This is a genomic window from Bartonella sp. MU37NMGALS (assembly GCF_042194015.1).
In the GTDB taxonomy this organism is placed as follows: domain Bacteria; phylum Pseudomonadota; class Alphaproteobacteria; order Rhizobiales; family Rhizobiaceae; genus Bartonella; species Bartonella grahamii.
This window is the reverse complement of the sequence record NZ_JBHIML010000001.1, coordinates 1-57671: the sequence shown is the minus strand read 5'-3', so window position 1 is coordinate 57671 and position 57671 is coordinate 1. Positions and strand designations below refer to the sequence as shown.

46 protein-coding genes, 3 tRNA genes and 2 pseudogenes (1 of these 51 running past the window's edge) are annotated in these 57671 nt (G+C 37.2%); 42 read left to right on the top strand and 9 right to left on the bottom strand.

Features of this window, described 5'->3' with window-relative positions:
- Together bafA and ndk are read left to right on the top strand one after the other, a co-directional pair.
- Positions 1–1243, top strand: partial view of a BafA family autotransporter gene (bafA, locus tag ACFIJP_RS00255; protein ID WP_375625005.1) — the end only. Its footprint begins 1325 nt before the window's first position; the window shows 1243 of its 2568 coding nt (coding positions 1326–2568); its start codon lies beyond the left edge, outside the window; it ends in the stop codon at positions 1241–1243.
- A gap of 392 nt (positions 1244–1635) precedes the next feature.
- Entirely contained in the window at positions 1636–2058 is a 423-nt protein-coding gene (gene ndk / locus ACFIJP_RS00250; protein WP_375625004.1) for a nucleoside-diphosphate kinase, read from the top strand.
- 316 nt (positions 2059–2374) lie between these two features.
- Here the strand turns inward: ndk and pgsA are convergent, their stop codons facing one another.
- The 3 genes from pgsA to ACFIJP_RS00235 all read right to left on the bottom strand — a co-directional run bounded on the left by pgsA (position 2375) and on the right by ACFIJP_RS00235 (position 6103).
- On the bottom strand, positions 2375–2956 hold the full coding sequence (gene pgsA, locus ACFIJP_RS00245) for a CDP-diacylglycerol--glycerol-3-phosphate 3-phosphatidyltransferase (RefSeq protein ID WP_375625003.1): 582 nt from the start codon (positions 2954–2956) through the stop codon (positions 2375–2377).
- A gap of 72 nt (positions 2957–3028) precedes the next feature.
- Complete coding sequence (gene uvrC, locus ACFIJP_RS00240; RefSeq protein ID WP_375625002.1) at positions 3029–5008, bottom strand: excinuclease ABC subunit UvrC; 1980 nt, start codon at positions 5006–5008, stop codon at positions 3029–3031.
- 231 nt (positions 5009–5239) lie between these two features.
- Entirely contained in the window at positions 5240–6103 is an 864-nt protein-coding gene (locus ACFIJP_RS00235) for a 23S rRNA (adenine(2030)-N(6))-methyltransferase RlmJ (protein ID WP_375625001.1), read from the bottom strand.
- Positions 6104–7724: 1621 nt separating this feature from the next.
- Between ACFIJP_RS00235 and tatA the strand changes: the two genes are divergently transcribed.
- The 9 genes from tatA to ACFIJP_RS00190 all read left to right on the top strand — a co-directional run bounded on the left by tatA (position 7725) and on the right by ACFIJP_RS00190 (position 16454).
- Positions 7725–8036, top strand: coding sequence for a twin-arginine translocase TatA/TatE family subunit (gene tatA, locus ACFIJP_RS00230; RefSeq protein ID WP_375625000.1), 312 nt, complete (start codon positions 7725–7727; stop codon positions 8034–8036).
- A gap of 55 nt (positions 8037–8091) precedes the next feature.
- Entirely contained in the window at positions 8092–8496 is a 405-nt protein-coding gene (locus tag ACFIJP_RS00225) for a twin-arginine translocase subunit TatB (RefSeq protein ID WP_375624999.1), read from the top strand.
- Positions 8493–9275, top strand: a complete 783-nt coding sequence (tatC, locus tag ACFIJP_RS00220) for a twin-arginine translocase subunit TatC (RefSeq protein ID WP_375624998.1) — start codon at positions 8493–8495, stop codon at positions 9273–9275. The genes ACFIJP_RS00225 and tatC overlap by 4 nt, the downstream gene beginning before the upstream one ends.
- Before the next feature lie 60 nt (positions 9276–9335).
- Positions 9336–10613 (top strand): serine--tRNA ligase, encoded by a 1278-nt coding sequence (gene serS, locus ACFIJP_RS00215; RefSeq protein ID WP_375624997.1) that lies wholly within the window; start codon positions 9336–9338, stop codon positions 10611–10613.
- Positions 10614–10746: 133 nt separating this feature from the next.
- Positions 10747–11406, top strand: coding sequence for a protein-L-isoaspartate(D-aspartate) O-methyltransferase (locus ACFIJP_RS00210; protein WP_375624996.1), 660 nt, complete (start codon positions 10747–10749; stop codon positions 11404–11406).
- Positions 11407–11561: 155 nt separating this feature from the next.
- Entirely contained in the window at positions 11562–12743 is a 1182-nt protein-coding gene (locus ACFIJP_RS00205; protein ID WP_375624995.1) for a peptidoglycan DD-metalloendopeptidase family protein, read from the top strand.
- 685 nt (positions 12744–13428) lie between these two features.
- Positions 13429–13881: a preprotein translocase subunit YajC gene (yajC, locus tag ACFIJP_RS00200; RefSeq protein ID WP_375624994.1), complete on the top strand. Its 453-nt coding sequence runs from the start codon at positions 13429–13431 to the stop codon at positions 13879–13881.
- Between the two features lie 451 nt (positions 13882–14332).
- Complete coding sequence (locus ACFIJP_RS00195) at positions 14333–14719, top strand: Mth938-like domain-containing protein (RefSeq protein ID WP_273723333.1); 387 nt, start codon at positions 14333–14335, stop codon at positions 14717–14719.
- A gap of 874 nt (positions 14720–15593) precedes the next feature.
- On the top strand, positions 15594–16454 hold the full coding sequence (locus tag ACFIJP_RS00190) for a phytoene/squalene synthase family protein (RefSeq protein WP_375624993.1): 861 nt from the start codon (positions 15594–15596) through the stop codon (positions 16452–16454).
- A gap of 868 nt (positions 16455–17322) precedes the next feature.
- Here the strand turns inward: ACFIJP_RS00190 and ACFIJP_RS00185 are convergent.
- A complete protein-coding gene (locus ACFIJP_RS00185; RefSeq protein WP_375624991.1) occupies positions 17323–19212 on the bottom strand; it encodes a peptidyl-prolyl cis-trans isomerase in 1890 nt (629 codons plus the stop codon).
- Positions 19213–19366: 154 nt separating this feature from the next.
- Here ACFIJP_RS00185 and tpiA point away from each other — a divergent pair, with 154 nt between their 5' ends.
- From tpiA to ACFIJP_RS00115, 14 genes are all read left to right on the top strand, one after another.
- Positions 19367–20131, top strand: coding sequence for a triose-phosphate isomerase (tpiA, locus tag ACFIJP_RS00180; RefSeq protein ID WP_375624990.1), 765 nt, complete (start codon positions 19367–19369; stop codon positions 20129–20131).
- An 82-nt stretch (positions 20132–20213) separates the two neighbouring features.
- Complete coding sequence (secG, locus tag ACFIJP_RS00175) at positions 20214–20669, top strand: preprotein translocase subunit SecG (RefSeq protein WP_375624989.1); 456 nt, start codon at positions 20214–20216, stop codon at positions 20667–20669.
- Between the two features lie 127 nt (positions 20670–20796).
- On the top strand, positions 20797–22425 hold the full coding sequence (locus tag ACFIJP_RS00170) for a CTP synthase (protein WP_375624988.1): 1629 nt from the start codon (positions 20797–20799) through the stop codon (positions 22423–22425).
- Positions 22426–22461: 36 nt separating this feature from the next.
- Positions 22462–23298 (top strand): 3-deoxy-8-phosphooctulonate synthase, encoded by an 837-nt coding sequence (kdsA, locus tag ACFIJP_RS00165; protein ID WP_375624986.1) that lies wholly within the window; start codon positions 22462–22464, stop codon positions 23296–23298.
- A 71-nt stretch (positions 23299–23369) separates the two neighbouring features.
- Positions 23370–24641, top strand: coding sequence for a phosphopyruvate hydratase (gene eno / locus ACFIJP_RS00160; protein WP_375624985.1), 1272 nt, complete (start codon positions 23370–23372; stop codon positions 24639–24641).
- A 111-nt stretch (positions 24642–24752) separates the two neighbouring features.
- Positions 24753–25160 carry a TM2 domain-containing protein gene (locus tag ACFIJP_RS00155; protein WP_375624984.1) on the top strand — a complete coding sequence of 136 codons (408 nt, stop codon included), beginning with the start codon at positions 24753–24755 and terminating at the stop codon, positions 25158–25160.
- 471 nt (positions 25161–25631) lie between these two features.
- Positions 25632–25979, top strand: a complete 348-nt coding sequence (locus tag ACFIJP_RS00150) for a hypothetical protein (protein WP_375624983.1) — start codon at positions 25632–25634, stop codon at positions 25977–25979.
- A gap of 183 nt (positions 25980–26162) precedes the next feature.
- Positions 26163–26474 (top strand): septum formation initiator family protein, encoded by a 312-nt coding sequence (locus tag ACFIJP_RS00145; protein WP_375624982.1) that lies wholly within the window; start codon positions 26163–26165, stop codon positions 26472–26474.
- Between the two features lie 135 nt (positions 26475–26609).
- Positions 26610–27650 (top strand): pyruvate dehydrogenase (acetyl-transferring) E1 component subunit alpha, encoded by a 1041-nt coding sequence (gene pdhA, locus ACFIJP_RS00140; protein ID WP_375624980.1) that lies wholly within the window; start codon positions 26610–26612, stop codon positions 27648–27650.
- A 16-nt stretch (positions 27651–27666) separates the two neighbouring features.
- Positions 27667–29031 carry a pyruvate dehydrogenase complex E1 component subunit beta gene (locus tag ACFIJP_RS00135; RefSeq protein ID WP_375624979.1) on the top strand — a complete coding sequence of 455 codons (1365 nt, stop codon included), beginning with the start codon at positions 27667–27669 and terminating at the stop codon, positions 29029–29031.
- A gap of 14 nt (positions 29032–29045) precedes the next feature.
- Positions 29046–30389 carry a pyruvate dehydrogenase complex dihydrolipoamide acetyltransferase gene (locus ACFIJP_RS00130; RefSeq protein ID WP_375624978.1) on the top strand — a complete coding sequence of 448 codons (1344 nt, stop codon included), beginning with the start codon at positions 29046–29048 and terminating at the stop codon, positions 30387–30389.
- A gap of 220 nt (positions 30390–30609) precedes the next feature.
- A complete protein-coding gene (lpdA, locus tag ACFIJP_RS00125) occupies positions 30610–32070 on the top strand; it encodes a dihydrolipoyl dehydrogenase (RefSeq protein ID WP_375624977.1) in 1461 nt (486 codons plus the stop codon).
- Between the two features lie 67 nt (positions 32071–32137).
- Positions 32138–33100: a lipoyl synthase gene (lipA, locus tag ACFIJP_RS00120; protein ID WP_375624976.1), complete on the top strand. Its 963-nt coding sequence runs from the start codon at positions 32138–32140 to the stop codon at positions 33098–33100.
- A 2-nt stretch (positions 33101–33102) separates the two neighbouring features.
- Positions 33103–33564: a type II toxin-antitoxin system RatA family toxin gene (locus ACFIJP_RS00115; protein ID WP_273788342.1), complete on the top strand. Its 462-nt coding sequence runs from the start codon at positions 33103–33105 to the stop codon at positions 33562–33564.
- 540 nt (positions 33565–34104) lie between these two features.
- On the opposite strand, the gene ACFIJP_RS00110 is transcribed toward ACFIJP_RS00115, so the two are convergent.
- From ACFIJP_RS00110 to rirA, 3 genes are read right to left on the bottom strand one after another with little or no spacing between them, the layout of a single operon-like run.
- Positions 34105–34593, bottom strand: coding sequence for a CinA family protein (locus tag ACFIJP_RS00110; protein ID WP_375624974.1), 489 nt, complete (start codon positions 34591–34593; stop codon positions 34105–34107).
- Entirely contained in the window at positions 34590–35780 is a 1191-nt protein-coding gene (locus ACFIJP_RS00105) for a bifunctional 2-C-methyl-D-erythritol 4-phosphate cytidylyltransferase/2-C-methyl-D-erythritol 2,4-cyclodiphosphate synthase (RefSeq protein WP_375625184.1), read from the bottom strand. Before ACFIJP_RS00105 ends, ACFIJP_RS00110 begins: the two co-directional genes overlap by 4 nt.
- Positions 35781–35804: 24 nt before the next feature.
- Positions 35805–36248: an iron-responsive transcriptional regulator RirA gene (rirA, locus tag ACFIJP_RS00100; RefSeq protein ID WP_273788340.1), complete on the bottom strand. Its 444-nt coding sequence runs from the start codon at positions 36246–36248 to the stop codon at positions 35805–35807.
- A 173-nt stretch (positions 36249–36421) separates the two neighbouring features.
- Between rirA and ACFIJP_RS00095 the strand changes: the two genes are divergently transcribed.
- The 8 genes and pseudogenes from ACFIJP_RS00095 (at position 36422) to ACFIJP_RS00060 (ending at position 47598) form a co-directional block, all read left to right on the top strand.
- Positions 36422–38689, top strand: a complete 2268-nt coding sequence (locus ACFIJP_RS00095; protein ID WP_375624973.1) for an ATP-binding protein — start codon at positions 36422–36424, stop codon at positions 38687–38689.
- 1 nt (position 38690) lies between these two features.
- A complete protein-coding gene (locus ACFIJP_RS00090; RefSeq protein WP_375624972.1) occupies positions 38691–40049 on the top strand; it encodes a sigma-54-dependent transcriptional regulator in 1359 nt (452 codons plus the stop codon).
- A gap of 4 nt (positions 40050–40053) precedes the next feature.
- Entirely contained in the window at positions 40054–41430 is a 1377-nt protein-coding gene (trkA, locus tag ACFIJP_RS00085; RefSeq protein ID WP_012755010.1) for a Trk system potassium transporter TrkA, read from the top strand.
- Between the two features lie 10 nt (positions 41431–41440).
- Positions 41441–42249: pseudogene (locus ACFIJP_RS00080) on the top strand (hypothetical protein).
- A gap of 146 nt (positions 42250–42395) precedes the next feature.
- Positions 42396–43028: an ATP-dependent Clp endopeptidase proteolytic subunit ClpP gene (gene clpP / locus ACFIJP_RS00075; RefSeq protein ID WP_375624970.1), complete on the top strand. Its 633-nt coding sequence runs from the start codon at positions 42396–42398 to the stop codon at positions 43026–43028.
- Positions 43029–43211: 183 nt separating this feature from the next.
- On the top strand, positions 43212–44486 hold the full coding sequence (gene clpX / locus ACFIJP_RS00070; protein ID WP_375624969.1) for an ATP-dependent Clp protease ATP-binding subunit ClpX: 1275 nt from the start codon (positions 43212–43214) through the stop codon (positions 44484–44486).
- Positions 44487–44661: 175 nt separating this feature from the next.
- Positions 44662–47088: an endopeptidase La gene (gene lon / locus ACFIJP_RS00065; protein WP_375624968.1), complete on the top strand. Its 2427-nt coding sequence runs from the start codon at positions 44662–44664 to the stop codon at positions 47086–47088.
- A gap of 231 nt (positions 47089–47319) precedes the next feature.
- Positions 47320–47598, top strand: coding sequence for an HU family DNA-binding protein (locus tag ACFIJP_RS00060; protein ID WP_120122030.1), 279 nt, complete (start codon positions 47320–47322; stop codon positions 47596–47598).
- A gap of 1066 nt (positions 47599–48664) precedes the next feature.
- Here the strand turns inward: ACFIJP_RS00060 and trmFO are convergent.
- A complete protein-coding gene (gene trmFO / locus ACFIJP_RS00055) occupies positions 48665–50077 on the bottom strand; it encodes a methylenetetrahydrofolate--tRNA-(uracil(54)-C(5))-methyltransferase (FADH(2)-oxidizing) TrmFO (RefSeq protein ID WP_375624966.1) in 1413 nt (470 codons plus the stop codon).
- A gap of 134 nt (positions 50078–50211) precedes the next feature.
- On the opposite strand from trmFO, the gene ACFIJP_RS00050 reads away from it, so the two are divergent.
- The 6 genes from ACFIJP_RS00050 (at position 50212) to ACFIJP_RS00025 (ending at position 56194) form a co-directional block, all read left to right on the top strand.
- Positions 50212–50294: transfer RNA gene (locus tag ACFIJP_RS00050), tRNA-Leu, on the top strand.
- 135 nt (positions 50295–50429) lie between these two features.
- Positions 50430–51857 carry a trigger factor gene (gene tig, locus ACFIJP_RS00045; RefSeq protein ID WP_375624965.1) on the top strand — a complete coding sequence of 476 codons (1428 nt, stop codon included), beginning with the start codon at positions 50430–50432 and terminating at the stop codon, positions 51855–51857.
- Positions 51858–51985: 128 nt separating this feature from the next.
- On the top strand, positions 51986–53485 hold the full coding sequence (gatB, locus tag ACFIJP_RS00040) for an Asp-tRNA(Asn)/Glu-tRNA(Gln) amidotransferase subunit GatB (RefSeq protein ID WP_375624963.1): 1500 nt from the start codon (positions 51986–51988) through the stop codon (positions 53483–53485).
- 181 nt (positions 53486–53666) lie between these two features.
- Positions 53667–54065 (top strand): NADH:ubiquinone oxidoreductase subunit NDUFA12, encoded by a 399-nt coding sequence (locus tag ACFIJP_RS00035; protein WP_375624962.1) that lies wholly within the window; start codon positions 53667–53669, stop codon positions 54063–54065.
- A gap of 89 nt (positions 54066–54154) precedes the next feature.
- The gene (locus tag ACFIJP_RS00030; protein WP_375625183.1) at positions 54155–54580 is read left to right on the top strand and encodes a DUF2155 domain-containing protein; all 426 of its coding nucleotides are present in this window, start codon (positions 54155–54157) and stop codon (positions 54578–54580) included.
- An 879-nt stretch (positions 54581–55459) separates the two neighbouring features.
- On the top strand, positions 55460–56194 hold the full coding sequence (locus ACFIJP_RS00025; protein ID WP_375624961.1) for a rhomboid family intramembrane serine protease: 735 nt from the start codon (positions 55460–55462) through the stop codon (positions 56192–56194).
- Here the strand turns inward: ACFIJP_RS00025 and ACFIJP_RS00020 are convergent.
- Positions 56191–57021: a TrmH family RNA methyltransferase gene (locus ACFIJP_RS00020; protein ID WP_375624959.1), complete on the bottom strand. Its 831-nt coding sequence runs from the start codon at positions 57019–57021 to the stop codon at positions 56191–56193. The genes ACFIJP_RS00025 and ACFIJP_RS00020 overlap by 4 nt on opposite strands.
- Positions 57022–57226: 205 nt before the next feature.
- Here ACFIJP_RS00020 and ACFIJP_RS00015 point away from each other — a divergent pair.
- From ACFIJP_RS00015 to ACFIJP_RS00005, 3 genes and pseudogenes are all read left to right on the top strand, one after another.
- Positions 57227–57310 (top strand) — tRNA-Tyr (locus ACFIJP_RS00015).
- 32 nt (positions 57311–57342) lie between these two features.
- Positions 57343–57416 (top strand) — tRNA-Gly (locus ACFIJP_RS00010).
- 179 nt (positions 57417–57595) lie between these two features.
- Positions 57596–57671: pseudogene (locus ACFIJP_RS00005) on the top strand (elongation factor Tu); the annotation flags it as partial.

Sequence of the window (57671 nt, the reverse complement as noted above, 5' to 3'; positions counted from 1 at the left end):
TCCTCTTGCATTGTCTGATCAAGGCGCTTTTTCTAGAGGAAAAAATACCGGTTCTCGTAAACCTACTACAAAACAACCAGCGAAACCACGACCTCCACGTCATTTAAGAGGGGTACAGAATGTCTCAAGTGTTTCTGTATCTTCCTCTCAAGAAAATCAGACTCTTGTAGCGTTACCTCCATCAGGTTTTCATCCTCTTTCTGAAGTAAAACAACAAACTGCTGTTTCAGAATCTTCACAATCTTTAGCTGATCAAATGATTTTGCGTCCAGTTCATAAAGAACAACCTTCTCCACAATTGAGAGAGGCACTTTCAGTTTCTCAGTTTTTAACCACTCCCTCTACAGATGCGGTATTGTCTATGTCTGTGGCTCCAGCGATGGTTTTTCACAATGAAATGCAAACCGTGCGTGCGGGAAGAGGAATTCTAGATAAAAGTAAAAAGAATGCAGCTTTATGGACCTATGCGATCAAGTCTAAAGAGAGTATTGCTACAGAGCATATAGATTTTAAGTTGGATCAGACAGGTATTGTTTTAGGGGGCAATAGTTTAAGCGAGTGGGAAAATGGGGAATTTTATATAGGTGGTTTTGGCAGTTATGACCGCGTACGCATTACGCATGCACGGGGTGGTATGAGCGGTATCAATACTTATGGCATTGGTGCTTATGTCACTTATTTGGATCATAGTGGATGGTATCTCGATGGTATTTTAAAATATAATCATTATCAAAATACTCTAAAGGCAGTTTCAACGAACGGTTTAGGGATTGAAGGAAGTTATAGGCAATGGGCGGTGGGCACCTCCTTTGAAGCAGGTTATCGACTTAAGACGTCAAAGAACAGTTGGTTGCAGCCTTATGGACAATTTACATGGTTACAAGTTGAGGGTAAAGAAATTAAGTTATCGAATGACATGATAGGTGACATGCGTCCATTCACTTCATTACGCAGTGAGGTTGGCATATCTTTAGGATATGAATTTGGTTCTCGTATAGATTCCTCATCACTTGCGTATATTACAGCAGCATGGTTGCGTGAGCATAAAGATGACAACCATACATTGATTAATCAACGGCATTCATTTACCACTGACTTATCGGGTAATGCAGGTAAGTTAGGAATCGGTTTGAGCAGTTTAGTGAGTGAGAAGTTAAAGTTATATGGTGAGGCACATTATGTTAAAGGACGTAAAACAAAACAGTCCCTTCAGGGTATTTTAGGTGTACGCTACAGTTTCTAATTATATGATTATTTTGTAATTGATCTCAATGTGTGTAGAAGGATTTCCAAACCTAGATCGAGGTGTCTAGGTTCGTCCTCTTGAAAGAAGAAGGCTTTCAAAAGGTATATATTTTGCATGTTAGGCTTTTCTTATGACTTTTTATTGCTTCAATGATAAATTTGATGAGAGGCATTTAGGATTATGTAAAAAGGTTTAATATTTACTGGGATTCGGTAGCGCATTTTTATGATGGGATGAGCAATTACAGGTATTTCTATCAAAGTTTTCTTTATAATTCATTCTATATTTTTGAGAATTTGTGTAGATTTTTGCAGAGTCACTTGGCAAATCGCTTCTTGCTCGCTATAGAAATGGCGAGAGAATATTATAAATGAAATAAAGGTGGTTAAATGGCTTTAGAGCGTACTTTTTCGATGATTAAACCAGATGCAACCCGTCGTAATTTGACTGGCGCAATTACTAAAATGCTTGAGGATGCGGGCTTGTGTGTTATTGCGTCTAAACGTGTCTGGATGAGCAAACGTGAGGCTGAAAATTTTTATGCTGTTCATAAAGAACGCCCTTTTTTTAGTGAATTGGTTGAATTCATGTCTTCTGGTCCAACTGTTGTACAAGTTTTGGAAGGCGAAAATGCAATAGCTAAAAACCGTGAAGTAATGGGGGCTACGAATCCTAGTGATGCAGAAGAAGGGACAATTCGTAAGGTTCATGCTTTATCGATTGGCGAAAATTCTGTCCATGGATCCGATAGCGCTGAAACGGCAAAAACAGAAATCGCCTTTTGGTTTTCTGAGGTAGAAATTGTTGGTTAATCAAGAGTTTATAAGAAGCAAAAATCCGAAACACTATATTTCGGTTTTTTGCTTATGAGATTATAGACTTTTTTGAAAGCATAGGGAGCATTCATCGTTGTTAGCATTTAATATTGCAGCTGCTTTTGCAAGAATATAAAATCTATTTACTCTTTTTTTGAGGAGCTTTTATCTACATGCCACCCTTACTTGTAATGTGCAAAAGAGCGTTTTATTGATTTATCATTAATAGATTTAAAATGAATCAATTTTATGCTATTTTCGTCTTTTATTTAAGTGCAAAAAGATAAATTATCATTATAAATCTCCATACTATTCATAGGATAACGTGTTTTAAACCTGCACGAAAATAATCCCATCCTGTCCACAATGTAAGGAGGGCAGAAATCCACAGCATAGTAATGCCGAACTCTATTGTGTAAGGGAAAATTTTATTACCGGCTGGTCCAGCTAAAAGAAATACAATAGCGATCATCTGTACAAAAGTTTTCCATTTTGCAAGACGAGAGACAGGAACACTAACTTTTAACTCAGCCAAATATTCACGTAATCCTGATACAAGAATTTCTCTGCAAAGAATGATAATAGCTGCCCATAGTGTCCACCCAGCGATGGTACTGTCTGCGGCAAGCAAGAGCAAACAAGCAGAGACGAGAAGTTTATCAGCAATTGGATCTAACATGCGACCAATATTGGATGTTTGTTCCCAAATACGAGCAAGGTAACCGTCAAGAAAGTCAGTAATGGATGCAACGATAAAAATGGACACAGCAATCCAGCGAGTGATATCACTTGATTGTAATCGCCCTTCTAAAAAAAAGCATGCAACAACCATTGGGACTGCGACAATTCGTGCATAAGTTAAAATATTTGGAAAAGAAAAAGTATGATTTTTCATGGAGCCATTTTTAATTCTTGTGAAAGAGAATATATTTCCTAAACGTAACAAGGCAAAGGTTATGAAACAAGCCTATTTTTCATGAAAATGGTTATGAATTTTTTGTGCAATTGTCATAGAAATTCCCGTAACTTTTTTTAAATCTTCAAGTGAGGCACTAGCAATAGCCTTGGCACTTCCAAAATGATGAAGCAACGCACGCTTTCTTGTCGGACCGATATTTTCGATTTCATCAAGTGGGTTTTTGAATGTTTCTTTTTTTCGTTTTATCCTATGAGCTCCAATCGCAAAACGGTGTGCTTCATCACGCAGACGTTGCAAAAAATAGAGGATAGGATCACGTGGAGGAAGTGTAAAGGGGGGGATACCTTTTATAAAAAATCGTTCACGTCCCGCATGGCGGTCAACACCTTTGGCGATTCCAACAACTGTGAAGAGGTCATTTAATTGTAATTCAGCAAGTATTGCATGTACGCTGTTGATTTGTCCTTCACCACCATCGATTAAGATAAGATCAGGCCAAATGGGAAAAAGATCATTATCTTTTATGTCATGACTTCTATTTGACTGATCATGCTCTTTTATAAGGCGTGAAAATCTTCGTTTAATCACTTCTTTCATCATGCCAAAATCATCGCCAGGCGTGATATCTATTGAGCGAATGTTGAATTTGCGATATTGATTTTTAACAAATCCCATTTGACCAGCAACAATCATAGCACCTACAGCATTTGTTCCCATGATATGAGAATTATCATAGACTTCTATCCGGCGTGGAGGAAAAGGTAGTTGGAATGTTTTGGCAAGACCTTGAAGCAATTTTGTATGAGTGGCTGTTTCAGAAAGCTTATGTTCAAGTGCTTCATGAGCATTGAGATAGGCATGATTAACAAGAGTTTTCCGTTCACCTTGTTTGGGTAAAGAGAGAGACACTTTGTGATTTGCTTTGAGACTCAATGCTTCTGTAAGAAGTGTCTTTTCTTCAATTTCTTCAGATAAAAGGATGCTTTTGGGAAGTGGTTTATCATCGTAAAATTGAGCAAGAAAACTCGCTAAAATTTCAGTACAGGAAAAAGAGGGATCTGCTTTAGGAAAATAGGCACGGTTTCCCCAATTTTGCCCCATGCGAAAAAAGAACACTTGAATACAGGTCATTCCTTCTTTTTGTGCAATTGCAAATACATCCGCTTCTTTTATCGTTTGAGGATTAATACCTTGATGGCTTTGTATATGAGAAAGGGCTGATAAGCGGTCACGATAGGAAGCTGCTTGTTCAAAATCAAGATTTTCTGCGGCTTTATGCATAGCTTGAACCATATTATTTTTAATAGATTGATCTTTTCCCGAAAGGAACGCTTTTGCTCCCCTCAGCAGTTCTTTATAATCATTGTCACTAATTTCATGGGTACAAGGTGCAGAACATCGCTTAATTTGATAAAGCAAACAGGGGCGTGTACGGTTTTCAAAAACTGAATCAGTACAGGTTCGTAATAAGAAGGCGCGTTGTAAAACATGAACTGTTTGTGTCACTGCACCAGCAGAAGCAAAAGGACCAAAATAGTGAGCTTTTCGTGTTCGGGCACCACGATGTTTGTAAAGTCCAGGCACTCGATGATCATCTGTAATCATAATATAAGGGAAACTTTTATCATCACGTAGTAATACATTAAAATGTGGATGCAATCTTTTTATAAGATTGGCTTCTAAAAGGAGTGCTTCTGTTTCTGTATGGGTGACGATAAATTCCATATGATATGTTGCGCGAATCATGCGGGTAATACGATTATTGTGTCCTTGTTCACGCGTATAGTTTGAAACACGTTTTTTGAGATTACGAGCTTTGCCAATATAGAGAATATCACCATTTTTACCAATCATCCGGTAAACCCCTGGCTTATGCGGAAGGTGTCTAACAAACTCTTGTATGAATTTGACACCTTGGAATTGATTTTTCTCATTACTTTGATTGGCATTATTCCATGTAATGTTAGAGAGAAAAGAAAGCTTTTCCCGCTCATTTTTCGGACAATTTGTATTATTTTTCAGGACCATTCCGTTTATTAAGAATATGTTTTTTGTTTAATATATGAAATATTCTTTTTTATTAAATAATGATTATTTATATCCTTATAATTTTTTCTATAAATAATATCTTATAGCATAAGAGTATGATTTTAGAGAGCCGATTTTTCATAAAAAATATGAGAGTTGTTATTCTAAAACAGCTTTATGAATTTGCCCAATTTATCCACTAAAATGATTGGAATAGGAAATTCATGATGATCAAAAAGATAGACGTTCTTTTTGAAGCCACTTATGCGTTATTTGGGCATTTTCATCTTGTCCCAGACGGTTGATAAGAAAGGGGCTGAGTTTTTTCATTTCTTCTTCCAAAAGGTAGGGAGGGTTAATAATAATCATACCACTTCCATTCATTGTCGGTGGACTTGAACTTTTTCGGATACGCATTTCAAGCTGTAGAATCTTAGGAATTTCTGTTTGATAAAGCGCGTGAAGAAAACTTTCAATTTCTTTATCATATTTAACAGGATACCATAAAGCGTAGATCCCTCCAGAAAAGCGACGATAGGCTTTCTTTAATCCCTCAATAAGGCGGGAAAATTCTCCAGTTTTTTCAAAGGGAGGGTCAACAAGGATAAACCCACGTTTTTCTTTTGGTGGTACATGAGCATTTAAGGAAAGCCAACCATCTAAATGCAGAACTTTTGTCTGATAATCTCCGGCAAAGTTTTTTGCTAAAACATGATAATCTTCGTTGTGCAATTCTATTGCGGTGAGGCGATCTTGTTTCCGTAATAATTGACGAATAAGAACAGGAGATCCAGGATAAAATACAATTTCTTTTTCCCCTTTATTGAGGGCATCAATGATATCACACCATGGACAAAGGAGTGCTCTTAAATCTTCTGGGATAGGAGTTGAAAAAAGCCGTTGGACACCTTCGCGCCACTCTCCTGTTTTATGTGCTTCTAAAGAAGAAAGGTCATAAATACCGATTCCAGCATGCGTATCTATAACGCGAAAAGCTTTTTCTTTGCGTTTGAGATATTCTACAATGCGAGTGACAATAATGTGTTTAAAAACATCAGCAAAATTGCCAGCATGATAAATATGCCGATAATTCATGGAATAAACTCTATCATATGTATAGCTGTACCGGATTATTAGCATAGAATATTAGAATTGATATCCATAAAAATACTCTTGTAGAAATCAAATAATACCCTACAGAAAAATATTAATGTCATGGGAGCATTTATTCACTGGGCTATTTTATATTATGAGATTCATCGTTAAGATCTTAAATTTTTTATATGAAAAATAGATAGGAAGAGGGCAAACATTTCAATAGAGATAGTTATGTTATAAGAGAAGTTTCTTATGATCGCGGACTCTTTCAGGAAAACTATAAAAGACAAGCAATTAACGAGAATATTAGTGAAGTTTGTTAAAAAATTTAAGGTTATCTTTCAAATTCATTCATAAATTTACTTGTTTAAAGATTAAAGAATTTAAAATGCTTGATAAAAATATTGTTACATTGATCAGTTTTTTAGCAAGCGTAAAATTATGGATAGAGCAATAAAGTGCTGGTGTTATAGTGATAGATTTTTGTAAAAGTATGAATGAATTTCATTGCTTTAAGCGGAGCCAAAGCTTTACATTATACACGCTAAATAGCTAGGTTATTGTGTATGATGCTAAAATAAAACTTTTGAAAATTGATATGTGCTCTGCAAGCGATCTCAATCAAAATGAGGAATTTTAAACTAAAGTAAATAGGTTTATCTATCTCTAACACTATATTATCGAGCGACTTTATGAGGTAATCTTATAAAAAGGCTAGGATAAGAAATTCTTTTACATGGATTGTGCTTCGATACTATGCTTTTGATTGAATGTAATTTTCTATTCATGCCCATTCTGTTTTCAATACTGAGATAGGTTAAACACATGATATTATGAGAACGCATGCCCAGAATCCGGAGACTTGTAATAGTTAGAGCATACAGTGGCTTAGAGAGCTAGTTATATGGAGGTATTTTCTGAATAAAGGCGCAAGCTGGTACCTTTTTTATTTTTTAGCAGTATTTCCATACCTCTTGGCACTTGAGTTGGTTCATAAAGTGCATTTTTACTCTTTCCGCTAATAGTTTTTATTTACACGCCAGATATTTAACTGAACGCGATGATGGCTCATATTTCGTATTGTACATAGAATAATGAATGATAAAATTCCTACCCCAACGCACAGAATAAATGTTGTGCGTAAGATGATAGTTTTTGAAGAGACTGACGATGTGTTAAGAAAGTTTTTTAGAGATTTTTCTTTCTGAATTTTTTTTAATTGAATACGTAAAGTGTTTTACAGCATGTTATGATCTTTATCAGTAAAGGATAATTTGACGGAAATATTTGTAATGATACGTAAAACATTGTGTAAAAGGAGAGACATTAGCTATAGTATTTACAGGAAGATGAGTAACCTAGGAGATCAGATGAAGTTATTTTAGAAAAGTTTTTAAGTGTTTTGAATTTTGTATGAGGCGGTTTATCATTGTTGAATGGTTTGTGTTATAGTACGCTAAAAAAGGATGAGAGGATAAAAAGTTCTTTTGCAATAAAAGCGTGTAATTGTTTTTAAGTTAAGAAGAAAATATACAAGTAAGATATTATATTTGATACATTCTTCAGAGGAAGCATGAATAAATGAAATCAAATTTAAAAGCATAAGTTAGAGAGAGTAATGGGTAATATTTTTTCACCAACGCATTTAATTGTAATTTTATTGATTATCTTTGTGCTTTTCGGTCGCGGTAAAATTTCTGAATTAATGGGCGATGTTGCTAAGGGAATTAAAGCCTTCAAAAAAAATATGAAGGAAGAAGATGACAGCATTGAGGATAAAGTTGAAATGGCTCCTACTTCCCAAATAATTGATGTAGAATCTCAACAATCTCAGCCATTATCGGTAAAACATGTAACAGCGCGCAGAAAGGCTTCTTCTGCTTCTAAAAGAAGCAAAACATCTGTTGCTAAAAAACAGCGTGTCAAATAACAAAAACGTAATCATCATTGTGCGTTATTTTTTGATGAGGAAGTCGAATTAAGAGATGTTTGGGATTGATGGACCAGAGTTTGTCGTAATCTTACTTGTTCTCATCATTGTTGTTGGACCGAAAGATTTACCTAAAATATTAAAGACAATAGCAAAGGTAAGAGCTCATATGTGTTTAATGGCAAAAGAGCTGCGTCATCAGTTTGATGATGCAATAAGACAAATCGAGCTCGATGATTTGCAAAAAACATATTCGGATATTAGCGATTCAAGCAAGAAGTTGACAGAGACTTTTGATCCCATTCAAAATACATTAGAAGATATCCACGATAATTTGGATGTTAAGGCAACACACCATAAATCAGAAAAAGGTAAAGAATTTTTGGAATGCGATCACAACGTAACCAATAAAGATATGACAGGATCTATAGCTTCTAAAGATAAAGAAGATGTGTCATGAATGTTAAGAAAGATGAAGTTGATGCCCATATGGCACCACTTTTAGAACATTTAATCGAACTTCGTCAGCGAATTATTGCTGCCCTAGTTGCATTTATGATCGCTTTTATGATGTGTTTTCTTGTTAAAGATTATATCTTAAATTTTTTACTATGGCCGTATCAGTGGGCAATGAAAATAGCAGGGGGTAATCCTGAGGATATTCGTTTGCAATCAACGCAAGTATGGGAAACTTTTTTAACGAAGATGAAGCTTTCTGCTTTTGGGGGAATTATTTTATCTTTTCCCTATACGGCTTTTCAGTTTTATAGTTTTATTGCACCAGGGCTTTATAAAAATGAGCGTATGGCTTTTTTACCATTTCTCATTGGGGGGCCTATTTTATTTTGTATTGGGGGGGCGTTTGTTTATGGTCTATTAGCGCCAATAATACTATGGTTTAGCCTTTCTCAACAATTTCTTCCAGATGTTCATTTAAAAATAGAGTTTATAGTACGTATTTCTGATTATTTGGGCTTTATGACATCATTTATCCTAATTTTTGGTTTGATTTTTCAATTACCTCTTGTCATCAGTCTTTTAACAAAAGTTGGATTTTTAACGTCTCATGATTTGGCGTCTAAACGAAAATGGGCTATTTTACTTTCTTTTATCATTGCGGCAATCATAACGCCGTCGGATTTTTTTACGATGTTTGCAGTGGCTTTACCAACGATAGCACTTTACGAGATTTCAATTTTAATTGCTTACAGTATAGAAAAGAGAAGAAAATCCGCTTAAGAAAAGTGTATAATCTTATGCGATAAGAAATTAATAAAAAAATATAAATGAGGAATTTTTATGCTTGATATTAAGTGGATTCGTGACAATCCTGAGAAATTAGATAAAGCACTCGTAAGTAGAGGTCTTGAGCCGCAAGCTGAGAGGTTAATACAACTTGATCTTGCACGTCGGTCGCATATTGCTAAGGTGCAATTGGCGCAGGAACGTCGCAATACTGTTTCAAAGGAAATAGGACAGGCTTTAGCGGTATCTGATCAGCAAAAGGCTGAAAGCTTTAGAGCTGAAGGTGAAGAGATTAAAATCTTTCTTTCCTCTGCAACAGCGGAAGAAAAACAGCTGACGGAGAGTCTTGAAAAAATTCTTTCAGCACTTCCAAATATTCCATTAGATGATGTTCCAGAAGGTAAAGATGAAAGTGATAATGTCGTCATTCGACATTATGGTACACCTCCAACATTTAATTTTATACCAAAGGAACATTTTGATCTTGGTCAAGATCTCAAGCAGATGAATTTTGAACGAGCTAGTCGTTTGTCTGGAACACGTTTTACAATACTTTCAGGAGCGTTAGCACGGCTAGAACGAGCATTAGGCCAATTTATGCTTGATGTGCATGTCAATGAGCATGGTTATACAGAAGTCTCAATACCTTTTCTTGTTCGTGATGAGATTGTTTACGGAGCAGCACAATTACCGAAATTTGCTGAAGACCTTTTTCGTACAACAGATGGTCGATGGCTTATTTCCACAGCAGAAGTGCCATTAACCAATTTGGTCAACGATGAAATTCTTGAAATATCAGATTTACCACTGCGATTTTCTTCTTTATCTCCCTGTTTTCGTTCAGAGGCGGGAGCAGCCGGTCGTGATACGCGCGGTATGTTGCGTCAGCATCAATTTTGGAAAGTTGAAATGGTCTCGATTACCAGTGAAGAGCAGTCTTTAATTGAATTAGAACGTATGACGGAATGTGCAGAAGATATATTAAAGCGGCTTGGTTTGCCTTTTCGCACAGTGGTTCTTTCTACGGGTGATATGGGGTTTGCAGCGCGTAAAACCTATGACATCGAGGTTTGGCTTCCTGGTCAAGAATGTTATCGTGAAATTTCTAGCTGTTCAGTTTGTGGAGATTTTCAAGGTCGTCGTATGAATGCACGTTATCGTACAGAAGGCGATAAAAAATTGCATTTTGTTCATAGCCTTAATGGTTCTGGTACAGCTGTTGGACGTTGTCTTATTGCCGTGCTTGAAAATTATCAACAGGCTGATGGATCAATTATTATTCCAGATGTTTTACAACCTTATATGGGAGGCATGCGTTGTATTACTGCTTAATTTTACGAAAGGAGAGACAATATGCGTTTATTGCCAAGAGGTGATAATATGCAAACGCAAGTTTTTGCCATTTTAAAAGAAGCAGTTTGTCAGTATAATAAAAGTGCACCTCCATTGGAGATTGAATGATACTATGGGGCAAAAGGGTATTTTACAATTTCGTGAGGAGTTAGCCGCTCTTGTACTGAAAATGCGTAGCAAAGGCATTGATGACGTGCGATTTTTTTCGGCATTAGAGAAAATTCCGCGTCAACAGTTTGTTTCTGCTCCTTGGTTTAATAGTGCTTATGATAATAAGGTTATTCCCCTTGAGTGTGGTGAATATATGGAACGTTTGGAAGAACAACTCTTAATTCTTTCGGCATTATTGTTGAAAAAAAGGCATCGCGTTTTAGAAATCGGTACAGGATCTGGTTTTTGTACTGCGCTTATGGCATGTCTGAGTGACCGTGTGACAACGATTGATCGTTATAAAACGCTTGTTGATTTGGCGCGCCAAAAATTTCAAACTTTAGGAATTGAAAATATTATTATACGGCAGATTGATGGAAGTCATAGTGTGACAGGCTTGGGATCATTTGATCGCATTCTTATTTGGCCATCACGTTTTGATGAACCCAAGGAATTTTTAGAACTTTTAGCTGAAAACGGAATTCTCATTCAGGCGATAGGACCTGACGAAGGGGTACAAACGGTGACGCGCTATACAAAAATTGGTAGTCGATTTGAGTGTTTAGAACTGTTCCAAGTGCGTTACCAACCTTTTATTAAAGGCATTGCGGAGATACTTTAATTTTTAAAAGCTAAGAAGTTTCTGCAGATTGTCTACGTTAAATTCATTTTGATCTTATATAAAGATATTTATGAATAAAACATCTCATTTTAACTCTTCGGTAATTTAAAAAAGCTTTAATGGAGTGAGTTGATTATTGATGAGTGAGCAAAACGATGCGTTTAAAAGCTTTGGATAATATTTTCCAGCATAATTTTCAGAGAATAACTTTTTTAGCGGTGGTAACTATTGTTGCTGGTTGTAGTTCTGGTACACAGCGTTTTTCCAATATTGTCTCTCATCGTACGGTATCATCTCAATCAAATATATCGAGCACTATGTCTACAGATCCGCGAATGCTATCGTACGGTGGTGGTATGATACAAAGCACTGAATTGCCACCTGTGGAATCAAGCGATGATTTGTGGGAAGATGACAATTCTCCCTATAATACTCTACATCAAGGTAGGATAACTTCTTCTGATGGTCGCGTTATGGGAGTTCCTCCACGTAATCTTGGAACACTTTCTCGTTCACAAATGGATAAATCTCCTATTTTTCGGCGGAACTCTTATATTGTCCAGAGTGGAGATACACTGCTCAGTATTTCGCGACAAATAGGGGTTAGTGTTGAGGCATTAAAACTAGCAAATGGTATAAACAGCAATTCCATTTATATCGGTCAGGTACTTGTTGTCCCAAGCAGGCGTACATTAGCAGCTTCAAATGCACACAATAATAACGATTGGGCAGTATCAACAACAGAATCTGCATTCCAATCTCAAATGATGTCCTCTATAAAAACCAAGAAGTCCTCTCCTATACATAAAACTCCTGTAATAACGCCACCTTCTGCAAAGATGAACAAATCAAGTTCTGAGAAAAATTTTTCTAAACAGATAACACAATTGAATCATGAGACTGGTTTATCAAGTACTGTTACGAATACCTATAATATGACGACTCCGCAAGCCACAGGAATTTCTAAGATGCGTTGGCCAGTACGAGGGCGTTTATTAAGTCAGTTCGGTCAAAAAAAGGGAACAGTAATGAATCGAGGGATAGATATTGCAGTGCCTGAAGGGTCTTCGGTAAAGGCGGCAGAAAATGGTGTTGTTATTTACGCGGGAGATGGATTAAAAGAGCTTGGTAATGTTGTGATGATTCGACATGAAAATAATATTATCACTATTTATGGATGTAACAGCAAGCTTGTTGTTAACAAAGGACAAAGGATAAGACGCGGTGATGAGATTGCTAAATCTGGTGTTTCAGGAAATGTTAAAACGCCACGTGTCTATTTTGAAATGCGTAAGAATTCATTACCTGTTGATCCCCTTAAATATTTAGAAAACTAATTTATTGATGATTTTTAAGTTTGAATAGTCTCATAGTTTATAGAAACTTCATGAAAAACAATTGATTTTCTCAAATCCATAACACTGCAGCAAAAAATCATTAGTTTAAGGAGAGCGGTTCGTTAGGGGCGTTAGATATTACCGTCTTTGTTTTTATGAAAGTGTAAAACAATAGCATCATACTATTTGTCAGCTTTCAGTGTTGCAAGTGCTCTTGAATTTGCGAGAAGCATGAAAAAAGATATTTCACGCCTTTCTTAAAAAGTTTTTATCTACAGATTCATTTCATATGTGTGCCTGCAAGAAAATCATTTTGATTAATTCGGAGAGTTTGAAAATGAGAGCGTTTTATTGTATTTAGCTCTGTCATTCGATATCAAAAACGATAAATTATCTATATAAATTAAAGTTTTTTCATTAGAAAAATTATCTTGTATAATTTATTGAGTTAGTGAAAAGATTTATATTGTAGGATATACAATAGGGGAAAATGAATCTATTTTTAAGATTTTTCTCATTGTATTTTGGTATTCTGTCTCTTAAGGATTTATTGTATTTTTGTAAAGCTGTGATTAGATTATGTAGTTATTGCTTTTTATGATAAATTCTTTAGGAATTTTTTCTGTATCGGAATTTCATTTTAATAGAGTGGGAAATACCTGAGGTTTAACTATAGGAGATAAAAATGTTTATTACGAACGCTTATGCTCAAGTTGCTGGCGATGTTTCCGGTGGAATTTCATTTGCTAGCGCTGTCCCATTCATTTTAATTTTTGCAATTATGTATTTTTTTATGATTCGTCCACAGCGTGCCCAAATGAAAAAACGCCAAGAAATGCTTAATGCAGTACGTCGTGGTGATACAGTTATAACGGGTGGTGGTATTATCGGCAAGGTTACGAAGGTTCACGACGAGAGTGGTGAATTAGAGGTTGAAATTGGTGAGAGTATGAATATTCGTGTTATTCGCTCAACATTAGCTGATGTGCGCGTTAAAGGTGAGCCGATTGCAGAAAAAAAATCAAAATTTAATGCTAAAGCAAAAACACCACAAAAGTCTAAATCTAAAACGACAACGAAAGAAAAGATGAGTATCTCTGAAGAGAAAAAAGCTATATCAAAGGAAAATGCATCTTAAGGTGTAGTGGCAGTTTTAAGCATTTTTATAAAAAGCTTGGCAAGATCAGGACAATTTCATTGGAAAAATAGCTTTTATAGTGGCTACAGAAAATGGAGTTTTTGTTTCCTTGAGATTATTAAAATAGTTGCCTTATTTATAGAATATTACGCAATTTTTTTCTGTTTTTTTTAAACAAGATCATTGTTTCTATAAAAAGAAACTTGCGAGTAAATAAGCTGAGAAAACTTTTTAAAAGATAGATTTATTTAAGCAGGTATAGCTTTTGATTGCGGTTTATTATCAAATTTTCATATACTCGTTGTATGAGAAGATTAGGGTTTTATATAAAATTTCCACTTCAATACTAGGCTATGGTTAAGATATCAATGTTTGTATCAGCCTTCCTTTAATTTTATGGTGAGAAGTAGCAAAGACAATTGGATTATTCAAAAATAAAGGGTGCTTGTTCATGTTCGATGCAATTCAAATTCGTGAAGCGCATTTTCCAAGTCGCGCACCTATTGATGCTTATGGAAATGGTGGATTTCGTTTTGCTGATATGTCTCATAGAGGTTCTATTATTTGTGTACCATCAGGTATTTATGGCATTGACATGGCAGGACCTATTCCCACTCAAGAGGATATATCTCGTATTTTAGAAGAAGCTTCTGAAATCGAAGTTTTATTAATAGGTACTGGAATTGAATTATTGCGATTACCTGAAGAGTTACGGGTGCTTTTATGGGAAAAACGTATTTCATCAGATACAATGAGTACAGGAGCGGCGGTGCGTACATTTAATGTTTTATTGGCTGAAGATCGCGCTGTTGCGGCGTTATTATTTGCGGTAGAATAGAGTATTGTTTAATAAAATAAATGCTCTCATCTAGTATGAAAGACTTGTGTGAGTATTTTGCTAAGCCGTAAAATACCGTCGTTTAAAGTGGTGATATAAGGGGAATAAAATATACATAACTTAACACATTAAGTGTTTTTAAATACAGCAGCAAGTATTCAGGGCAGAGCTTGCTCGTAGTTCAATGAATCACATGAGTGATCAACTCTTGGCACTTGAGACAGTTCATAAGAGGCATTTTTAATTCTTTCTTATACAGTTTTTACCTACAAGCCAGCCCAGCTTGTGACGCAAGGGAATAGTTTTGATTGATTCAACATGGAATTGGTTTGAAATGAAAGCATTCTACGATATTTGGGATTTTAATTTAACATACAAAACAATAAATTATCATTATAAATCAATACTTTGATAGTAATATAAAATCACCGATAGCAATTAGATTTTTTACAAATTGGTATTGGTAGGAATCTTTGTTTTTTAGGATGGGGGGGAGGGCAATGATTTGATGAAGTCTTTGTGATCAGTGCATTTTTATAAAATAACATTGTCATCTATTCAGTGAAAAAGTATTTTGTGTTTTTTGTTGTTCTAAGTTTCACTATGCATGTTACAATTAGTTTTTAGCTTTTTTACTGCAAATGAAAAATTTAGTCTGATAAGATAATTTTTATCAGAAAAATTATTTATTTAATTTTTTTCTTTCTAAAACGAAAAGTGACCAGAAAAGAAATTTTAATTCACAATACAGTTAAGAGACACATTTAAAAATCTTATTTTCTGAATTCTATTTGCTTATCCTTCATTTTTTAATATGAATAAAAAGAAGATATTAATTTAATTGCTAAAAAAGGGACGTTAATAGGTTCATAGAATGATAGGTTCTCTTCCGTATTGTCTTGATATTTTACGTACCATGGATCGTGATCGCTATATATCGGTTTTATTTGCGCCTAAAAAAAAGCGCCAAGCATTGGCTGCTCTTTATGTATTTAATGCTGAAATTTCTCGTATTCGCGAAAGTGTACATGATCCACTCATAGGAGAAATACGGTTACGTTGGTGGTATGATTCTATTGCTCATGGTGAAATACAAGCGAGTGGAAATAATCCGATTATGAGTAATTTATTGAAAGCAATGACTCTTTTTAATTTACCTAAGACAGCTTTTTTACGTTATTGTGATGCACAAATTTTAGATCTTTATCACAATCCAATAGAAACACTTCATGATCTAGAGCATTATTGTGGTGAGACAGCAAGCATAATTTTACAGCTTTCTTGTCAGATATTAGATCCTGATACTGCACAAGAGTTTACAGATATCTATGAACATGGAGGGATTTCTCAAGGATTAAGCGGTGTATTGCGTCTTTTATCATTCATGCAATCACGATATCAATATTATTTACCTACTGATATATTAAAGGCTGTAGGAGTGAATAGGGAAGATTTAGAATCTCAATGTCTCAGTGATCAACAAAAGGGTCGTATTGTTGAAGCTATGGTAGCATTATCGCGCGATCACTATACCCAATTTTACGAGTGTTCTTGTGCTTTACCTAGAGTTCTTAAGCCAGCTTTTCTTCCATTAGTCATTGTCCCAGCTTCTCTTCAAAAAGCTATACAGCTGGGTGCTGCAGTTTTTCAAGAGAGTGCAACTTTGCCATTAATATATCGCTATTGGTTAATAACAAGGGCAGCAATAAGCGGCAATTTTCCAAAGATATTGTAAAAGAATATTACCACGTTGGAATGCGTAACATATAGACTGGTTTTCTCATATGAAGACAAAAGGAACTATTGTGATTCCAAACCATTTTTTTGTTATAAAAAATGTTGATGTTTTAGTTGTTATGAACGCAAAAGAATAAGAAATTTTATGATCTTGAAAATACGGTGTATTTCTTTATCAGTAATATGTTTTATTCAGTGTATTGGATGGATGAGATGCAGAGAAAGAAGAACATGAGATAAATCTCAATACATTGGTTTGTTTGATGAAGAACTTTTAAGTATTCTGAATGTATTGATTGTATCTCATTTGCAAATGAAATAAAATTCCTATTTTATGAGAGAAGTTATCTTGGCAGTCTATGAGTCTATAAAAAACTCTTATTTTTGAGAAATTATAACATCATAGTTGATGACTGTTATGATTTATGAATATATTGATTTATAATCATAATTCATTTTATAATGAATTTTAAAGATAGTTTTTTGTATATTGTAAGTTGGGTGTGTAAATGAAATCATTTCAGGAAGAGGCAATACGCTCCTTATGAATGAATATTGAGAGTAGTAATACGATGAGCTATAAATGAATGACGATAGGGATGACATTATAGCTTAATGGGTATAGCTCAATGAGCGACAATCTTTACAACTTTTGGATGGATAATAATGCATTGCAAAAACGACTCTACATTCCATTAACTATTTTCTCGCAAATCCATATATGTATTGATTTGCGAGAGAATTAATCATTATACAAATGCTGATCCTAAGATATGCAGACAAGAGATCTATCTTACCTCTTCAACTATAGACGAAGAGCTGATGGAGGCTTCATCAATAAGTTCTTTAAATTATGCACAATCTTTTTATTGGAGAGCGTTAAAGATCTGATTATAATTTGTGCTATTAATTTCCAAAGGATGTTCTTTATTGGCAACTTGTAGCATTTCTAGCTTGAGATCTTCTCTTATCATCATATCTATACTGGCGCGGACCTCAGTTGAAAGAGTATGAGACGTGATATCTTTAGGCATGGTTACAGTCTTTATTTGATAAATAATACGGTTTGTTGCAACCGGACCTTTTATGATGCCGTAATGACCTTTGGGAGCGGAAAATAATGCTTTAATGCCTTCAACGCCAAGGGTTTCAGATGAGTCTTGACGCCGGAGAGCTGGTGTTGTTTGTTTTGTAATACCAAGGCTACGAGCAAGATCAACAAGACTTTTTCCTTCCGTGAGCTGTTTGAGAGCGTTTTGTGCTTTTTCATCAAGAAGGCGTTGGATTTCTTCACTTTTCCATTGAGAAAGAACATCTAGCTTAGCCTCTTCAAGTGTCTTATCGCGGGCAGGAATAATTTTATCGACCTTATACCAGAGATATCCACCATTTTGAAAAGAGAGAGGATCAAGATCGACTCCTTCGTTTGATTGATAGATGGCATTCAGTAAAATATCTTTTTGAGGTAAATCCGTGAGTATTGCACCTTCAAACGTTTTTCCCGTTTTATCGATGGTAATTGTGCGCAAAGATAATTTGTATTGGTCAGCTAGCGCTTTGAGAGAGGCCCCCTCAAAACGAGCATTTTCAATGGCTACGTAATTGTTACTGATATCATCAGTAGCATGATTTTTGGCAAGAGTTTGGCGAATATTTTCTTCTACACTTTCAAAAGGAAGAGAGCTTGATGGTTCAATATGCGTGACGCGAATGATAACAGGTCCCTGTAAGTCATTTATCACAGGACTGACTTGGCCTTGCTGAAGTTCAAAAATTTCAGATGCTAGATGATTAGGAAGTTCATTTTCTGCGATAGGCCCTTTTTTTATGTCATTAAGAGTCTTTTTTTCATCTTTTACCAGTTCATCAAAACTCAATCCATCAGCTATTTTTTTTGCTGCATTATCGGCTGCATCGCGTGAGGGGAAACGCAGCTCTTCGAATGTACGCTTTTCAGGCGTTACAAAACGTGAAGCATTTTGTGTATAATAGGCTTTCGCCTCATCTGTCGAGATATCTTTAGGTTTTACGAAATCATTAAGCTCCATAGATAATAAAGAGACAGTGCGGTATTCTGGAACACGAAATTGACTTTGATGTATTTCAAACCATTTTTGTAATGTTTCGTTATCAGGATCAGCAATTGTTTCTTTTTCTTTTAGATCAATAACGAGATAATCAGCAATACGCATTTCTCCTTGATAAAGAGCAAGTGCTTTATAAAAGAGATTTGGTGCTTTCATATCAGAGAGTAAAGCTGAAATAAGTTGGTTACGCTTTTCTTGTTTGGTGTAATAATTAAGAAAAACACTTTCACTAATACGTAAATGCTGAAGATAGTTATAAAACAAATTTTTATCAAAAGTGCCATTTACTTGGAACATTTTATCAAAACCAATCGTACGAGCTATTGTATCTTTTGAAAGACTTATTTTCATTTTACGTACTTGTTCATCAAGCAATACATTTTGTTGTAATTGATTAAACACAAAAGCAGGAATTTGGTATTGCTGCATTTCATTTGCTGTAAACATACGTCCAAGATGAGCCGCCTGGGCTAAACGTGCACTTTGATCGGCAAGTGCGAGACGATAATCATCGACAGTTACTGTGGATTTTCCAGAAGTAATAAGATCTCTTTCACTTTTTTTGTGTAAATGCGGTACCCCCCATAAAAGAATGAAGCATAAGAGTAAAATAGCAAGGAAAATTCTGAAAATCCAAGAATTTGTAGCACTTCTTATGACGTCAAGCATTGTTCAATCCTATTTTTAACATAAATTATTACAAAAGCAGTAATAGAATTTGCAATAAAGAGACAAAAGATGCAAGCTTTAAAGACTTGCTTTCATGTTATAATTTGGTAACTACAGATAAACAATGTATTGTAAGAGCTCTTGAGGTGAAAATATGTCTCCAAATACTCGGCCTTTTCTTGCTGGAAATTGGAAAATGAATGGAACGGGTGAAACACTTGGAGAGTTGCGTGCTATTGCTACAGGCGTTAGATCTGATCTCAGTCATCTTTTTGAGGCGCTTATTTGTGTCCCAGCAACGCTTTTATCCCGTGCTTCTGATATGCTGGATGGCAAAAATCTCCTTTTGGGAGGACAAAATTGTCATTTTGATGATCATGGTCCCTATACTGGAGATATTTCAGCTTTTATGCTTAAAGAAGCAGGAGCAAGTCATGTCATCATTGGGCATTCAGAACGTCGTACAATGTACCAAGAAAATAATGCGATTGTTTGTGCCAAAGTGCAAGCTGCGTGGCGAGCAGGTCTTGTGGCTCTTGTATGTATTGGTGAAACATTGGAGGAGCGTAATAATAATAAAGTACTGGATATTCTCACGCAGCAGCTTGAAGAATCTTTACCAGATGATGCAACAGCAGAAAATACCATTATCGCTTATGAACCTGTTTGGGCGATAGGCACCGGCAATACAGCGACTCCAGAAGATATTGCAAAAGTACATCATTTCATTCGTGATAAGGTGCGCTCTCGTTTTAGTGATGAAGGCGATAAGATACGTCTGCTTTATGGTGGGTCCGTAAAGCCATCCAATGCATTTGAGCTTTTAAGCATTCCTCATGTTAATGGTGCTTTAATAGGTGGAGCAAGCTTAAAAGCGATTGATTTTTTAACTATTTGCGATGTTTGTCGTAAACTATAGTAGAGAAATTTTAGTTTCTCCTTGGATTGTGTGTTATTTATGTGTAAATAGCTATGAAAGAGTTATTTGAAGAGCAGGGTTTATGCAAACAGTACTTATAGTTATTCATTTGTTGATTGTGATTACTCTGGTTGGTGTTATATTAATCCAACCTTCAGAAGGTGGTGGGCTAGGTGTGAGTAATAGCTCAGGGTTGATGAAAACTCGTGGATCTCGAAATCCTTTAACACGTTTGACTGCTATTTTAGCCTGTTGTTTTTTTGTTGTGTCTATTGGGCTTACCGTGGTGGGTAATATATCAAATTCTAGTTCTGATATTTTAAAGCGTATACCGGTTAATTCAGAACAGAATTCTACCAATAAAGGATCAGAATCAGTCCCATCATCAGATGGTGAGTCTTCTTCCCCTTCTATTCTTGAACAGCTAGGAGGCAATTCGAATTCTCCGCAGGAACAGAAACAGTCCACAAATCCTGAAGCAGAAAGTCCAGTTCCACCGGTTCTTGAAAATACAGTTCCGGATAACAGTACGAAATAGTTTTTTAAGAAAATATAGACTTTTTAAAAAGGTGATTTTTTCACCTTTTTTATTTTAGAAGAAAAATTGTTTCTTTTTGCATTTTTTGCTGGAAAAATCATTATAAATTGCTTATCACCATAAGCCCATGGCACGTTATGTTTTTATTACTGGTGGTGTGGTTTCTTCCCTTGGAAAAGGCATTGCAGCGGCGGCGTTAGCAGCGTTATTACAGGCTCGTGGTTATCGTGTACGTCTTCGCAAACTTGATCCTTATTTAAATGTTGATCCAGGTACGATGTCACCTTATCAACATGGTGAAGTATTTGTGACCGATGATGGTGCAGAAACGGATCTTGATCTTGGTCATTATGAGCGTTTTACTGGGCGTTCTGCAAATAGCCAAGATAATATCACAACAGGGCGTATTTATCGCAATATCATTGAACGAGAGCGGCGTGGTGATTATTTGGGGGCAACAGTCCAAGTTATCCCTCATGTTACGGATGAAATTAAGAGATTCATTACGATGGGAAATGAAGAATTTGATTTTGTTTTGTGTGAGATAGGCGGAACGGTTGGTGATATTGAAGCAATGCCTTTTCTAGAAGCGATTCGTCAGCTTCGCAATGAGCTACCAAGACAAAGTGTCGTTTATGTCCATCTCACATTAATGCCTTATATACCTTCAGCAGGTGAATTAAAAACGAAACCAACACAACATTCTGTCAAAGAATTGCAAGCAGTTGGTATTTCTCCTGATATTTTGCTTGTACGTGCAGATCGATCTATTCCAGAAACAGAACGGTGCAAATTATCACTTTTTTGTAATGTTCGCTCCAATGCAGTCATTCAGGCATTAGATATGCCAACAATTTATGATGTTCCTATGGCATATCATAAGGAGGGTTTGGATTCTGAAGTTCTTTGTGCTTTTGGAATCGATTCGGCACCTTCCCCTCAGATGGATCGTTGGGAAGATATTACGCATCGTATTCACCATCCTGAAGGAGAAGTTACGATTGCTGTTGTAGGAAAATATACGGGTTTAAAGGATGCTTATAAATCTCTTATTGAAGCGATTGCACATGGTGGTTTAGCGAATAAAGTAAAAGTTAATATTGAGTGGATTGATTCGGAACTTTTTGAAAAAGAAGATTCTGTTTCAGCTTTACAAAAAGCCCATGGAATTTTGGTTCCAGGTGCTTTTGGGGCACGAGGGGCAGAAGGAAAGATTCGAGCAATTCAATTTGCACGAGAGCGTAAAGTTCCATTTTTAGGGATTTGTTTTGGGATGCAATTAGCTTGTATAGAAGCTGCGCGCAATATTGCACAGATTAAGAATGCTTCGTCAAGTGAGTTTTGCGAAACAGAAAATCCAATTGTAGGTTTAATGACAGAATGGCTTAAAGGAGACGTTCTTGAAAAACGTACAAGAAATGGTGATCTCGGCGGATCAATGCGTCTTGGTGCTTTTGCTGCTGAATTAAAAGAAGAGAGTCATATTGCTCAAATTTATGGAATAACCAAGATTGTCGAGCGACATCGTCATCGTTATGAGGTCAATATTGATTATAAGGATAAGTTAGAACAGTGTGGTTTGATTTTTTCTGGGATGTCTCCTGATGGTATTTTACCAGAAACTATAGAATATGCAGATCATCCATGGTTTATTGGTGTTCAATATCATCCAGAATTAAAATCTCGTCCTTTTGATCCTCACCCGCTTTTTTCTTCTTTTATTGAAGCCGCTGTAGAACAAAGTCGATTAGTTTAATGCATAAATTGGGTTATTTTGCTTTTGAGGGATAAAATGACTAAACCAAATGCCCGTGTGAAAGTTGGAAATATTATTTTTTCAAATGAAATGCCTCTTTCATTAATTGCAGGGCCGTGTCAGATGGAAAGTCGCGATCATGCTTTTGAAATGGCTGGTCGTATTAAAACAATTACCGATCAGCTTGGTATCGGGTTTGTTTATAAATCGAGTTACGATAAAGCTAACAGAACTTCTTTGGGTGCGGCACGTGGTATTGGTCTTGAAAAAGCAATGGCTGTTTTCTCTGATTTAAAAAAGGAGTTTAATTGTCCTATATTAACTGATGTGCATACAGAAGAGCAATGTACACTTGTTTCTTCTACGGTTGATATTTTACAAATACCGGCTTTTTTATGTCGTCAAACAGATCTTTTGGTAGCAGCCGCCAAAACAGAATGTGTTATTAACATTAAAAAAGGTCAGTTTTTAGCACCGTGGGACATGGAAAATGTGTTAAAAAAGGTTGTTTACAGTGGTAATCCGAATGTTATGCTTTGTGAGCGAGGCACGTCATTTGGCTATAACCGGCTTATTTCTGATATGCGTTCATTGCCTATTTTACGTTCATTTGGTGCTCCTGTTATTTTTGATGCAACGCATTCTGTTCAAGAACCTGGGGGGCAGGGTGCTTCATCTGGTGGACAGCGTCAATTTGTTGAAGTTTTAGCGCGTGCGGCTGTTTCTGTTGGGGTCGCTGGTATTTTTTTAGAAACGCATCAAGATCCAGATAATGCACCTTCTGATGGACCCAATATGGTTAAACTTGATAATTTACAAAGATTGCTTGAGACACTAATGGAGTTTGATTATCTGTCAAAGAAGTTAAATTGAGAAGAGAAAAAACATTTCATTAATAGGACATTAGGAATGAATCGAGACTTTTATTGGATAAGGAAACACATATGAGTATAATTGTCGATATCATTGGACGTGAAGTTCTTGATAGCCGTGGTAATCCAACGGTAGAAGTTGATGTTCATTTGGAGAATGGAGCTTTTGGTCGCGCTCTGGTTCCTTCGGGAGCTTCAACAGGGGCACACGAGGCTATAGAGCTTCGTGATGGTGGTTTGCGCTATCAAGGGAAAGGTGTTAAAAAAGCGGTTACTGCAGTTAATGGCGAAATTCTTGAAGAACTTGGTGGGCGGGATGCAACAAATCAAATCGCTATTGATCAAGCAATGATTGCTTTGGATGGAACACCAAACAAAGCCCGTCTTGGTGCCAATGCGCTTCTTGGTGTTTCATTAGCTGTTGCAAAAGCAGCTGCGGATTCATTAAATTTACCCTTGTATCGTTATATTGGTGGTACACAAGCGCATATTCTTCCAACTCCTATGATGAATATTATTAATGGTGGTGTTCATGCTGATAATTTGATTGATTTTCAAGAGTTTATGATTATTCCTATAGGAGCCCCTACTGTAAGAGAAGCCATCCGTTATGGCGCTGAAATTTTCCATGCATTGAAAAAGCGTTTAAAAGATGCGGGTTATAATACCAATGTTGGTGATGAAGGTGGTTTTGCACCTCAATTTAAAAGTGCTGATCAAGCCATTGATTTTATTATGGAATCAATCATAACATGTGGCTACAAACCAAGTGAACAAATTGCCATTGGTTTAGACTGTGCTTCAACCGAATTTTATAAAAATGGTTCGTATTTTTATAAAGGTGAGGGCAAATGCCGTGACATCCAAGAGCAGGTAGATTATTTAGCGCAGCTTGTGAAAAATTATCCTATTATTACAATTGAAGATGGAATGGCAGAGGATGATTGGGAAGGTTGGAAGTTACTCACTGACACAATTGGAGGAAAATGTCAGCTTGTTGGCGATGATTTGTTTGTAACGAATTCAGCACGTTTGCGTGATGGTATTAAAATGGGGGTAGGCAATTCTATTCTCATAAAAGTTAACCAAATTGGTACATTGAGTGAAACACTTGATGCTGTAGAAGTAGCACATAAAGCAGGTTATCGTGCCATTATATCTCATCGTTCAGGCGAAACAGAGGATTCTTTTATTGCAGATCTTGCTGTTGCAACGAATTGTGGACAAATTAAAACAGGTTCTCTTGCACGTTCGGATAGATTAGCAAAATACAATCAACTTATTCGTATTGAAGAAATGCTAGGGGCTCAAGCGCGTTATGCTGGTGATTTATATCGTGTATAGTTGTGAGCACAAAATATGAAAGTATAAGATCATTTAGACTATGAAATTGAGATTTCTTATCAAAGGCATATACGCGATAATTTTTAAGTGTTTAAATTTATAGGGATTAAGATGAGAGGTATAATTATTAGTCAAGATCAAGGAACTTATCTCGTTTCGGGTGATGATGGTAAACGTTATCAGTTTGCGACTTGGGATTGGATGGGAAAGAATCCGCCAAGGATCGGTTATACTGTTGATTTTGTCTGTGAAGGGGGTGTTGTCAGTTCTGTTTTTCCATTGTTGAGATCAGGTACAGAGAATTCAAAGATAATGTTCGCACTCCTTTGTTGGTGTTCAGGTATCTTTGGTGTTCATCGCTTTATGGTTGGTAAAGTTCGAACTGGTGCTTTAATGCTGATTCTATCTTTATCATTGTTTGGATTGATAATTACCGGTATTTGGGCAATTGTTGATTTTATACTCATTCTTGGTGGAAGATTTACGGATAAAGACGGGAATCAGATTACAGATTTTTAAAAATTTATAATAAAAAGAAAATAATTAAGTTTACTTTTTATTTTGATCAATATAGTAAGCTGCGTAATGCAAGATTGTTGTACTCTATTTCTTTAATGTGAGATGTTAAGAGAAATATGCACAGTTGAATAAAAGTATTGAAAAAGACTGTGCTATTTTATGTGGGTAAAACAACGACGTAAATCCACTAAGGTGTGTTTTGTATTGCTGCTTATAGCAGCAGAGAAACATTAGATTATTGGGGGGGATCAGAACTATTTTAATTTCACGTTTATTGCGGCTGCTACAAATTTTATTTACGCCGTGAGGTTAATCGATATGTTATTAAATTAGAATAATCTCTTTATGAATAACACATAAGGAGCAGCTTTATAGGTGGGCAAGGATGAAGGGTAAAATTATTGGTCAAGATCAAGGAGTTTATCTCGTTTCGGGAGGTGATGATAAGCGTTATCAATTTGCGAATTAGAATTGGTTAGGAAAAAAACACCAAAGGTTGGGGATATCGTTGATTTTTTCTGTGAAGGGGATACCATTAAATCTGTTTTCTCTATCTTGTCAGCAGAGCAGCCACAACAATCAAAAATGTTGTTAGCGATTGTTTGCTTATGTTTAGATGCATTGGGGATTCATCGCTTTATAATTGGTAAAATTGTAACAGGCATTGTAATGCTTCTTATACGCATACTAAGTATAATAACTCTACCATTTACTATGGGGTTAGGGATTATAGGGATTTTTTTTATAATTATACCTTGGGTATTGATTGATTTTATCCTTATTTTAACAGGAAATTTTAGGAAAAAAACTACAAATTAGAGGATATTCAATATTTATAATATAAAAAGTGGATCATTCAGCTTACTTTGATTGTATTTAAGGGGGGAAATCAATAATAAAATTTTTTTTGCGTGTCTAGATTGAGTAATGAGGTATTAATCAAAATCGTGCATAGTTGGGCAAAATATTAAGAAATTTGTGCTGTAAAGACTGTGCTATTTTATGTGGACAAAGCAGAAACGTCGATCAATCAAAGTGCGCTTTGTACTACCTCTTATGACGGTGGGAGTCTTAAGCTATTTCAGTTATCACATTTACCATGGTGAGTATGGATTGTATTCACGCAATGAAGTTAATCAGCATATTAGCGAATTAGAAAAGGAGCTTCATAAAATAGAAGCTGAGCGGATATTCATGGAAAAGCGTATTTCTCTTTTACGCAATGGGCATATAGAAAAGGATATGTTAGATGAGTATGTCCGAAAGAACTTAAACTTTTCTAAATCAAATGAATTGACAATCTTAATGCCTTGAAATGACACTAGAGGTAAATGAAAAATTGCTTAATTTAAACGACAATCAGCAATGATATTGTTTAAGCCGCTTGATAAGGCTTGTAACTTTTGTTCGTAAAGGTTATTCCTAAATAATCATAAAAGGGAGTTTAATATGGCAGAACGACTTAAAAAAAATTCTGCGTCGGTGGCGCACACTGCGTTATCAAGCACCACAAAGAAAGCACCAATAGCAGACTTTACAAAAGAGGAAGAAATTGATGCTTATCGTGAAATGCTTTTAATTCGCCGTTTTGAAGAAAAAGCAGGACAACTTTATGGTATGGGGCTTATTGGGGGATTTTGTCATCTTTATATTGGACAGGAAGCTGTTGTTATAGGAACATTAAAGGCAGCAAGAGAAGGTGATCAAGTTATTACATCTTATCGTGATCATGGCCATATGTTAGCTGTTGGGATGAGTCCGCGTGGAGTCATGGCAGAATTAACGGGGCGTCAAGGGGGCTTTTCCAAAGGGAAAGGTGGCTCGATGCATATGTTCTCTAAAGAAAAGAACTTTTATGGTGGACATGGTATTGTTGGTGCGCAGGTTTCCATTGGTTCAGGTTTGGCATTTTCGAATCAATATCTTGGTAAAAATAATGTGACATTGGTTTATTTTGGTGATGGTGCTGCAAATCAGGGGCAGGTTTACGAAAGTTTTAATATGGCTTCGCTTTGGAAGCTTCCCGTTGTTTATATTATTGAAAACAATCAGTATGCTATGGGAACATCCGTTTCACGTGCATCTGCAGAAACTGATTTTTCTCGCCGTGGTCTTTCTTTTGAAATTCCAGGTGTTGTTGTTAACGGTATGGATGTTCGATCAGTAAAAGGAGCTGCTAACGAAGCAATTTCTTGGGCACGCTCAGGTAAAGGGCCGATCATTCTTGATATGCAGACCTATCGCTATCGTGGTCATTCCATGTCTGATCCAGCAAAATATCGTTCAAAGGAAGAAGTCCAAAAAATAAAAGAGGAGCACGATCCGATTGATCAAGTAAAAAGTCGGATTCTTAAGAAAAATTGGGCGAACGAAGATGATTTAAAGTCTATTGAGAAAGAGGTCCGTGCAATTGTTGCTGATGCGGCAGATTTTGCACAAAGTGATCGAGAGCCAGATGCTTCTGAGCTCTATACTGATATTTTAGTTTGATGCGAGGGAAGCAAGTATGTCTATTGATATTTTGATGCCGGCGCTTTCACCAACTATGGAAGAAGGTAAACTGTCTAAATGGCTCAAGAGAGAAGGTGATAAGGTTAGCTCTGGCGATGTTATTGCTGAAATTGAAACGGATAAGGCTACAATGGAAGTAGAGGCCGTTGATGAAGGTACTCTCGGTAAAATTTTTGTGCCTGAAGGTTCTGAAGGTGTAAAGGTTAACACTGTTATTGCGATTTTGTTAGAAGAAGGTGAGCGTGCTGAGGATATTTCGCAACCTATAGATACAGCACAAAAACCTAAGGGATCTCCTCTTTCTCTGCCTTCGTCAGTTCCGCAGGTTCCTACTTTTGATACGTCTCCTGATTTTGATGTTCCAGCGGGAACACAAATGGTTACAATGACAGTTCGTGAAGCGCTTAATCAGGCTTTGGCTGAAGAAATGCGGCGTGATGAAAAAGTTTTTCTCATGGGGGAAGAGGTCGCGCAATATCAAGGTGCCTATAAGGTTAGTCAAGGTTTGTTGGAAGAATTCGGAGAACGCCGAGTTATTGATACCCCAATTACAGAGCACGGTTTTGCTGGGTTGGCTGTTGGTGCTGCTTTTGGAGGGTTACGCCCCATTGTTGAGTTTATGACCTTTAATTTTGCGATGCAGGCGATGGATCAAATTATTAACTCAGCAGCAAAAACACGTTATATGTCTGGTGGACAAATGACCGCTCCTATGGTTTTCCGAGGTCCAAATGGTGCGGCTGCCCGTGTTGGTGCTCAACATTCTCAATGTTATGCTGCATGGTATAGTCATGTACCAGGTCTGAAAGTTGTCATGCCTTATAGTGCTGCAGATGCAAAAGGTTTGCTGAAAGCTGCTATTCGTGATGATAATCCTGTTATTTTTCTTGAAAATGAGATTTTGTATGGGCATGAATTTGATGTCCCTCAATTGGATGATTTTGTTTTGCCTATTGGTAAGGCGCGCATTCATAAGTCTGGACAAGATGTGACGATTGTCGCGTGTGGAATTGGAATGCATTATGCCGTTCAAGCGTTGCCGGAAATTGAACAACTTGGTATCGATGTTGAATTAATTGATTTACGAACCATTCGCCCGATGGATCTTCCAACAATTCTTTCTTCAGTTAAAAAAACAGGTCGTTTGGTAACGATTGAAGAGGGGTTTCCTCAGTCATCCGTGGGAACTGAAATAGCAACGCGTGTTATGCAGCAGGCTTTTGATTATCTTGATGCGCCAATTGCCACGATTTCTGGCAAAGATGTTCCGATGCCTTATGCTGCTAATCTTGAGAAGTTGGCTTTGCCTAATACTGCTGAGATTATTGAGGCCGTTAAGGCTGTTACATACAGAGCATAACGGAGGAAAGCATAATGCCCATTAAAATTACAATGCCAGCACTTTCCCCTACAATGGAAGAGGGAAATTTAACAAAATGGAATATTAAGGAGGGAGATAAGGTTTCCTCTGGTGATGTTATTGCTGAAATTGAGACGGATAAAGCGACAATGGAAGTCGAAGCCGTTGATGAAGGTAGGGTTGCCAAAATTATTGTTCCTGCTGGAACACAAGGCGTTAAAGTAAATGCTTTAATTGTTGTTTTAGCAGAAGAAGGTGAAGATTTAGCTGAAGCTGCAAAAGTTTCAGAAGAAATCTCTTCTTCTACAAGACAAGAACCAGAGGGCGTAAAACAGACAGATACTCTGAAACAGACGGACTCAAAGGGTACAAAAATGTCTCATGAATCATCAGCTCAGCAATTAATACAGCAAGATAAAAAGGAAGGGCGTCTTTTTGCCTCTCCTTTAGCGCGGCGATTAGCATCTCAGGCAGGTCTTGATTTATCCCTTATTTCTGGAAGTGGTCCGCATGGGCGTATTATCAAGTGCGATGTAGAAAAAGCTGTGAGCAGTGATATTTCTAAAGTGTCTTATTCATCACAGATAGGGGAGTTAGTAGCTACGGGTACTTCTGATAAACAGATATTGAAACTCTTTAAAGAGGATGAATATATCTTCGCACCCCATAGTAATATGCGTAAAACTATCGCGACACGTTTGATGGAATCAAAACAGAGAGTTCCACATTTCTATATAACGGTAGATTGTGAACTTGATGCACTGTTAGCACTGCGTACACAACTGAATGCTGCTGCACCAATGATTAAGGGGCAGGAAGAAACTCAGCCTACTTATAAGCTTTCTGTTAATGATATGGTGATCAAAGCTGTCGCACTTTCTTTGAAAGCTGTTCCTGATGCGAATGTCTCTTGGCTTGAAGGCGGAATGCTTCATCATAAACATTGTGATGTTGGGGTTGCTGTTTCTATTCCCAATGGATTAATTACGCCGATTATTCGCCATGCAGAGGAAAAGCCGTTATCACTTATTTCCAAAGAGATGAAGGATTTTGCAAAGCGTGCGCGTGAGGGCAAGTTAAAAATGGAAGAATATCAGGGTGGAACAACAGCTGTATCAAATATGGGGATGTATGGTATAAAAAGTTTTTCGGCTATCCTTAATCCACCGCATGCGACGATTTTTGCGATTGGTGCAGGGGAAGAACGCGCTGTTGTTAAAAATGGTGCATTAGTTGTTGCGACAGTTATGTCAGTTGCAATTTCTGCGGATCATCGTGCTGTCGATGGTGCTTTAGCCGCAGAGCTCGCGCGAGCTTTTAAGAAGATGATTGAAAATCCATTAGCAATGTTGGTTTGAACTGTTTAACAGTTCTTCACGTAAATTGTGAGAGAGTGTGTTAAGAGAATAAAAACAAATTTAAGAGTTTGAAGAGCAATGTTATTGCTATTTCTGGTTTGGGTAAAGCATTTACGTGAAGCTTAAAGAAAAAGACATAAGATAATTCTGTGATGTTGTTTTGCAGTTTTAAGTTCAAAAAATGCATATCCGTTTTATATATATCCATGGAGGAATTACTGTGGCAAATCTTTATGATGTAATTGTGATTGGATCAGGTCCAGGCGGATATGTAACCGCAATTCGTGCAGCACAATGTGGTTTTAAGACTGCGATTGTTGAACGTGAACATTTGGGAGGGATCTGTTTAAATTGGGGGTGTATTCCAACAAAGGCCCTTCTACGTTCAGCGGAAATGAAACATTTTGCTGAACATGCAAAAAATTATGGACTAAAAATTAATGGTTCGATTGAGGCAAACATCAAAGATGTTGTGGCACGTTCACGCGGTGTTTCAGCACGTTTAAATGTTGGTGTTGATTTTTTAATGAAAAAAAACAAAATTGATATTATCTGGGGTGAAGCAAAGCTTACTAAAGAAGCGAAGAGAAGCCATCCTGCGGAAATTATGGTTTCTTCATCCTCCAAACCGATTATGCAACCGCAAAATCCAGTCCCTAAAGGGACGTTAGGGGAGGGAATATATCAAGCAAAGCATATCATTATTGCAACGGGTGCACGTCCTCGTGTCCTTCCTGGTATTGAGCCAGATGGAAAACTCATTTGGACTTATTTTGAAGCTATGATACCGCCAGCAATGCCAAAATCGCTTTTGGTTATAGGGTCTGGGGCTATTGGCATTGAATTTGCCTCTTTTTATTGTGATATGGGGGCGACAGTAACTGTTGTTGAAATGATGCCCCACATCATGCCTGCTGAAGATATTGAAATTTCAACGTTTGCTTGTAAACAGTTAGAGAAAAAAGGTTTACGCATTCTTCGTCAAGCAAAAGTAACAAAGGTTGAAAAATCTTCTGATTCTGTGACTGTACATATTGATGTTCAAGGTAAAATAGAGTCAATGACTGTTGAGCGGTTGATTTCGGCTGTTGGGGTGCAAGGTAATATTGAGAATCTTGGTTTAGAAGCTTTGGGAATAAAAACCGATCGCGGGTGCATTGTAACCGATGAATGGAGTTGGACGGGGGTGGAAGGCATTTATGCTATTGGTGATGTAGCAGGTCCTCCTATGTTGGCACATAAAGCAGAAGAAGAAGGTGTAATATGTATTGAGCATCTTGCAGGTTTAAAGAATGCTCATCCGCTTGATAAAAGAAAAATTCCAGGGTGTACATATTGTACACCACAGGTTGCCTCTGTAGGGCTTTCAGAAGCTACAGCAAAAGAAGCAGGTTATGATATACGTATTGGTCGTTATTCTTTTGCTGCAAATGGCAAGGCGATTGCTTTGGGTGAAGATCAGGGGTTAGTAAAAACAATTTTTGATAAAAAAACAGGACAGCTTCTTGGGGCCCATATGGTAGGGGCTGAGGTAACAGAATTGATACAGGGTTTTGTTATTGCTATGAATCTTGAAACAACAGAAGAAGAATTAATGCATACTGTCTTTCCACATCCGACTTTATCGGAAATGATGAAAGAAAGTGTATTGGATGCTTATGGTCAAGTTTTAAACGCTTGATGACTGGATTGTATGAAAGATTTTATATTTTTGATTGTTACTTCGTATTTATAAGGCAAAGGCTTAAATGGTTACGGTTGTTGATAGAGTTATAAATAGACGTTTGCGTCATCCTGAAAAGGCACATCGTCCTGATACAAGCGTTCAAAAAAAGCCAGATTGGATTCGTGTAAAAGCGCCAACATCGCCAATTTATAAGGAAACACATGGTATTGTACGTACGCATAAGTTAGTGACTGTATGTGAAGAAGCTGGTTGCCCTAATATTGGCGAATGTTGGAGCCAGCGGCATGCTAGCTTTATGATTTTAGGTGAAATATGTACGCGTGCTTGTGCTTTTTGTAACGTTGCAACAGGTATTCCACTTGCCGTTGATGATAATGAGCCAGAACGTGTAGCCGATGCTGTTGCACGGATGGAATTAAAACATGTTGTCATTACATCTGTTGATCGTGATGATCTTGCTGATGGTGGTGCTGAGCATTTTGCAAAAGTTATTTATGCGATTCGTCAAAAAACTCCTAAAACAACAATTGAAGTTCTGACACCTGATTTTCGTCATAAGGATGGCGCTTTAGAAGTTGTTGTTGCTGCTAAGCCTGATGTTTTTAATCATAACTTAGAAACAGTTCCTTCTAAATATTTGAAGGTTCGTCCAGGGGCACGTTATTTTCATTCAATTCGTTTATTACAACGCGTTAAAGAACTTGATCCAACAATTTTTACAAAATCGGGAATTATGGTTGGTCTTGGGGAGGAGCGAAATGAAATTTTGCAATTGATGGATGATTTGCGCTCTGCTGATGTTGACTTTATGACGATTGGACAATATTTGCAGCCTACACGAAAACATCATCCAGTTGTTCGTTTTGTGCCTCCTGAAGAATTTGAGTCTTTTGCCAAGATTGGTAAAGTAAAAGGATTTTTACATATGGCCTCCAATCCTCTGACACGTTCATCTCATCATGCTGGAGATGATTTTGCTATTTTGCAAAAAGCGCGTGATGAAAAATTTTCCTTACAGAGATAATTATGCCGATTTTTACAATACATCGGCAGATCACCCATAGTGCCAGTGAAATGTTTGAGTTGGTTTCAGATATTGAGCGTTATCCTGAATTTTTACCAATGTGTGAGTCTTTAATAGTACGTTCTCGAAAAGAGTATGGGAAAAAAATGTTGCTTCTTGCGGATATGACCGTTGGCTATAAGATTATCCGTGAAACTTTTACGACTCAAGTATTTCTTCAGCCGGAAAAAAATCTTATAGAAGTTAAATATATTGATGGTCCATTCAAATATCTTGAAAATCGTTGGTCCTTTCATGATATTGAAAATACCAATGCATGTAATGTAGAGTTTTTTATTGATTATGAATTTAAAAGTAAAACGCTTGGATTAGTGATGGGCTCAATGTTTGATATTGCGTTTCGTAAATTCACCGACGCTTTTGAGAAGCGTGCGCATCAGATTTATGGCTCTACGATAACATAGTCTATTCTGTTATTTTTTAACAATACGTATTGCTTATAACGGCGTGAAGGTGAAAACTGGTTTCCATCTTTACTATTTGTTTTAATTCATCTTTTTCAGCTTTGAAAAGCATATTAAAGGAATATCATTTTAAATGATGAAGATGATGCACAGCTTCACGCTTTTGTTTCTCTTTTTTAATAGAGGCATATCCAAACAAAACGCCCAAATAGGACATGCTCGCGTCATACCCATTTCATAATAAATAGTATGGATACTCGTAAAAGTATATAAATCAACATCTTTACACTTATGAAGAAGTCAGCCTGAACCATTTATTTGCCATCTCTCGAGATGTTGCGCGAGCTCTTAGCATTTGAGAGAGGTACAAGTATCCTTTTCTTTAATCATTTTATTTATACAGTTTTTTTCTTGTGGCGTGCAAGTGAATAAATTTGATTGATTCAACTTAAAGTTGTGGTGCAATAAATCATTTTTTCAAGATGTTGACGATTATAGACTCAATGTGGAATAGAGAGCTTTGAAATTAGTATGGGGAATTCAGTGAAGCAATTCCAGAATCATTTTAAAAACATTTTCAACAGTTGCATGGCGGATAGCATTGCGGTTAAGATGACCAAAGTGCATTTCTTTGTGCAGAGTTTTATGATTTTTGTAAGCAACTGCGCAATGCACAAGTCCTACAGGTTTATCAAGACTTTCTCCTCCTGGACCAGCAATTCCTGTTACAGAGACTGCAATGTCAGCTTGTGAATGTTTTAATCCACCCTCAGCCATTGCAAGAGCAACTTCTTTTGAAACGGCGCCATAGGTTTTTATAAGTTCAGCACAAACGCCAACAAGGCGTGTTTTAGATTCATTTGAATAAACAACAAATCCACAATCGAGAACATCTGACGAGCCTGCAATATTTGTGAGGCTTGCAGCAATGAGTCCTCCTGTACAAGACTCTACAGTTGTTAACAGCAAACCTTTTTGGCGAAAGATATTAAGGACTTCATGTGCTTGTTTTTCACAAAGATATGTCATTGGGGAAGTTCTCCTGAATAAAGAACGCTCGCTGTTGCAAGAGCAGCAATTCCTTCACCACGACCAATAAATCCAAGCCTTTCATTTGTTGTTGCTTTGATAGAGATTCGATCAGGTGTCATTGAAAGTATTGTCATAAGATTTTCTGTCATGGCATGACGATAGGGACCAATTTTAGGATTTTCAGCGATAATTGTGATATCAACATTGGCGATACGACCACCTGCTTGTTTTAGAATATCAAGAGCATGACGGAGAAAAATTTCTGATGATGCATTTTTCCATTGGGGATCAGAGGGAGGGAAATGTGTGCCAATATCTCCAGCACCTCGCGTAGCGAGCAGGGCATCTGTTAGCGCGTGAAGAGCAACATCTGCATCGGAGTGTCCATTTAATTTTTTATGAAAAGGGATTTTTATACCACATAAAATAAGAAAGTCACCTTCTTCGAAAGAGTGAACATCATAACCATTGCCGGTGCGGATATCAGGAAACATTTGCATTTTCTTTTGGAGATATAAATGTGCGGTATTAAAATCTTCATGCCATGTAATTTTTATGTTGTTAGGATCCCCAGGAACGGTACGCATAGGAATTCCAAACCATTCTGCAATCGCAGAATCGTCAGTGAATTCTTTTTTGCAAGCTTGTTTTGCTTGCTTATGGGCGGCTAAGATATGTTCAAAGGGAAAACACTGTGGAGTTTGTGCACTATAAAGATGGGTACGGGGAATTGTTTCTAAAACATGCTGATTATTTACACGTTTAAGGGTATCAGAGATGGGAAGGACAGGAAGAACACCTTCTTGAGGTGTGATTGTATTGTGAATGTTATCAAGAAGCTTTTTTTCGATAAAGGGGCGTGCACCATCATGAATATGCACATATTGGAGATTGAATTTTTTGAGTGCCTGAAGTCCATGTAAGGTAGAGATTTGACGTGTATTTCCTCCTTCAACGATAATAAGGCGCTCTTTAAAATCATCAATAGCTTGTTCACAGATTTGACGATCTTCTGGATGAATAACAAGGATAATTGTTGTGATAGATGGATGCTGCAAAAAACAATGCACGGTATGATAAATAATCGGCTTTTGTCCTAGAAGCCGATATTGTTTTGGAATTTCATGGGGAGATCCTGCTCTTTCACCACGTCCAGCGGCTAATATTATTGCTGCAATAGAAATACCTAATCTCCTTGTATTATAATCTTAGTTTGCCTTTTTGTCATTAATTTTAAAATGATTTTGAAAGGATGGTTGTTGTAGATCAGCAAGGGATATCACGGATAACACCTCAAAAAAAGCATTTAATGCTTTTTGAAGTGCGGTATTTAAACCACAAAAATCGATCAAGGGGCAAGTTGGTTCTGCAGTATCGAAACATTCTGCTAGGGAAAAGTTATCTTCTGTTACTTTCACAACATCAGCGACTGAAATCTCTGCTGCGGGTTTCGCCAATCTAACTCCACCATTGCGTCCACGCACTGTTTGTATAAAACCTGCTTGAACAAGCAGCTGAAGGATTTTAAATAAAAAAAGTTCTGAAACGGCATATGCTTTAGCAATTTCTGGAACACGACTGAGAGTTCCCTGATTATCTGCACAATACATGAGCATTCGAAGAGCATAATTTGTTTGTTTTGTTAATCGCATCTCATTTCCTTCGTAAAGTATCGTCGAACACAGTTTATTTTAAAGATATTTTGCAAAATGTAGAAGTTCTTTCTCATTGACTATATTTGCTCTATTTTAAATGTAGTATTAGTATTGTCAATTTTTGCTACAAAAGGTTATATGAGAATAATGGGATAAGGGTATGTAAGCTCATGACGAATATAACATCTGTGACGAATCTTCAAGACATAGATAAAAATACTTATAACGATGAGTTGTATCGTTTAAGTAAGGTATATATTTTTTTAGGGATTACAATTATTGTATTGGCTTTACTTACGGCCTCTGTTTCATTTATTATTCTTATTGGATTAACCCCTGTTGTTCCCAGTAGAACAGTAACTCTTATTCTTATAGGGATTAATAGTTTTTGGGTTTTAGGGCTTATTGTCATCGTTTTTTATGAGATGATTCCGATCATTCGTGCTTGGCGTTCAAGGCGTGCAGGGTCGCGTCTTCATGTGCGCCTTATTTCATTGTTTGCACTTGTTGCAACAATGCCAGCTGTTGCTGTAGCTCTTGTATCGGGTCCAGCACTAAATTTGGGACTTGATCGATGGTTTGATACAACAACGCGGCAAATTGTGGGCTCTTCTATTGATTTAGCAAATGCTTATGCAGATGAAATGCTTCAAAATTTAAAAAATTTATCCTACGCGATGGCATTTGCACTTGATAACAAAAAACTCTTAGAACGTAATCCAGCTGAATATAGGATGCAATTGACGCGCCATGCTATAGGACGCAATTTGCGTGGCGCATTTTTGTTAAGTTCTAGCGGAGCTATTTTTATATCGAGTGCTCTTGGTGATGAAGATAAACTGCCAATTCCTCCTTCCAATCTTATTGAACGTGCAACCAGTGCGAGGCCTTTTTCTTTTCAACCAGGCGTGCATGATTATTTTGGTATTATTTTAAAATTTACCAACATTCCAAACACATTTCTATATTTGGTGCGTGACGTTGATAAAGGTGTTTTATCTGCTTTGCGTTTGACAGAAGTCAATACAGATCGTTATCGTGATTTAAATGAAAATCGCCTGCTGACGCAAATTGCATTTGGTATGCTTTATTTATGTCTTTTTTTTAGTTTATTCTTATCAGCTATTTGGGCCGCTATTGCTGTCGCTGATCGCTTAGTACGTCCTATTCGTCTTCTCATTAGTGCAGCTGATGATGTTGCTACTGGAAATATGGAAATTTTTGTGCCAGTACGAGCAAAAGATGGGGATATTGGGCAATTATCCAAAACTTTTAATTACATGGTTAGTGAATTGAAAAGTCGGCGCAATGAGTTGATTGCAGTGCGTGATCAAATTGATGAGAGAAGGCGTTTTTCTGAAGCAGTGTTATCGGGTGTAACAGCAGGAGTAGCTGGTATAGATGATAATGGTGATATTACAATTATTAATCGGTCTATTGAAGCGATGTTTGATATTCGCTCTGAACACGTTGTTGGACAAAGTCTTTTATCTTTAAGTGCTGAAATTTGGCAGGTTTTTCAGTTTGCACGTTCATTGGATCGTAAAAATCATCGTGAGCAGGTTACTTTAAACGTTGCAGGAAAAGAGCGTGTCTGTAATGTCCAAGTTACGATGGAAGAGGATGATGGACAGGGGCAATCTTGGGTTCTAACAATTGATGATATTACAGACCTTGTTGCAGCGCAACGTACAGCGGCATGGGCGGATATTGCACGGCGTATTGCACACGAAATAAAAAATCCCCTCACACCCATTCAGTTATCCGCCGAACGCATTCGTAAACGTTATAACAAAGTTATTACACAAGATAGAGAGGTCTTTGAGCGGTGTATTGAGACAATTATTCGACAGGTTGGAGATATTGGGCGTATGGTTGATGAGTTTTCCTCTTTTGCACGTATGCCCAAACCACAAATGCATATTTTAGATATACGAGAATTGTTGCGCGAAGCATGTTTCTTGATAGAAGTGACACGACATGATATTCATTTTGAGCAAGATTTAGGAAGTCTACCACTTATGGGTGCATTTGATAACCGTCTCATTGTACAAGCTTTTTGCAATGTTATCAAAAACGCGAGCGAATCCATAGATTCAGTTGTGCGAGAGGAAAATATTCACGGTCGTATTCTTGTCCGTTCTTATCGTCAAGAGGAATGGGTGGTTGTGGATGTTGTTGATAATGGGAAAGGACTTCCTAAAGAGCAAAGACAAAAGTTATTAGAGCCCTATATAACAACGCGGGAAAAAGGAACAGGGCTCGGGTTAGCCATTGTGCGCAAAGTTATTGAAGATCACGGTGGTTCCATGGAGCTTCATGATGCACCGGAGAGTTTTTATGAAGGTCGTGGTGCGATGATCCGTTTGATATTTCCGGCGGATGGGGGTAAGCAGGGTGGTATTATACAAGCCATAAATCATAAGATAGGGGAATAGTATGGTATCAGATATCTTGATTGTTGATGATGAAGCAGATATTCGTGAGCTTGTTGCTGGTATTTTAGATGATGAAGGTTATGAAACGCGTGTTGCTTGTAACTCTGATGAAGCATTGGCTCAAATTAGTGAGCGTATTCCAAAGCTCATTTTTTTGGATATTTGGCTACAGGGTAGTCGTCTTGATGGTTTAGCATTGCTTGATGAAATTAAAACGCAATATCCGGCTCTTCCGGTCGTTATGATCTCTGGTCATGGTAATATTGAGACGGCTGTTTCCGCTATAAAGCGAGGGGCATATGATTTCATTGAAAAACCTTTTAAAGCTGATAGACTTGTATTGGTTGCAGAGAGAACACTTGAAAACTCAAATTTAAAACGTGAGCTTTTAGAATTGCGAAAGCGTTCGAACGAGACATTAGAGTTGCTCGGAAAATCGACAGTTGTAAAAAATTTGCGTCAAATCATAGAAAAAGTAGCACCAACCAATAGTCGCGTCATGATAACAGGTCCTTCAGGGGCAGGAAAAGAAACTGTTGCACGAACTATTCATGCGCTCTCAACGCGTTCGAATGGGCCATTTGTTACAATAAATGCTGCAACGATTACTCCGGAAAGAATGGAAATAGAGCTGTTTGGCAGTGAAATGGAAGGAAGAGAGCGCAAGATCGGTGCCTTAGAGGAAGCTCATGGCGGTATATTATATCTTGATGAAATTGCTGACATGCCACGTGAGACTCAAGGTAAGATTCTTCGGGTGTTAACGGGGCAGACATTTGAAAGAGTTGGCGGCACAAAACGTGTTAAAGTGGATGTGCGTATTATTTCTTCGACAGCGCAAAATCTTGAAAACCTCATTTCTGATGGGCGCTTTAGAGAAGATCTTTTCCACCGTCTTTCGGTTGTTCCTATTGCTGTTCCGCCCCTTTCAGCGCGTCGTGAAGACATTCCAGAACTTGTACATCATTTTGTAAAAACAATATCACAGCAGGTTGGGATTAAACCGCGTGCAATCAGTGATGATGTGATTGCTATTTTGCAAACGCATGCTTGGCCGGGTAATGTGCGGCAATTACGCAATAATATTGAGCGTCTTCTTATTCTTGTGCGGGATGGTGATGGTCCTATAACAGCGGACTTTCTTCCCAGTGAAGTAAGTGATTCTTTGCCACGTTTTCAAATGGATTCAGATGAAAGTATAATGGATTTGCCGTTACGTGAAGCACGAGAATTGTTTGAAAAGAGATATTTAGTGGCACAGATTGGGCGTTTGGGTGGAAATATATCACGTACTGCTGAATTTATAGGCATGGAGCGTTCAGCTTTGCACCGTAAACTTAAAGCGCTTGGAGTTTCTTAAAGCGATGCGTGTTATTATTTGCGGAGCAGGACAGGTTGGGTATGGGATAGCAGAGCGTCTTGCTGCTGAAAATCACGATGTTACTGTTATTGATATTGAAACGAGATTAATTGAAAAGATTCGCGATACATTGGATGTGAGAGGTTTTGTTGGTCACGGTTCACGTCCTGAAGTTCTTTTGGCTGCAGATGCAGATAAAGCTGATATGTTGATTGCTGTCACTTTGTTTGATGAAGTCAATATGGTAGCTTGTCAAGTAGCACATTCATTATTTAATGTGCCCACAAAAATTGCTCGTATTCGTTCACAATCTTATTTAGAACCACGTTATAAGACGCTTTTTTCCAGAGAGAATATTCCCATTGATGTGGTTATTTCGCCAGAAGTTGAAGTTGGGGAAATGGTTTTGCGCCGTATTGCTTTACCTGGTGCAATAGATGTTCTTTATTTTTGTAATGATGATGTTGTTGCGCTAGCCTTGGAATGCATGGAAGATTGTCCAGTTATTAATACACCTTTGCGTCAATTAACAGAGCTTTTTCCAGATCTTCATACGACGGTTACCGCTATTAAACGTGGCGCGGAATTATTGGTTGCACATTCAGAAACGCAATTACGCGTTGGTGATATAACCTATCTTGTTGTTGCTCGTGATCAAATGCGCCGTGCTGTTGGGCTTTTTGGTCATAAAGAACAAGATGCCCACCGCATGATTATTGCAGGAGGCGGTCACATTGGCCTTTATGTTGCACAGGCTATTGAAAAGCGTTTCCATAAATTAAAATTGAAGATTATAGAATCGCATAGAGAAAGAGCTCTCACGATTGCTGATCAGCTTGAAAAAACAACAGTTTTATACGGTAACGTGTTAGATCCAGTGATTCTCCAAGATGCGGGAATTGATCAGTCCGATTTAATGATTACATTGACCAATCAAGATCAGGTTAATCTCTTAAGCGCTATTATTGCTAAAAGATTGGGCTGCAAAGCCAATATGGTATTGATTAATAATGTTGCCTATCAAGAATTTAGTCGTGCTGTTGGTGTGGATGCATATCTTAATCCCCATAGCGTTACAATATCGAGAATTTTGCAACAAATGCGCCGTGGACGTATTCGTTCTGTTCATTCAGTTTTTAATGGCCGAGCAGAAATTATTGAAGCTGAAGTGATGCAAACATCTTCATTGGTTGGTAAGTCATTATCAGAGCTCAATTTATCAGATGGTTTGAGAATTGGTGCAATTTATCGCAATAAGACAATAATACAACTTTCGGCAGATACGCGCATTTTGTCTGGTGATAGAATAGTGATTTTTGCTCTTGCTGATAGGGTTCGTGATGTTGAACAACTCTTTCGCGTAAGTTTAGAATATTTTTGATATATTATCTATGGATATTTGTACTTTTGGGTATAGTGGACAATTAAGATTGGTGGATAGGCTTTGTTTGTCCTCAATGGTTAAAACTGGACAGCGCGTTAAGCTTTTTAGTTATGATAAAAAAATAGATAATCTTCCTGCCGGTGTTGAGTTGCATGAAGCCGAATCAATTTTACCACGCTCAGCAATTTATCGCCTTGACCCCGATTTTTCTGATGATAAACCAGGGTGTACAATTGTTCAGTTTTCGGATTTTTTTCGTGTTATGCTGATGAAATATCAACAAGGTGTTTGGTTAGATACAGATGTTTACCTTGTTAAACAATTTCATCCAGATGCGGATAAGGTTTGGTTGGCAAGAGAAAATAATACAAGAGTAGGCGTTTCTGCACTTTATTTTCCGCCCAATAACCCTATTATAAAAATATTTGAAGATTATTGGGCAGGCACAGAAATTATTCCTCATTGGCTTGGATTTAAGCGTCGTATTTGGAGACCATTCTGGTTAAAGAGAAAAAAATGCTGATTTTACCGGGAAGTCTTGGTGTTACGATATTTGGCAATGATGGTATTTCACGATTAGCAAAACGATATGGTTTTTTTCATGAAGCAAAGGAAAAGGAAACTTTTTATTATTGGACTGGGCGAAAAACTGAACGTATTTTTGAACCAGCTTTTGGCATAAAGCCGCTTACAGATTCACGCTTGATAGGCTTTCATATTCACAGAAAGACAAAGACCAGGAAAAGACCTCAGGAAGGAAGTTTTTACCATTGGGCGGTATCTCGCATCCCTGATGTTCATCATTTGTTTAGATAGAGTTATTATTGCTATTTTAACTATTGAGATTTTAATCTACCTTAAATAGCTCTTGATTGTAGCTTGCGCAAGAGAGTAATGTTAACATATGGATAAAAACATTGAATGTGTAAAGAGCGGTTGTTATATGAACGGAAAGTAAAAATATGAGTGATCCAATGAAAACAGCATTAAGCCTTGTTCCTATGGTTATTGAACAAACCAATCGTGGTGAACGGGCCTATGATATTTTTTCCCGTCTTTTAAAGGAGCGGATTATTTTTATTAATGGTCCTGTCGAAGATGTTATGGCAATGCTTGTTTGTGCACAATTGCTTTTCTTGGAAGCGGAAAATCCTAAAAAAGAAATTAGTCTTTATATTAATTCTCCAGGTGGTGTCGTAACATCTGGTATGGCTATTTATGATACTATGCAGTTTATTCGCCCTCCTGTTTCTACGCTTTGCATGGGGCAGGCGGCATCTATGGGGTCTTTATTGTTAACAGCTGGAGCAAAAGGTCATCGTTTTACATTGCCAAACGCACGTATTATGGTGCATCAACCATCTGGTGGTTTTCAAGGTCAAGCTTCAGATATTGAGCGACATGCGCAAGACATTATAAAGATGAAACGGCGTTTAAATGAAATTTATGTTCAACATACAGGTCAAGATTATGAGATTATTGAGAGAACTCTCGATCGCGATCATTTTATGACAGCAGAAGAAGCCAAAGCGTTTGGCTTAGTTGATGATGTTATACAATATCGTGCAGAAACTGAAAAAGAAGAAAAAGATTAAGAATTTTTATAGAAAAAACAGCTACTTTAAATCACAGAGTTTTATAAAAAATATCGCAAAATAAGAGAAACACCTAAAAAGATTGAGACATGCATGGTTTTCTATATGTCTTTTAGTTTTCATGATGAAAAGCTTCCTTTGAAAAGGCAAAGTATTCATATATCGTGGTGAAAGGAAAGAAAAATGAGCAAAATTAGCAATAGCGGGAACGAATCAAAAAATACTCTCTATTGCTCGTTTTGCGGCAAGAGTCAGCATGAGGTGCGTAAGCTCATTGCGGGGCCTACTGTATTTATCTGTGATGAATGTGTAGAGCTTTGCACGGATATTATTCGGGAAGAAAATAAGTCTTCTGGGGTTAAGGTGCGTGATGGTGTTCCTACGCCACAGGAAATTATAACAGTTCTTGATGATTATGTTATTGGTCAGCAGCATGCAAAGCGTGTTCTTTCTGTTGCTGTTCATAATCATTATAAACGGTTGGCGCATCAGTCTAAAAGCAATGATATTGAGTTAGCTAAATCAAATATTCTTCTTGTTGGTCCAACGGGCTGTGGTAAAACTTATCTTGCACAAACATTAGCACGTATTATTGATGTGCCTTTTACGATGGCAGATGCGACCACTTTAACTGAAGCGGGTTATGTGGGTGAAGATGTTGAAAACATTATTTTGAAGCTTCTTCAAGCAGCAGATTATAATGTTGAACGTGCGCAGCGTGGTATTGTTTATATTGATGAGGTTGATAAGATTTCTCGTAAAGCAGACAATCCTTCTATTACAAGAGATGTTTCGGGGGAAGGAGTTCAGCAAGCGTTATTAAAAATTATGGAAGGAACGATTGCTTCTGTTCCTCCTCAAGGTGGACGTAAGCATCCGCAACAAGAGTTTCTTCAGGTTGACACCACAAACATCTTATTCATTTGTGGAGGAGCTTTTGCAGGTTTAGAACGGATTATTTCAGGGCGTGGTGAAAAAACTTCTATTGGTTTTTCTGCGACCGTTAAGGCTCCTGATGAACGTTGTGTTGGTGAAATTTTTCGTGATTTAGAGCCTGAAGATCTTATAAAATTTGGTCTAATACCAGAATTTATTGGGCGTCTTCCTATAGTCGCTACCTTAGAGGATTTAGATGTTAACGCCCTCATGCAAATTTTATCACAACCTAAAAATGCGTTAGTAAAGCAATATCAGCGTCTTTTTGAAATGGAGAATGTCGAGCTAGCATTTCATGAAGATGCTTTACGTGTTATTGCGAAGAAAGCAATTGAACGTAAAACTGGTGCTCGTGGTTTACGTTCAATTATGGAGAAGATCCTTCTTGAGACGATGTTTGAGCTACCGGCTCTTGAAGGCGTTCAAAAAGTGGTTATTTCGAGTGATGTCGTTGATGGGAAAGCGCGTCCTCTTTATATTTACTCAGAACGTGCAGAAGATAAAGAAAATGTATCAGCATGACATGCACAATGTAAAAGGTGATAATGAACGGTATTTGATAGGTGTTTCTAGTAATATCATTATAATGCTTGATTTATGTATTAGTAATTACCACTTCATGTACTGTGAAGGGCTGAGGTTTTCTAAAGGTGGGCTGATTGTTGTAGATAGCTCATAGGCTCCAGAAAGGAGAGTTATGCAATATATTGATGAAAAGACAGATGAAGTAAGAGATGGGGTTTATGCTGTTTTACCTCTTCGTGATATTGTTGTCTTCCCCCATATGATTGTTCCACTTTTTGTGGGCCGCGAAAAATCAATTCGTGCTCTTGAAGAAACGATGGCGGTTGACAAGCAAATACTATTGGTGACACAAAAAAATGCTTCTGATGACGATCCAAAATCAGAGGATATTTATCATATTGGTACATTTGCTAATATTCTTCAACTTTTAAAGCTGCCTGATGGTACTGTAAAGGTTTTGGTTGAAGGAACTGCACGTGCAAAAATTAGTCAATTTTCTTTAAGTGAAGGTTATCATCAGGCTTTTGCAACTGTTACAGAAGAACCCAGAGAGAGTGATGTTGAGATTGAAGCTCTTTCAAGGTCAGTGATTGCTTATTTTGAAAACTATGTAAAGCTTAATAAAAAAATCTCTCCTGAAGTTGTCAATGCGATTGGCCAGATTGATAATCCTTCTAAGCTTGCCGATACGATTGCTTCTCATTTGATGATTAAACTTGCAGAAAAACAGGAAATATTAGAGCTCTTACCTGTACGGGCCCGTCTTGAACGTGTTCTGTCCTTCATGGAAGGAGAAATTTCTGTTTTGCAAGTTGAAAAACGTATTCGTTCGCATGTTAAAAGGCAAATGGAAAAAAACCAACGGGAATATTATCTCAATGAGCAGATGAAGGCTATTCAAAAAGAGTTAGGAGCAGGTGATGATAGCCGAGATGAACTCTCTGAATTAGAAGAACGTATCAAGAATGCAAAACTGTCGAAGGAAGCACAGGAAAAAGCTGGGGCAGAATTGAGAAAATTACGGAATATGTCTCCTATGTCTGCAGAAGCGACAGTTGTACGTAACTATCTTGATTGGTTATTAGCAATGCCTTGGGGTAAAAAATCTAAGATTAAAAACAATTTAGATTTTGCTGAAAAGGTCATGAATAATGAGCATTTCGGTCTTGAAAAAGTTAAGGAGCGAATTATTGAATATTTGGCCGTACAAAGTCGCGCGTCAAAGATAAAAGGTCCTATTATTTGTTTGTTAGGTCCTCCTGGTGTAGGGAAAACATCATTAGCGCGCTCTATTGCAAAGGCGACGGGGCGTGAGTATGTTCGTATTTCATTGGGGGGCGTGCGGGATGAAGCAGAAATTCGCGGACATCGCCGAACATATATTGGTTCGATGCCTGGAAAAATTATTCAGTCTATGAAAAAAGCAAAAAAATCTAATCCGCTTTTCTTGCTTGATGAAATTGATAAAATGGGACAAGATTTTCGTGGAGATCCTTCATCCGCTTTATTAGAAGTTCTTGATCCTGAACAAAATAGTACATTTATTGATCACTATTTGGAAGTTGAGTATGATCTTTCTGATGTGATGTTTATCACAACTGCCAATACGCTTAATATTCCAGGTCCGTTAATGGATCGTATGGAAATTATTCGTATTGCTGGTTATACTGAATGTGAGAAAATGGAAATTGTTAAACAGCATCTTTTACCAAAGGCACTAAAAGATCACTGTTTGTCTAAAAAAGAACTCAGTATTTCTGATGGAGCACTAAGGTCGATTATTCAGTTTTACACACGTGAGGCAGGCGTTCGTAACCTTGAGCGTGAACTCATGAAAATTTCCCGCAAATCCGTTACAAAAATTCTCAAAACGCATCAAAAATCTGTAAAAGTTACAGAAAGTAATATTCATGATTTCTTGGGTGTTAAACGTTATCATTACAATCAGATTGAAGGAGAAAATCAAATTGGTGTTGTGACAGGACTTGCGTGGACAGAAGTCGGTGGAGAGTTATTGACCATTGAAGGAGTTATGATGCCAGGCAAAGGTAAAATGACTGTAACTGGAAATTTACGTGATATTATGAAAGAGTCCATTTCAGCGGCAGCATCTTATGTACGTTCTCGTGCTGTTGACTTTGGTATTGAACCTCCACTTTTTGAAAAACGCGATATCCATGTTCATGTTCCAGAAGGTGCGACGCCAAAAGATGGCCCATCTGCTGGGATTGCCATGGTGACAGCAATTGTTTCGGTCCTTACAGGAGTAGCTGTGCATAAAGATATTGCAATGACTGGTGAAATTACTTTACGTGGACGCGTTTTACCAATTGGTGGATTAAAAGAAAAACTCCTAGCAGCTCTTCGAGGAGGGATAAAAAAAGTACTTATTCCTGAAGAAAACGCAAAAGATTTGGTTGATATTCCTGATGATGTCAAAAATAATATGGAAATTATTCCGGTAAATCATGTGAGTGAAGTTTTGAAACACGCTCTGGTTCGTTTTCCAGACACTATTGAATGGAAAGAACCCTCTACAGTGGCTGTCCCAATCCGGTCAGAGAGCAGTGATAGTGATGGAATACAGATTGCGCACTGATTCATCTATCTCATTTATAACGGTATTTTTTAAGTGGCAGAAGGCGTTGTTAAAGTTATTATTCTATTTTTTGTTGAAAAAAGTGAAAAATTCCGTGAATAACTGTGATTATTGCTAAAAAAACAATGTTTTGAATAAAAATAAGACTTCTGTTTGCTGTACTTTTCAATAAACTGACCAATAACATGATTAAGTCATGTTGTCAGGTAATATAGGGAAAGGAAATATTTTATGAATAAAAGTGAATTGGTTAGCTCTGTTGCTGAAAAGGCAGGTGTTTCGAAAGCGCAAGCTGGTGCTGTTGTTGATGCTTTTATGGCTTCTATAACAGAAGCTTTGGCTTCAGGGGGGGATGTTCGTCTTCCAGGTTTTGGCTCTTTCGAAGTTTCTCATCGTGCTGCAACAAAGGGGCGTAATCCTTCAACTGGTGCTGAAATCGATATTCCAGCACGTTCTGTACCCAAATTTTCTGCAGGAAAAAGCCTTAAAGAAGCAGTTAATAAAAAATAATTTAAGCTACATTAAAAAAACCCGGTTTATTTATAAACGGGTTTTTTTAACACATGTATTATGCGTGTTTTCATATAAAATTTTGAGATCTTTGCGGTATTTTTTATTTTCATGTATTGCTGGTGTTTTTGAAAATGACTTTAAGTGTTGTATAAAATTCTGTCAGCTTAAAATATATCGTTTTTAGTCATTTCAATAAAATATTGCACTGTATTAGTGAAGTGCTGGTATGGTTTATAAAATGTAATGTTAACTTTTATTACGCTGAAGTGTTACGGTGTTTGTTTCAAAAACAAGACCCGTAAATAGTATGAGGCAAAAAAACTCTGTGAAGTGTATAAGAGTTGTTATATACCACCATTTACGCTTGATAAAAGCGCATGTTGGTGCCACCGTACTATTTTTCTCAGTTTCTATAATGTTGCGACTAGCTCTCGATATCTGAGACGAGTGTATAAGAGATAGTTTTATTCTTTTACTTATACGCCAACCTTGCTTGTGGTGCACCAAGAAGATAATTTTTATTGATTTATTATAAGAGAGACTAACATGAAAGAAGCTTATGATATTCAGATTTCGCTTTCAATATTGTGATTTTTCTTAGCATTTGAGAGGGGAGAGATAGATCTAGCTCTATCCTACAAATATTTTTTCCATATCTTGATTTCACGTGTGATATGCAAGCGAGCGTTTTTTCTTCATCACAAAAGAGTTAAAATGAGAGAATATAATAAATTTTGAGGGAGAAATTTAAAAAACAGAAAAATTACTCTTATAAAATAATTTATATTACGTAATATAAAAACTATTAATAGAGATAATACAGTATTTCTTGTGTATTTTTCATTTATTTATTTTTAGTCGTTAAGTCATATTAAATTGTTGATAGCGGTAAAAGTTTTTTATAACCGAAAGTTATTTCACAGCACCTACATAATTGAATAAATGATGAAACGTAGGGGAATATTTATTGATTAGGGGAAACAGTCTTTAAAAGGCTTTAGAATGTTTTTTCACGAGAGTCACAAAGATCCATGCAGTAGGCGAGAGGCGAATCGTGTGTTTTTTATAAACAGGAATTCTGTGATTCTTTATCTGCTAACCACTGAATACAATCATTGAGAGCTCTCGCTGTTATGGCTTGTTTCTTTACTAATTTTTTTTCTTTACTTGCTAAGCGTTTTCCTGAATGTTTAATGGAAGCAATAGGGGGAAAGAGTCCGAAATTGATATTCATTGGCTGAAAGGACTGTGTTTCTGCTTTTTCATCTATGATGTGTCCCCCCGTAATATGATTCAAAAGGGCTCCGAATGCTGTAGTTTGTGGGGGTAGGCAAGGGAAAATATGATGATATTCGGCAGCAGCAAAACGTCCAGCAAGAAGCCCTATTGCCGCTGATTCTACATAACCTTCACATCCGGTAATTTGCCCTGCAAAGCGTAGTTGTTTTTTTTGTTTTAAACGAAGGGTTTGATCAAGAATGATTGGCGAGTTGAGGTAGGTATTGCGGTGAAGACCACCAAGACGCGCAAACTCTGCTTTTTCAAGACCGGGAATCATTCTAAAAATGCGAATTTGTTCACCATATTTCAGTTTTGTTTGAAAGCCGACCATATTGTAAAGCGTTCCAAGTTTATTATCTTGGCGTAATTGAACGACAGCATAAGGTTTAACTGTAGGGTTATGGGCATTGGTTAAGCCCATAGGTTTCATAGGACCGTGTCTTAACGTTTCAAGTCCGCGCTCAGCCATAATTTCAATGGGGAGGCATCCATCAAAATAGGGCGTTTTTTCAAAGTCATGAAACTCTGTTTTTTCAGCATTTTTTAATGCTTCAACGAATGTTTTATATTGTTCTTTGTTGAGGGGACAATTAAGATAATCTTTTCCTGTTCCCTCAGGACCAATTTTATCATAGCGAGACTGATACCAACAAATGTTGATATCAATACTATCGGTATGGATAATAGGTGCAATCGCATCAAAAAAAGAAAGAGCTTTTATACCGGTTATTGCTTGTAATTCTTGAGCAAGTGCAGGCGATGTAAGGGGACCCGTTGCAATGACAACATGTTTCCAAGCTTTAGGAATTTCTTGAACTTCTTCACGTTTGATTGTTATAAGAGGATGGTTTTCGAGTGCTGTCGTAACAGTTTTTGAAAATCCATCACGGTCAACAGCAAGGGCACTACCTGCGGGAACTTTGTTGGCATCAGCAGCTTTCATAATTAACGATTTCGCTAATCGCATTTCAGCATGTAAAAGCCCTACGGCATTTGTTAATGAATCATCGCAACGAAATGAATTTGAACAAACCAGTTCTGCCAAATTATCGGTTTTATGGGCATCTGATTTTTTTTCGGGTCGCATTTCATGCAAAACAACAGGAATTCCTGACTGAGCGATTTGCCAACTTGCTTCACACCCCGCAAGACCGCCACCGATGATATGAATTGGGATATCAAATGTCTTTAACATAATTGACTTTTAGCGTAAGCAGTTATGTATGAAAAGCATAGATTTTGTTTTTTTTAATATATTTGTTTGCTTTTTTTCTGTAATTAATGGTATAGAAACGCCGCTTGTATAAGTTTATTAGCTTGTAAGTTTGAGCGGATGTGGCGAAATTGGTAGACGCACCAGATTTAGGTTCTGGCGGGAGACCGTGGGGGTTCGAGTCCCTCCATCCGCACCAAAGCAATCCCTTAAGTGCTACGGATTTCTACGTGTCTGAAATTCCGCTTCATGGTAAATGTAACACTCGAAGTGTTAGAATGTAATGATTATTAGAGTGGGTTTATCCCTCTCCTTAGGAAAATGAAGGTGTTTAATGCAGGTTACCGAGACGCTTAATGAAGGACTGAAGCGCGAAATTAAGATCGTGGTTCTAGCGAAAGATTTAGAAGAAAAGTTGAATGAAAGATTGGATGATACCAAGGGAAAAATCAAGCTTAATGGTTTTCGTCCCGGTAAAGTGCCTAGTGGGCATTTGCGAAAAATGTATGGTAAATCCTTTATGGCGGAGATTCTCAATGAGATACTCAGTGATGCGCCTCGGTCTATTTTAGCAGATCGCAATGAACGTGCAGCGATGCAGCCGAAAATTGATATAGATGAAGATGAAAAAATTCTAGATGGCAAAGCTGATTTTACTTTTAGTTTAAAGTATGAAGTTTTACCAAAAATTGAAATTAAAGATTTTGAACATATTAAGGTTATCCGTGAAATTGCAACTATTCCTGAACAGGATATTGATGATCAAATCAATCGCGTCCTTTCTTCTACGCGTAATTATTCCCTAAAAGAGGGGGCTTCTGAAGAAGGTGATCGTATTACCATAGATTATCAAGGTAAGCTTGAAGGCGCTCCATTTGAAGGTGGGGCAGATAGTGATGCACAACTGATTCTTGGGTCAAAACAATTTATTCCTGGTTTTGAAGAGCAATTGGTTGGTGTGAAAGCTGGGGATGCAAAAACGATTTTTGTTAAATTTCCTGATAATTACAGTGCAGCACATTTGGCCGGACGGGAAGCAGAGTTTGACATTACTGTCAAAGCTGTCTTTAAACCAGATGAATTAAAAATTGATGATGAAGCAGCACAAAAAGTTGGTTTAGAGTCTCTGGATCGCTTACGTGAGGTCGTTCGTGGACAGATTGAGAGCCAATATGGTTCAGTGACACGTCAAAAAGTTAAGCGTCAAATTCTTGATGCTTTAGATGCTGATTATAATTTTGAGATTCCTGAAGAACTTTTAGAGATTGAGTTTAACAATATATGGGCTCAGGTTAATGATGATTTGAAAAAGGCTGGGCGCAGTTTTGAAGATGAAGGTATTACAGAAGAAAAGGCACGGGAGGAATATCGTATCCTTGCGCAACGTCGTGTTCGTCTTGGTTTGGTGCTTTCTGAAATTGGAATGAAGGTTGGTGTTAAAGTTAGTGAGGATGAGCTAAAAGCAGCCGTTTTTGATCAGGTTCGTCAGTATCCTGGACAAGAGAAAGAGATTATGGATTTTTTCCGCAGGACTCCGGAAGCTGTTGAAAATCTACGTGCTCCAATTTTTGAAGAAAAGGTCATTGATCATTTATTAGCACAGATAAAAGTCACAGATAAAGAAGTGACGGTTGAAGAGTTGATGAAAGAATATGACGAATCAGATGTCCCTGAAGAAAAGCCGGCAAAGAAAAAATCTGCAGTGAAAGAAACCTCTACAGAGAAAACATCAGTTAAGAAAAAGGCTCCTAAAAAAGCTTAATATTTATGCAAACAGAAAAAGCCCGATAGAATCGGGCTTTTTGTAAGATTTATATCCTATGATTGCACTGAGAGAATGGTTTTAGATAAGCCATGAGTGTATTTTAAAATATTGGTAGTGGATTGGCAATGAGCATCATTGATACGCGTACTCCTGATTCTAAGCGTTTTATTTCTGGAGTTACAGGTGATTGGGAAGTCATCATTGGCATGGAAGTTCATGCGCAAATCATATCAAATTCGAAACTTTTTTCAGGAGCGTCAACCAAATTTGGTGCAGAGCCGAACAATCATGTATCACTCATTGATGCAGCCATGCCAGGTATGTTGCCTGTTCTTAATCAAGAATGTGTCCGTCAAGCGGTTCGAACGGGGTTAGGATTAAAGGCGCATATTAATTTAAAATCTGTTTTTGATCGCAAAAATTATTTTTATCCAGATTTACCGCAGGGGTATCAAATTTCTCAATTTCGCTATCCCATTGTGGGAGAGGGAAAGATTATCATATCTGTTGGTCCAGATTCGAATGGCCAATTTGAAGATATTGAAGTGGGAATTGAGAGGTTGCATCTTGAACAGGATGCTGGAAAATCGATGCACGATCAACATCCAACGATGTCTTTTGTAGATCTTAATCGTTCTGGTGTTGCTCTTATGGAAATTGTTTCCAAACCTGATATGCGTTCATCAGATGAAGCCAAAGCCTATATGACAAAATTGCGTACGATTGTTCGTTATTTGGGCACTTGCGATGGCAATATGGATGAAGGTTCTATGCGTGCAGATGTCAATGTATCTGTTCGTCGTCCTGGTGAAAATTTTGGAACGCGCTGTGAAATTAAAAACGTTAATTCTATTCGCTTTATTGGTCAAGCAATTGAGTATGAAGCGCGTCGTCAGATCGCAATTTTAGAAGAGGGAGGAGTCATAGATCAAGAGACTCGGCTTTTTGATGCGGCTAAAGGTGAAACGCGCTCTATGCGTTCAAAAGAAGAAGCACATGACTATCGTTATTTTCCTGATCCTGATCTTTTACCATTAGAATTTGATCAGGCATTTGTGGATGCTTTGGCAGAAGACTTACCAGAATTGCCTGACGCTATAAAAGCACGTTTTGTTAAGGAAATGGGATTGACAGTGTATGATGCTTCCATTCTTGTGACGGAAAAGGCTATTGCTGATTATTTTGAAGAAGTAGCGCGTGGGCGTGATGGAAAAATGGTTGCCAATTGGGTGATTAATGACCTTTTAGGGGCTTTAAATAAAGATAATCGTGAGATTGAAGAGTCACCAGTATCGCCAAATCAATTGGGAAGCATTATTGATCTCATAAAAGAAGGAGTTATTTCTGGAAAAATTGCCAAAGATCTTTTTGAGATTATTTGGAATGAGGGGGGAGATGCACGCCAAATTGTAGAAGAGCGAAATATGAAGCAGGTGACGGATACAAAGGCAATTGAGAGAGCCGTTGATGAAATCATTGCTAATAATTCTGATAAAGTTGCGCAAGCAAAACAGAAACCCGCTCTAGCTGGTTGGTTTGTTGGACAGGTAATGAAAGCAACAGGTGGTAAGGCAAATCCTCAAGTTGTTAATGAATTGGTTAAGATGAAACTTGGCATAGATTAAATTTTATGGGGTGGAGAAGAAGCCATACATATGATATCTTCTTGAAATTAAGGGATAGCACGTTATCCTATCAATTGGAATTGTAGCTGAATTTCCTAGTAACTTTTTCGGTAATTTCAATCGTTAACAGTTTTATTCCAACGATTAATTTCATGAGCGCACTAAATGAATGGAATAGCAGATGGCTCGTTTTTTTAAGCAAATCTTCACATGGTGGAATGGCAATACCATTGGTACGCGTTTTTTCACATGGCGCAAAGGTAAGCGGATAGGGGAAGATCAATTTGGAAATATATATTATGAAGGGGGACTTCATAAGGATGGTTATCCGCACCGTTGGGTTATCTATAAAGACTATTCTGAGGCCTCTACTATTCCACCAGGTTGGCACGGCTGGATTCATCATCGCTGTGATTCTCCACCAACACAGGAGGATTATCATCCTTATGAATGGGAAAAGCCCCATGTTGCAAATATGACAGGAACAAGTGAGAGCTATCGACCAAAGGGGGCTATCACCTCCAGTGGAGAGCGTTCTTGTGTGCATGAAGATTATGATGCGTGGTCACCTAAAAAATAAAATGTTTTAATGCGCTCGTATATTTTTGTCTTATTTGAATCTATGTTATGAAAAGAATTATTTTTTAAGGTGCGATTAATTTTGATATGATGAGATTTTTTTTATTGTTAGGGGTGAGGCATTTTATATATATTTTTTTAATGGGAATTTTAGTGTTTTTATCCTTAAATAATGGGGTGCGTGCTGAACGTATTAGCAATGGAATTGCTGTTTTTGCAGGTCTTGACAAAATCACGGGGCGGACCACACGTTTTGAAGTTACTCTTGGTAAAATTTATCAGTACGGTGCATTACAGGTAACACCACGTGCGTGTTATACGAGCTCTAAAGATGAACCAACGCGTACAACTGGTTTTGTTGAAGTCAATGAAGTGACATTAGATAAAAAAATACGGCGTATTTTTACAGGATGGATGTTTGCAGATAGTCCTGGTTTGAATGCTGTTGAGCATCCTATTTATGATGTGTGGTTAAAGGATTGCAAGCAGAATTCTCAAGATCTTCCTCTTCAATGATGAGTGTGTTATCTATTTATAATACATTGATTTATAATGGTCATTTATCATTTTACAACTTAATAGGAGGTTCAAATTCCTATGATTTTCTCATTTAAAATTTTTCTATATTGAATTAATCCAAATTATTCTCTTGCGCATTACAAGTGGCGGATGTGCAGATAAGATTCTCTAAGATAAGGAATAAAAATTTCCTTCATGAACTGTTTAAATTCAAAGATGCATCATTAGAACCAACGTATTTTTTCAGTGTTTCATAGGAGACAGTTCTTGAATTATATCTGTTAGAGGTTGAAATGAAAGGCTTGTTTATATTTGTTAAAGAGATGGACTGACGCTTTTGCATTTATGAGGGAAAAAGGCTATCAAGAGAGTAATTCATCATGAAACACCAATGAGTATATCTAGAGAAAGCTGTGTTGGTAGTTTTTTCTCATAGAGATGTCGTTTTTCATTCAAAGAGTAGAAGCAATGCAAGCTATATTAATGGAAAAATTGAGATTTAAGATTATTTAAAGTTTATCAATCGAAGTATAGCTTAGTTAAAAAATGCAATGATCAATATATTTCTAGTAAGAAAACAATGTTTATATATTTTGATTATACACCACCTCATAAGTGAGTTTATCTATTCGTAAGTTCTTGTGTATTGTATGATAACTTCACATTTAAGTAAGCAGGATACCACTAAGTTTGTAAATCATATTCTTGGTATCCATGCTTTTTAAAATCTTTTGTATAAAATACACGTGTTTTCATGTAGAGCTATTGAAAAAGGGGCTCCGAAGAGGCGTTGAAAAGATTCTGTATCACTGGGAGTGGTATATTTATTTTGTATAAAGAATAACCCATTTTCTGAAAAATACGAGATTTTATACAATGAAAGTTTTTAGTCACCAACATAATGATGTTTCCCGATTGCCGAAACAACCTAAAGAACCCTTGTTGAATGTTCCATTTATTATAGTTGTTTTGATAGCATTTTGTTTTTGTCTTTATTGCATTTCTCAGTATTTTTTCTCTCATCAGGTTTATACTGAAAGTCTTGAGTTTTTTTCATTTATACCAGCATTGTTTAAGAGGGATCCTGTAGCACTCTGTTATACCATGGTGAGTTATTCATTTATGCATAGTAGTTTTAAACATGTTGCTCTTAATATGGTTTGGCTTTTGGTTTTTGGCTCTCCTTTAGCAAGGCATTTTGGTGTTTTACGTTTTTTAATTTTTTGGGTGTTAACGGCAGTTATTTCTGTTTTGACTTATTTTACATTTCATCAAGAAAGTACCATATCACTTATTGGGGCGTCAGGTGCCGTATCTGGAATGATGGGTGCTATTGCACGTTACGGTTTTCCTAGTGGTAATCTAGCTGTCAATGCGCAGAACGAAAAACTTTTGGGACCTTTATTGTCCATTAAAAAAGCTCTGTGTTCTAAGGGGGTGCTCGTTTATATGGGTGTATGGCTGATGGCTGATTTTATCATAGGTATTTCTTCTATTTTGTTTGAAGAAAATGGCATCTCAATAGCATGGGAAGCTCATATTGGCGGGTTTCTTGCGGGTTTTTTGTTGGTTGGTTTTTTTGATGTTTCGCAAAAAAAAATTAAAAACTAGAATCTAAGATATTTATGTGCCACATAAAGCGCTATTGTTGCTGCATTCGAAACATTTAATGATTTAATATTTCCAGGCATATCAAGGCGTGTTAAAGCGCAAACGGTTTCACGTGTTTTTTTACGTAAACCTTTACCTTCTGCTCCTAAAACAAGAGCAATTTTATTCCCTGTTAATGCTGTTTCTAGAGGTTTGTGCCCTTCTGAATCAAGACCAAAGCTTGTAAAACCTGTTTGATGAAGTTCTTGAAGAGCTTCAGCGAGGTTTCGTACGGTAATATAATGAATCATTTCCAGAGCTCCAGATGCCGCTTTTGCAAGAACACCGTTTTCGTGGGGAGAGTGACGGCAAGTTGTAATAAGCGCTTTAGCTTTCAATGCGACTGCAGAGCGCATAATAGCGCCAACATTATGCGGATCGGTAATTTGATCCATGACAATGACCAGATTAGTATTGGTTAGTTCCGACAGTTTGCATGGTTTGAGGGGAAGAGTTTCCAAAACAATACCTTGATGAACAGCCTCACTTCCAACAAGCGAATCAAGATATTTGGGGGTGCATAATGTAACAGAGCAAGGATAATCTGATTCGGATATATTTAATCGTTTTAAGGCATTTTGTGTAACATAAAGACATTTTAAAATTCTTTTTGGGTTTTCTAAAGCTGCCTGAACAGAATGAATGCCATAAAGATGGATTATCCCTTGCCGTAAAGAAACCGCTTTCTTCTTTAGGTGTGTAAAAGATCGAGAAGGAGAGCCTTTTGTATCGCGATATCGGCGACGTAAACGAGCATAATGAGAATTTTGTGATGTTTTTTCTTTCATAGCTTCTTTATAGCGTGTTAATAAGAAAAATAGAGAGAAAAAATCTATGATTTAAAGTTATGAGCAGGAAATTTGTACAGAATTGTATTTATTCTGTTGACAGATACAATAGTAATCGTCATAACGACTTCGCAATCAGATTGAATTGAATGGGTATTCAAGATGGTTGTCGTGATGTCTCGTTGCGCGATTTTACCGGTGTAATGGAGGGGTGCCCGAGTGGTTAAAGGGGGCGGACTGTAAATCCGTTGCGTATGCTACGTTGGTTCGAATCCAACCCCCTCCACCATTCATCGAAGGAGAGTTAGTACATGGGGTCATGCGGGTATAGCTCAATGGTAGAGCAGCAGCCTTCCAAGCTGAATACGCGGGTTCGATTCCCGCTACCCGCTCCAAATGGTTGTTGGTGATTAGGCAAATAGGTATGATGGAGGATATTCCATTTATAGATTGGGTGGGGTTTTCGGTCTAAGAGTTGTGGTGATGAGCTGATTACAGTATGGTCAGACTGAGTTTTACGGGGTTGTCCTTAGGTGCTAACAAAAATAGGGAATAAAACAAGAGATTAATAGCGATGGCGAAGAGCAAGTTTGAACGAACAAAACCGCATGTTAATATTGGTACGATTGGTCACGTTGATCATGGGAAGA

Excerpts from the sequence above, each read along its gene's own strand:
- ndk (WP_375625004.1), top strand. The coding sequence starts at position 1,636 with ATGGCTTTAGAGCGTACTTTTTCGATGATTAAACCAGATGCAACCCGT.
- pgsA (WP_375625003.1), bottom strand. The coding sequence starts at position 2,956 with ATGAAAAATCATACTTTTTCTTTTCCAAATATTTTAACTTATGCACGA.
- uvrC (WP_375625002.1), bottom strand. The coding sequence starts at position 5,008 with ATGGTCCTGAAAAATAATACAAATTGTCCGAAAAATGAGCGGGAAAAG.
- ACFIJP_RS00235 (WP_375625001.1), bottom strand. The coding sequence starts at position 6,103 with ATGAATTATCGGCATATTTATCATGCTGGCAATTTTGCTGATGTTTTT.
- tatA (WP_375625000.1), top strand. The coding sequence starts at position 7,725 with ATGGGTAATATTTTTTCACCAACGCATTTAATTGTAATTTTATTGATT.
- ACFIJP_RS00225 (WP_375624999.1), top strand. The coding sequence starts at position 8,092 with ATGTTTGGGATTGATGGACCAGAGTTTGTCGTAATCTTACTTGTTCTC.
- tatC (WP_375624998.1), top strand. The coding sequence starts at position 8,493 with ATGAATGTTAAGAAAGATGAAGTTGATGCCCATATGGCACCACTTTTA.
- serS (WP_375624997.1), top strand. The coding sequence starts at position 9,336 with ATGCTTGATATTAAGTGGATTCGTGACAATCCTGAGAAATTAGATAAA.
- ACFIJP_RS00210 (WP_375624996.1), top strand. The coding sequence starts at position 10,747 with ATGGGGCAAAAGGGTATTTTACAATTTCGTGAGGAGTTAGCCGCTCTT.
- ACFIJP_RS00205 (WP_375624995.1), top strand. The coding sequence starts at position 11,562 with ATGCGTTTAAAAGCTTTGGATAATATTTTCCAGCATAATTTTCAGAGA.
- yajC (WP_375624994.1), top strand. The coding sequence starts at position 13,429 with ATGTTTATTACGAACGCTTATGCTCAAGTTGCTGGCGATGTTTCCGGT.
- ACFIJP_RS00195 (WP_273723333.1), top strand. The coding sequence starts at position 14,333 with ATGTTCGATGCAATTCAAATTCGTGAAGCGCATTTTCCAAGTCGCGCA.
- ACFIJP_RS00190 (WP_375624993.1), top strand. The coding sequence starts at position 15,594 with ATGATAGGTTCTCTTCCGTATTGTCTTGATATTTTACGTACCATGGAT.
- ACFIJP_RS00185 (WP_375624991.1), bottom strand. The coding sequence starts at position 19,212 with ATGCTTGACGTCATAAGAAGTGCTACAAATTCTTGGATTTTCAGAATT.
- tpiA (WP_375624990.1), top strand. The coding sequence starts at position 19,367 with ATGTCTCCAAATACTCGGCCTTTTCTTGCTGGAAATTGGAAAATGAAT.
- secG (WP_375624989.1), top strand. The coding sequence starts at position 20,214 with ATGCAAACAGTACTTATAGTTATTCATTTGTTGATTGTGATTACTCTG.
- ACFIJP_RS00170 (WP_375624988.1), top strand. The coding sequence starts at position 20,797 with ATGGCACGTTATGTTTTTATTACTGGTGGTGTGGTTTCTTCCCTTGGA.
- kdsA (WP_375624986.1), top strand. The coding sequence starts at position 22,462 with ATGACTAAACCAAATGCCCGTGTGAAAGTTGGAAATATTATTTTTTCA.
- eno (WP_375624985.1), top strand. The coding sequence starts at position 23,370 with ATGAGTATAATTGTCGATATCATTGGACGTGAAGTTCTTGATAGCCGT.
- ACFIJP_RS00155 (WP_375624984.1), top strand. The coding sequence starts at position 24,753 with ATGAGAGGTATAATTATTAGTCAAGATCAAGGAACTTATCTCGTTTCG.
- ACFIJP_RS00145 (WP_375624982.1), top strand. The coding sequence starts at position 26,163 with ATGTGGACAAAGCAGAAACGTCGATCAATCAAAGTGCGCTTTGTACTA.
- pdhA (WP_375624980.1), top strand. The coding sequence starts at position 26,610 with ATGGCAGAACGACTTAAAAAAAATTCTGCGTCGGTGGCGCACACTGCG.
- ACFIJP_RS00135 (WP_375624979.1), top strand. The coding sequence starts at position 27,667 with ATGTCTATTGATATTTTGATGCCGGCGCTTTCACCAACTATGGAAGAA.
- ACFIJP_RS00130 (WP_375624978.1), top strand. The coding sequence starts at position 29,046 with ATGCCCATTAAAATTACAATGCCAGCACTTTCCCCTACAATGGAAGAG.
- lipA (WP_375624976.1), top strand. The coding sequence starts at position 32,138 with ATGGTTACGGTTGTTGATAGAGTTATAAATAGACGTTTGCGTCATCCT.
- ACFIJP_RS00115 (WP_273788342.1), top strand. The coding sequence starts at position 33,103 with ATGCCGATTTTTACAATACATCGGCAGATCACCCATAGTGCCAGTGAA.
- ACFIJP_RS00110 (WP_375624974.1), bottom strand. The coding sequence starts at position 34,593 with ATGACATATCTTTGTGAAAAACAAGCACATGAAGTCCTTAATATCTTT.
- rirA (WP_273788340.1), bottom strand. The coding sequence starts at position 36,248 with ATGCGATTAACAAAACAAACAAATTATGCTCTTCGAATGCTCATGTAT.
- ACFIJP_RS00095 (WP_375624973.1), top strand. The coding sequence starts at position 36,422 with ATGACGAATATAACATCTGTGACGAATCTTCAAGACATAGATAAAAAT.
- ACFIJP_RS00090 (WP_375624972.1), top strand. The coding sequence starts at position 38,691 with ATGGTATCAGATATCTTGATTGTTGATGATGAAGCAGATATTCGTGAG.
- trkA (WP_012755010.1), top strand. The coding sequence starts at position 40,054 with ATGCGTGTTATTATTTGCGGAGCAGGACAGGTTGGGTATGGGATAGCA.
- clpP (WP_375624970.1), top strand. The coding sequence starts at position 42,396 with ATGAGTGATCCAATGAAAACAGCATTAAGCCTTGTTCCTATGGTTATT.
- clpX (WP_375624969.1), top strand. The coding sequence starts at position 43,212 with ATGAGCAAAATTAGCAATAGCGGGAACGAATCAAAAAATACTCTCTAT.
- lon (WP_375624968.1), top strand. The coding sequence starts at position 44,662 with ATGCAATATATTGATGAAAAGACAGATGAAGTAAGAGATGGGGTTTAT.
- ACFIJP_RS00060 (WP_120122030.1), top strand. The coding sequence starts at position 47,320 with ATGAATAAAAGTGAATTGGTTAGCTCTGTTGCTGAAAAGGCAGGTGTT.
- trmFO (WP_375624966.1), bottom strand. The coding sequence starts at position 50,077 with ATGTTAAAGACATTTGATATCCCAATTCATATCATCGGTGGCGGTCTT.
- tig (WP_375624965.1), top strand. The coding sequence starts at position 50,430 with ATGCAGGTTACCGAGACGCTTAATGAAGGACTGAAGCGCGAAATTAAG.
- gatB (WP_375624963.1), top strand. The coding sequence starts at position 51,986 with ATGAGCATCATTGATACGCGTACTCCTGATTCTAAGCGTTTTATTTCT.
- ACFIJP_RS00035 (WP_375624962.1), top strand. The coding sequence starts at position 53,667 with ATGGCTCGTTTTTTTAAGCAAATCTTCACATGGTGGAATGGCAATACC.
- ACFIJP_RS00030 (WP_375625183.1), top strand. The coding sequence starts at position 54,155 with ATGAGATTTTTTTTATTGTTAGGGGTGAGGCATTTTATATATATTTTT.
- ACFIJP_RS00025 (WP_375624961.1), top strand. The coding sequence starts at position 55,460 with ATGAAAGTTTTTAGTCACCAACATAATGATGTTTCCCGATTGCCGAAA.
- ACFIJP_RS00020 (WP_375624959.1), bottom strand. The coding sequence starts at position 57,021 with ATGAAAGAAAAAACATCACAAAATTCTCATTATGCTCGTTTACGTCGC.